The organism is Pseudocitrobacter cyperus (assembly GCF_039889165.1).
In the GTDB taxonomy this organism is placed as follows: Bacteria; Pseudomonadota; Gammaproteobacteria; order Enterobacterales; family Enterobacteriaceae; genus Pseudocitrobacter; species Pseudocitrobacter cyperus.
In genome coordinates, this window is record NZ_JAYMYY010000001.1 from 1719186 (window position 1) to 1776856 (window position 57671).

42 protein-coding genes (2 of these 42 cut by a window edge) are annotated in these 57671 nt (G+C 55.4%); 14 read left to right on the plus strand and 28 right to left on the minus strand.

Features of this window, described 5'->3' with window-relative positions:
- The 3 genes from VSR74_RS08300 to VSR74_RS08310 all read right to left on the minus strand — a co-directional run.
- On the minus strand, nucleotides 1-18334 hold the 5' portion of the coding sequence (locus VSR74_RS08300; RefSeq protein WP_347794222.1) for an Ig-like domain-containing protein. Its footprint begins 6956 nt before the window's first position; only the first 18334 of its 25290 coding nucleotides appear in the window; its start codon is at nucleotides 18332-18334; its stop codon lies off the left edge, out of view.
- A gap of 118 nt (nucleotides 18335-18452) precedes the next feature.
- Nucleotides 18453-19799, minus strand: coding sequence for a TolC family outer membrane protein (locus VSR74_RS08305; RefSeq protein WP_347794223.1), 1347 nt, complete (start codon nucleotides 19797-19799; stop codon nucleotides 18453-18455).
- Nucleotides 19800-20567: 768 nt separating this feature from the next.
- Nucleotides 20568-21260: a flagellar brake protein gene (locus VSR74_RS08310; protein WP_347794224.1), complete on the minus strand. Its 693-nt coding sequence runs from the start codon at nucleotides 21258-21260 to the stop codon at nucleotides 20568-20570.
- A gap of 653 nt (nucleotides 21261-21913) precedes the next feature.
- Between VSR74_RS08310 and VSR74_RS08315 the strand changes: the two genes are divergently transcribed.
- The 7 genes from VSR74_RS08315 to pqqU all read left to right on the plus strand — a co-directional run bounded on the left by VSR74_RS08315 (nucleotide 21914) and on the right by pqqU (nucleotide 31710).
- Entirely contained in the window at nucleotides 21914-22441 is a 528-nt protein-coding gene (locus tag VSR74_RS08315; RefSeq protein WP_347794225.1) for a fimbrial protein, read from the plus strand.
- A gap of 57 nt (nucleotides 22442-22498) precedes the next feature.
- Entirely contained in the window at nucleotides 22499-23185 is a 687-nt protein-coding gene (locus tag VSR74_RS08320; RefSeq protein ID WP_347794226.1) for a fimbrial biogenesis chaperone, read from the plus strand.
- A gap of 12 nt (nucleotides 23186-23197) precedes the next feature.
- Entirely contained in the window at nucleotides 23198-25804 is a 2607-nt protein-coding gene (locus tag VSR74_RS08325; RefSeq protein WP_347794227.1) for a fimbria/pilus outer membrane usher protein, read from the plus strand.
- Nucleotides 25805-25815: 11 nt separating this feature from the next.
- A complete protein-coding gene (locus VSR74_RS08330; protein WP_347794228.1) occupies nucleotides 25816-26856 on the plus strand; it encodes a fimbrial protein in 1041 nt (346 codons plus the stop codon).
- A 19-nt stretch (nucleotides 26857-26875) separates the two neighbouring features.
- Nucleotides 26876-27613, plus strand: a complete 738-nt coding sequence (locus tag VSR74_RS08335) for an EAL domain-containing protein (protein WP_347794229.1) — start codon at nucleotides 26876-26878, stop codon at nucleotides 27611-27613.
- 478 nt (nucleotides 27614-28091) lie between these two features.
- Nucleotides 28092-29513, plus strand: a complete 1422-nt coding sequence (locus tag VSR74_RS08340) for a glucose/sorbosone family PQQ-dependent dehydrogenase (RefSeq protein WP_347794230.1) — start codon at nucleotides 28092-28094, stop codon at nucleotides 29511-29513.
- Between the two features lie 61 nt (nucleotides 29514-29574).
- Nucleotides 29575-31710 carry a TonB-dependent receptor PqqU gene (gene pqqU, locus VSR74_RS08345; RefSeq protein WP_411914230.1) on the plus strand — a complete coding sequence of 712 codons (2136 nt, stop codon included), beginning with the start codon at nucleotides 29575-29577 and terminating at the stop codon, nucleotides 31708-31710.
- A 666-nt stretch (nucleotides 31711-32376) separates the two neighbouring features.
- Here the strand turns inward: pqqU and VSR74_RS08350 are convergent.
- The 13 genes from VSR74_RS08350 to VSR74_RS08410 form a co-directional block, all read right to left on the minus strand.
- Entirely contained in the window at nucleotides 32377-32991 is a 615-nt protein-coding gene (locus tag VSR74_RS08350; RefSeq protein WP_347794231.1) for a hypothetical protein, read from the minus strand.
- Nucleotides 32984-34033, minus strand: a complete 1050-nt coding sequence (gene parM, locus VSR74_RS08355; protein ID WP_347794232.1) for a plasmid segregation protein ParM domain-containing protein — start codon at nucleotides 34031-34033, stop codon at nucleotides 32984-32986. Before parM ends, VSR74_RS08350 begins: the two co-directional genes overlap by 8 nt.
- Before the next feature lie 29 nt (nucleotides 34034-34062).
- On the minus strand, nucleotides 34063-34821 hold the full coding sequence (locus tag VSR74_RS08360; protein ID WP_347794233.1) for a C40 family peptidase: 759 nt from the start codon (nucleotides 34819-34821) through the stop codon (nucleotides 34063-34065).
- 16 nt (nucleotides 34822-34837) lie between these two features.
- Entirely contained in the window at nucleotides 34838-35755 is a 918-nt protein-coding gene (gene lafU / locus VSR74_RS08365; RefSeq protein WP_347794234.1) for a putative lateral flagellar export/assembly protein LafU, read from the minus strand.
- Nucleotides 35748-36617 (minus strand): flagellar motor stator protein MotA, encoded by an 870-nt coding sequence (motA, locus tag VSR74_RS08370; RefSeq protein ID WP_347794235.1) that lies wholly within the window; start codon nucleotides 36615-36617, stop codon nucleotides 35748-35750. Before motA ends, lafU begins: the two co-directional genes overlap by 8 nt.
- Before the next feature lie 13 nt (nucleotides 36618-36630).
- The gene (locus VSR74_RS08375; RefSeq protein ID WP_347794236.1) at nucleotides 36631-37332 is read right to left on the minus strand and encodes a FliA/WhiG family RNA polymerase sigma factor; all 702 of its coding nucleotides are present in this window, start codon (nucleotides 37330-37332) and stop codon (nucleotides 36631-36633) included.
- Between the two features lie 13 nt (nucleotides 37333-37345).
- On the minus strand, nucleotides 37346-37810 hold the full coding sequence (locus tag VSR74_RS08380) for a flagellar basal body-associated FliL family protein (protein ID WP_347794237.1): 465 nt from the start codon (nucleotides 37808-37810) through the stop codon (nucleotides 37346-37348).
- A gap of 13 nt (nucleotides 37811-37823) precedes the next feature.
- Nucleotides 37824-38888 (minus strand): flagellar hook-length control protein FliK, encoded by a 1065-nt coding sequence (locus VSR74_RS08385; protein ID WP_347794238.1) that lies wholly within the window; start codon nucleotides 38886-38888, stop codon nucleotides 37824-37826.
- Nucleotides 38885-39190 (minus strand): hypothetical protein, encoded by a 306-nt coding sequence (locus tag VSR74_RS08390; RefSeq protein ID WP_347794239.1) that lies wholly within the window; start codon nucleotides 39188-39190, stop codon nucleotides 38885-38887. The genes VSR74_RS08385 and VSR74_RS08390 overlap by 4 nt, the downstream gene beginning before the upstream one ends.
- Nucleotides 39187-39579, minus strand: a complete 393-nt coding sequence (gene fliS / locus VSR74_RS08395) for a flagellar export chaperone FliS (RefSeq protein ID WP_347794240.1) — start codon at nucleotides 39577-39579, stop codon at nucleotides 39187-39189. Before fliS ends, VSR74_RS08390 begins: the two co-directional genes overlap by 4 nt.
- Nucleotides 39580-39600: 21 nt before the next feature.
- Entirely contained in the window at nucleotides 39601-40929 is a 1329-nt protein-coding gene (gene fliD / locus VSR74_RS08400; RefSeq protein ID WP_347794241.1) for a flagellar filament capping protein FliD, read from the minus strand.
- Nucleotides 40930-41133: 204 nt separating this feature from the next.
- Nucleotides 41134-42006, minus strand: a complete 873-nt coding sequence (locus VSR74_RS08405; protein ID WP_347794242.1) for a flagellin N-terminal helical domain-containing protein — start codon at nucleotides 42004-42006, stop codon at nucleotides 41134-41136.
- A gap of 174 nt (nucleotides 42007-42180) precedes the next feature.
- Entirely contained in the window at nucleotides 42181-43053 is an 873-nt protein-coding gene (locus VSR74_RS08410; protein ID WP_347794243.1) for a flagellin N-terminal helical domain-containing protein, read from the minus strand.
- 702 nt (nucleotides 43054-43755) lie between these two features.
- On the opposite strand from VSR74_RS08410, the gene VSR74_RS08415 reads away from it, so the two are divergent.
- Together VSR74_RS08415 and VSR74_RS08420 are read left to right on the plus strand one after the other, a co-directional pair.
- Entirely contained in the window at nucleotides 43756-44682 is a 927-nt protein-coding gene (locus VSR74_RS08415) for a winged helix-turn-helix domain-containing protein (RefSeq protein WP_347794244.1), read from the plus strand.
- The gene (locus VSR74_RS08420) at nucleotides 44654-45124 is read left to right on the plus strand and encodes a hypothetical protein (RefSeq protein ID WP_347794245.1); all 471 of its coding nucleotides are present in this window, start codon (nucleotides 44654-44656) and stop codon (nucleotides 45122-45124) included. The genes VSR74_RS08415 and VSR74_RS08420 overlap by 29 nt, the downstream gene beginning before the upstream one ends.
- Before the next feature lie 27 nt (nucleotides 45125-45151).
- Here VSR74_RS08420 and VSR74_RS08425 read toward each other — a convergent pair whose 3' ends face one another.
- The 12 genes from VSR74_RS08425 to flgB are packed head-to-tail and all read right to left on the minus strand — an operon-like array spanning nucleotide 45152 to nucleotide 54888.
- A complete protein-coding gene (locus VSR74_RS08425; RefSeq protein WP_347794246.1) occupies nucleotides 45152-46147 on the minus strand; it encodes a hypothetical protein in 996 nt (331 codons plus the stop codon).
- A 5-nt stretch (nucleotides 46148-46152) separates the two neighbouring features.
- A complete protein-coding gene (gene flgL, locus VSR74_RS08430) occupies nucleotides 46153-47067 on the minus strand; it encodes a flagellar hook-associated protein FlgL (protein ID WP_347794247.1) in 915 nt (304 codons plus the stop codon).
- Nucleotides 47068-47088: 21 nt separating this feature from the next.
- Entirely contained in the window at nucleotides 47089-48459 is a 1371-nt protein-coding gene (gene flgK, locus VSR74_RS08435; RefSeq protein ID WP_347794248.1) for a flagellar hook-associated protein FlgK, read from the minus strand.
- A 3-nt stretch (nucleotides 48460-48462) separates the two neighbouring features.
- A complete protein-coding gene (locus VSR74_RS08440) occupies nucleotides 48463-48852 on the minus strand; it encodes a rod-binding protein (RefSeq protein ID WP_347794249.1) in 390 nt (129 codons plus the stop codon).
- Complete coding sequence (locus VSR74_RS08445) at nucleotides 48852-49943, minus strand: flagellar basal body P-ring protein FlgI (protein WP_347794250.1); 1092 nt, start codon at nucleotides 49941-49943, stop codon at nucleotides 48852-48854. Before VSR74_RS08445 ends, VSR74_RS08440 begins: the two co-directional genes overlap by 1 nt.
- A gap of 11 nt (nucleotides 49944-49954) precedes the next feature.
- Nucleotides 49955-50620, minus strand: a complete 666-nt coding sequence (gene flgH / locus VSR74_RS08450; RefSeq protein ID WP_347794251.1) for a flagellar basal body L-ring protein FlgH — start codon at nucleotides 50618-50620, stop codon at nucleotides 49955-49957.
- A gap of 26 nt (nucleotides 50621-50646) precedes the next feature.
- The gene (flgG, locus tag VSR74_RS08455) at nucleotides 50647-51432 is read right to left on the minus strand and encodes a flagellar basal-body rod protein FlgG (RefSeq protein ID WP_231825207.1); all 786 of its coding nucleotides are present in this window, start codon (nucleotides 51430-51432) and stop codon (nucleotides 50647-50649) included.
- 20 nt (nucleotides 51433-51452) lie between these two features.
- On the minus strand, nucleotides 51453-52184 hold the full coding sequence (locus tag VSR74_RS08460) for a flagellar basal body rod protein FlgF (protein WP_347794252.1): 732 nt from the start codon (nucleotides 52182-52184) through the stop codon (nucleotides 51453-51455).
- On the minus strand, nucleotides 52184-53374 hold the full coding sequence (gene flgE, locus VSR74_RS08465) for a flagellar hook protein FlgE (RefSeq protein ID WP_347794253.1): 1191 nt from the start codon (nucleotides 53372-53374) through the stop codon (nucleotides 52184-52186). Before flgE ends, VSR74_RS08460 begins: the two co-directional genes overlap by 1 nt.
- 34 nt (nucleotides 53375-53408) lie before the next feature.
- Nucleotides 53409-54086: a flagellar hook assembly protein FlgD gene (flgD, locus tag VSR74_RS08470; RefSeq protein WP_347794254.1), complete on the minus strand. Its 678-nt coding sequence runs from the start codon at nucleotides 54084-54086 to the stop codon at nucleotides 53409-53411.
- A 2-nt stretch (nucleotides 54087-54088) separates the two neighbouring features.
- Nucleotides 54089-54514, minus strand: coding sequence for a flagellar basal body rod protein FlgC (gene flgC, locus VSR74_RS08475; RefSeq protein WP_347794255.1), 426 nt, complete (start codon nucleotides 54512-54514; stop codon nucleotides 54089-54091).
- 23 nt (nucleotides 54515-54537) lie between these two features.
- Nucleotides 54538-54888, minus strand: coding sequence for a flagellar basal body rod protein FlgB (gene flgB / locus VSR74_RS08480; RefSeq protein ID WP_347794256.1), 351 nt, complete (start codon nucleotides 54886-54888; stop codon nucleotides 54538-54540).
- A 78-nt stretch (nucleotides 54889-54966) separates the two neighbouring features.
- On the opposite strand from flgB, the gene flgA reads away from it, so the two are divergent.
- From flgA to VSR74_RS08505, 5 genes are all read left to right on the plus strand, one after another.
- Nucleotides 54967-55749 carry a flagellar basal body P-ring formation chaperone FlgA gene (flgA, locus tag VSR74_RS08485; RefSeq protein ID WP_347794257.1) on the plus strand — a complete coding sequence of 261 codons (783 nt, stop codon included), beginning with the start codon at nucleotides 54967-54969 and terminating at the stop codon, nucleotides 55747-55749.
- A 132-nt stretch (nucleotides 55750-55881) separates the two neighbouring features.
- The gene (flgM, locus tag VSR74_RS08490) at nucleotides 55882-56154 is read left to right on the plus strand and encodes a flagellar biosynthesis anti-sigma factor FlgM (RefSeq protein WP_347794258.1); all 273 of its coding nucleotides are present in this window, start codon (nucleotides 55882-55884) and stop codon (nucleotides 56152-56154) included.
- A 2-nt stretch (nucleotides 56155-56156) separates the two neighbouring features.
- A complete protein-coding gene (locus tag VSR74_RS08495) occupies nucleotides 56157-56594 on the plus strand; it encodes a flagella synthesis protein FlgN (protein ID WP_347794259.1) in 438 nt (145 codons plus the stop codon).
- Nucleotides 56591-57412 (plus strand): hypothetical protein, encoded by an 822-nt coding sequence (locus tag VSR74_RS08500; protein WP_347794260.1) that lies wholly within the window; start codon nucleotides 56591-56593, stop codon nucleotides 57410-57412. Before VSR74_RS08495 ends, VSR74_RS08500 begins: the two co-directional genes overlap by 4 nt.
- Nucleotides 57413-57415: 3 nt before the next feature.
- Nucleotides 57416-57671 carry the 5' end (the start) of a CDP-glycerol glycerophosphotransferase family protein gene (locus VSR74_RS08505; protein ID WP_347794261.1) on the plus strand. Its footprint extends 803 nt past the window's final position, so the window shows 256 of its 1059 coding nt (coding positions 1-256); the start codon lies at nucleotides 57416-57418; its stop codon lies beyond the right edge, outside the window.

Sequence of the window (57671 nt, forward strand, 5' to 3'; positions counted from 1 at the left end):
CACCTGCGGCTTCAACCTTGTTGAGAATGTCGTCATCGGTAATGGTGTTAATGGTCAGCGTCGGCGCGCGGGTATCGACCGTCAGCGCGGTCGAGCCCGTTGCCGGGTTGTTCGCATCGCTGCTGGCGCTGGCGGTAACGGTATACTGACCGTCGCCAATCAACGCCAGATCCGCAGGCGTAACCTCCAGAGACCAGCGCCCTTCGCCGTTAAGCTGAGTGGTGTAGTTTTTGCCGTTCAGCGTCACCGTAACCAGCGCGCCCGCCGTCAGACCGTCGCTGCCGCCGCTGATGGTCAGGGTCGTCCCCTGCTCAACCGCGTTCAGTACGTTATCATCAGCGATGTCATCAAAACTCAACCACGGCTCGCCATTATCGACCGTCACCGGGTGCGTTTCGGTTCCGACGTTGCCCGCTTTATCGGTTATCTGCGCCGTAATGGTCTGTGGGCCTGCATCCAGCGCCTGCATCGCGTCAGCCGGTACGCCGACGCTCCAGCGTCCCTGCGCATCCAGTTGCGTGGTGTAAGAGCCAGTGCCCACCGTCACAACCACGGTGTCGCCAGCGGTGCCGCCCGTACTGCCGCCGGTGATGACCAGCGCCTGCTGCTGCTCCGCCGTGTTGATGATGTTATCGCCGGAGACCGTATCGATGGAGACCGTCGGCGCGAGGGTATCCACGGTCAGTTGATGGGTAGCGGTGGTACTGTTGCCTGCTTTATCAGTTACGCTGACCGTCACGGTCGCGCTGCCCTGTTGCAGTGTCGCCAGCTCCCCTTCGGCAAGCGTCAGGCTCCAGCTACCGTCCGCATTGACGCTAACCGGGTCGCCATAGGCCTGGCCGTTAATCATCACGCTCACACTCTGCCCCGGTTCAGCGCTGGTGGTGCCGCTCAGGGTGACTGCGCCGTCTGCCTCCACTTTATTCAGCACGTTATCGGCCGTGACCGGCGCGATGCTTATCGTCGGTGCGGTGGCATCCACGCTGAATGCCCACTCCGCGCTGGCGCTATTGCCGTGCTTGTTGGTGACGCTTGCGCTGGCGGTCGCAGAACCATCACGCAGGCTATTGAGCGACCCGGCCGGGACGCTGAATGACCAGGAGCCGTCACTCTTCACGTCAGCCGTCCAGGCTTTTCCTGCCAGCATCACCGTTACGGTCTGACCCGCGTCAACACCGGTTGTTGCGCCGCTGACGGTCAGCGCTTCTCCGCGCTCAATCGCGTTGAGAACGTTATCAGCGGTAAAGGCATTAATAGAGATGGCGACAACCGCATCATCTACCGTCACCTGGTGATGCATTGAGGTTGTGGTGCCAGCTTCATTTTGCGCGCTGGCGCTAAGCTGAATAGTGCCTGCCGCCCAGCCTGTCAGGATATTCTGAGGAATCGGAACAGCCCAGCTTCCGTCGGCGTTAACGTTACCCGTCCAGCTTCCCCCCAGACCATCGGTCAGGGTCAGAGTGGTATCGGCAGCCAGCCCACTACTGGTGCCCGTGACCACCAGCGCCTGGCCCAGTTCGATGCTGTTCAGCACATCATCACCGGCCACCGTATCAAAGCGGATCCCCGGAATATCGGTGTTCACCGCAATATCGCGGCTATCCGAACCACGATTACCGTGGCTATTTTCCACGCTGGCGACAATCGTCAGCGGGCCGTCGCCAAAGCCTTCGACATCGGCTTGTGGCACGGTTACTGACCACACGCCGCCCGCACCCACCTGCGTCGTATAGGTATTGCCGCCTACGATAACCTGAACGGAATTGTCCACATCAGCGCCGCTAACGGTGCCCGAAATCGTGACATTGCTGGTCGCTTCTGCGTCGTTAATGACATCATCGCCCGCGACCGTATTGATATGCACTACCGGTAAACGCGTGTCGACCAGCAACTGCGCGCTGCCGGAGACCGGGTTGCCGTTAACGCTGCTGGCGCTGGCGGTGAGGGTGTAACCCGCATCGCCCAGCAGGGCCAGATCGGCAGGCGCGACGGACAGCGACCAATCGCCGTCGGTGTTAGTCTGCGCCGTATACTGCCGCCCGCCCAACGTGATCGTTACCGTGGTATCAGGTTCCAGTCCGCTGCTCTGACCGCTGATGACCAGATCCGCGCCGCGCTCCAGCGCGTTCAGCACGTTATCACCGGCAATATCGTCAAAGGTCAGCGTCGGCACGCCAAGATCGACCTGATACGTTTTATCGCTGGTAAAGCTGTTGCCCGCGCTGTCGGTAATGGTCGCCGTCAGGGTCTTACTACCGCCTGCCAGGTCACTCATATCTTCCGCTTTCACACCGACGCGCCACTCGCCGTTGGCGTCCACCACGGTAGTGTACTGGTGGCCGTTAAATTCGACCAGCACCTCGTCACCCGCCGTTGCGCCTACGGATGTGCCGCTGATCACCAGCGCCTGGCCTTTTTCTGCCGCGTTGATAATGTTATCGGCGGTAAGGTCATTGACCTCTACTGTCGGTGCCTCGGTATCCACCAGGAAGGTATGGCTGCCGGAGCCTGGGTTGCCTGCCTTGTCGCTGACGCTGACGTTCACACTTGCCAGCCCCTGCTCAAGGTTATTCAACAATCCGGCGTCAAAGTCCACGCTCCACAAGCCGCCAGCCGTCACCAGCGCGTCTCTTTCGACGCCGCCAATATTTACCGTCACGGTCTGACCCACTTCTGCGGTCGTGGAGCCCGAAACGGTGACGATCGCCCCGGCTTCCGTACCGTTCAGCACGTTGTCATCGGTGATGGAATCAATCACTACCGTCGGCGCGGTGGTATCAATCACGAAACCAAGGATGTTGCTGGCGCTGTTGCCGCTGGCATTGGAAACGCTCACCTGCACCACGGCATCGCCGTCACGCAACCCGTTCAGCGCGCCCGCATCCAGCGTCACGCTCCAGGCGTTATCCTGCACCGTACCGGTAAACTGTTTGCCGTTGACAGTCACGGTGACGGTGCGCCCGTTATCGATATTGGTCGTCTCGCCCGTCAGGACGATCGCCCCCGCTTTCTCCACGGCGTTGACCACGTTATCACCGGTAATCGGGTGAACGGCGATAGAGGTTGCACGCGAATCCAGCGCCACCTGTTCGTTAATTTCGGCGTCGTTACCGCTGATATTATCGACCTGAGCGGTAACGGTAATGGAGTCTCCGCTCCACGCCTTCATCTGTGCCGGAGTGAGTTTCAGCAACCATGACCCATCAGCCAGGGTCGCGGCTGTGCCAACCTCATCGCCATTGACCCGCACCGTGACGATACTGCCCGTGGCAACATCGGTGGTGGTGCCGCTTATCAGCAGTTCGCTTTCCCGCTCTGCAAGGTTCAGGGTGTTATCCGCCGTGACGCTGTCGATGCGAATGCCCGGTTTGGTACTGTCGAGGGTAATACCATGCTGGCCCGTACCGACGTTCTCATGCCCGTTGGTCACGCTTGCCACAATGGTCAGCGGCCCGCTGCCAAGCCCCGCCAGTTCACCCTGCGGGAGATCCAGCGTCCAGCTTCCGTCACTCTTCACCTGGGTGGTATATGTTTGCCCGGCGATAACCACCGTCACGTCATCATCTACTACTGCACCGCTAACGGTACCGTTCAGGGTGACGATGCCGTCCATTTCAGCCATGCCGATAATGTCATCATCGGAAACCGGGAGAATGGTAATGGTCGGCGCACGGGTATCCACCAGCAGTGAGGTGGTGTCCGTTACGCTGTTCCCGGTGCTGCCCGTGGCGCTGGCCGTCAGCGTGTAGTCGGCTTCCCCCAGTTTCGCCAGCGCATCAGCAGAAATCGATACAGACCATACTCCGCCATCGCCCACGGTGGTCAGGTAGTTCACGCCGTTGAGCGTTACCGTCACCACCGTATCCTTCGCCAGCGTACTGGTGCCGGAGACCTCCAGCGGCTGCATCTGCTCAAGGGCATTCAGCACGCCGTCCCCTGCCAGCAGGTTAAAGCTCAGATCCGGAATGCCGGTATCGAGAGTAATCGTCTGCGAAGTGCTATTGCTGTTGCCGACGCTATCAGCGATTGTCACGCTGACCTCGTAGCTCGACTGCGTCAGCGCCGCCACATCCGCCACCGGAACGCCAACGGCCCACTCGCCGTTACTGTCCAGTTGCGTGGTGTAGACAACACCGTTGAGCATCACGCTCACCGTATCGCCAATGCTGCCGCCGGTCGACCCGCCGCTTATCACCAGCGCCTGGCCCAGTTCCGTCACGTTGAGGATGTTATCTCCTGCAATCGTGTTCAGGGTCGGTTCTGGCGCCAGCGTATCGACCAGCACCGAGTGGCTACTCTGCGTGCTGTTGCCCGCGGCATCCGCAATGGCAAGGGTGATAGTGTTAAGCCCTTCGCCAATATTGGTCAGAATGCCCGCGTTGACCGGCAGCGACCAGCGACCATCCGCATTCACCGTCGTGGTAAGCGGTTGACCATTTACCGTCACCGTCAGTTGCTGGCCGATAGCATCGCTGGTGCCGGTCAGGGTGATGCCCTGAGCAATTTCCGCACCGCTCAGAATGTTGTCTGCCGTCACCGGATCAATCGCCAGTACCGGCGCGCGCGTATCCACTTCAAAAATATGCGCGTTGGATGCACTGTTACCGCTGGCGTTGCTGACGTTCGCCTGCACTGTCACATCGCCATCGCGCAGCCCCGTGAGGCTTCCTGCCGCAAGCGTGGTGCTCCATTTGTCGTCAAACACCTGGGCGGTGTACTGCTTATTGCCCAGGATCAGGGTAACGGTACGTCCATTCTCAATCCCTGTCGTGGTGCCGCTCAGCACGACCTCTCCCGCTTTTTCAGCGGCGTTGAGCACGTTGTCAGCGGTGATCGCATCGATTGCGACAGAGACAGGAGCATCATCAATCTGCACATCCTGGGCAATCGTCGCCTGATTCCCTGCATTATCGGTAACGGATGCCGAAACGGTCAGAGAGTCAGCCCACCCGGCAACCTCGCTTTGCGGCACGCTAAGCGCCCAGCTACCGTCCGGGTTCACAGAGGCGCTATGCTTCTCACCGTTAATGTCGACCATCACCGTTGCGCCCGGTTCGATGCCGTAGGTCATCCCTGTCACCCACACATCCAGCGCCATTTCCGCGCTGTTCAGTACGTTATCGCCGCTGATAGCATCAATACGAATACCCGGCACGCCCGTGTCGAGGGTAAAATCACGGCTCGCAGTACCGACGTTACCGTGGTCGTTGGTCACAGCAATCGTGGCCGTCAATGGCCCATCGCCCAGCGCGGCCAGCTCTGTTGGCGTCAAAGAAACGCTCCAGTTGCCGCCCGCATCGACGATAGTCGTTTTCGCCGCCAGGCCGCCCAACGTGACCACCACGCTGTTATTTGCGCTGGCGCCGGTCACGCTGCCGCTGATTTGCACCATGCCCTGCGATTCCGCCAGGCTTACGATATCGTCCCCGGCAATCACCGCGACGGTGACATCCGGCGCTTTGGTATCAACCAGCATCTCTTTCGTGGTCGTGACGGTATTGCCATCGCTGGCGACCGCACTGGCGGTGACGATATATTTCGCTTCGCCAAGCGTCGCCAGATCCGTCGCACTCACGTCCACCTTCCAGCTACCGCTGCTGTCGGTTTTAACCGTGTAGCTCAGCCCGGCAAGCGTCACCAGCACGTCGCTGTTCTCCGGCAGGTTGCTGCTCCCGGTAAGCGTCAGCCCTTCGCCTTTTTCGCTGGCGTTCAGGACATCATCGCCAGCAATGGTGTTGATGGTCAGTACCGGCTTCCCGGTATTGACGCTAAATTCCGGCGTCAGGATCTGTTGGTTGCCAGCGCGGTCAGCTATAACCACCTCGAAACTGTTTTTCCCTTCCGGCAGTTTAGCCATTTCAGTGGCCGGGATACCGACGCTCCACGCGCCGTTCGCGTCAACCACCGTCTGATAGGTAACATTGTTCAATGTCACCGTCACCGCATCGCCCGGCGAGCTATTGGTACTGGTGCCGCTGATCACCTGCGCCTGGCCTTTTTCGCTGGCGTTGATGATGTTGTCATCGGTCAGCGCATGGACGCTAACCTGCGGAATAACCGCATCCACCTCTACCTCGCGCGTCTGCGTCACGTTGTTTCCGGCCACATCATTCACGCTGGCCGTAAACGTCACGCTGCCGCTAAGAATACCGTCAAAGACGCTGGCCGGGACGTCCACCTGCCAGCGACCATCAGCCTCGATAAGCGCCGTCAGCGATTCACCGTTTACCGTTACGGTAACGGTCTGCCCTTCGCCTGCGTTGCTGTAACCGCTCAGGATCTGCGTTGCCTGCGCTTCGCTGGCGTTAACGATGTTATCCGCCGTTAACGGAACAAGGGTGAGCACAGGCGGCAGGGTGTCGAGAATAAAGCTGCCGCTGGCGCTGCCAATGTTGCCGTTGCCCGCCGTGACGCTGGCTTCCACCGTCACGCTGCCGTCTTTAATCGCGGCAAATACCGCGTCGCTGACGGTAACAGCCCAGCTTCCGTCTGACTGAATGGTGGTCTCCAGGCGCTGGCCTGCCACATACACCACAACCACGTTAGTTTCAGTTGCCCCGAAGCTGCTACCGGTGAGTTGAACGCCATCGCTCGCTTCGCGGGCGTTGACGATATTGTCATCGGTCAGCGCGTCAATCGAGATAGCCGGCCCTGCCGTCACCACGTCAACCGTGTGGCTAACGGAAACGGCATTGCCCGAAAGGTTTGCCCCGCTGGCGGTCAGGGTTGCGCTACCGTTTTCCAGTGCCCCGACAAATGCCTGTGGGATCTCGACAATCCAGCGCCCGTCGTTGCCAATCAGCACGTTCTCGGACGTGAAAATCACACCGCTGGAATCTGTCAATGTCAGCGTGAACGGCGTTCCCTTAGCGATATGCTCGCTGGTACCACTCACCCACAGAGACTGCCCCATCTCGGCGGCGTTGATAATGTCATCGCCCGCCACCGTGTCGAAACGGATCCCCGGCAGGCTGGCGTCGATGGTCATTTCACGTCCGGCGCTACCCTGGTTGTTATTGCTGTCCGTTGCCGTCACGCTGACCTCCAGCGTGCCGTCACCCAGCCCTTTGAGGGTTTCGTTATCCAGATTCAGCGACCAGCTCTTGTTATCCGCGCCCAGCACCGCCGTGTAGTTTTTCCCGCCAATGCTGACGGTGACGTCGGTCACGGCCACATCCGTAGAGCCCGTAATGGTGATGCCGTTGGCAGCCTCCACATTGTTCACCACGTCATCACCGGCAATGGTATCAATGGTGATGCGCGGCAGGCTGACCTGAATATCCAGCGGGCGGCTGCTGTGGCCGATATTGCCCGCGGCATCGCTGGCGCTGACGCTCACTTCATACTGCTGAGCATCAAGAAGCGCCGGAAGATCGGCCTGCGGTACCACCGCCGACCAGGTGCCATCCGCACTGGTGGTGCCAGTGTAGGTTTTGCCATTCAGGCGCACCGTCACCGGAACACCGGCCTGCAGGATGTCTGACGTACCTGTAATGACGAGATCCTGCAAACGTTCTTCACTGCTCAGAATATCGTCGCCAGCAATGCTGTTGATGGTCAGCACCGGTAACGCGGTATCAAGCGCAATCGGGAAGTTCTGCGTGCCGGTGTTGCCCGCCGCATCGGTAATGGCAACGGTGATGTTATGGCTACCATCCTGCAACGCTGCCAGATCGCTGGCTTTCACCCCCACGCTCCAGTGCCCGCTGGCATCGACAATCGTCGAGTAGGTTTGCGTGCCGAGCATGACGAGCACTTTGTCACCCGCCACGGTACCTGTACTGCTACCACTGATAACCTGCGCCTGTCCTGCTTCGCTGGCGTTCAGTACGTTGTCCGCTGTGAGGTCGTCCATCGTGACGCCAGGCGCTACGGTGTCGACCAGTACGCCATGCGTCACCGTCGTGCTGTTTCCGGCTTTGTCCGTTACCGTCACCTGAAGATCGTTCTGATCCTGCGCCAGCGCGCCGAGTTTGCCTGGATCGAGCACCAGGCTCCAGCTTCCGCCCGCGACAACCTGCGCCTCACCCAGCAGCGTTCCGCCCACGGAGACGCTCACCGTCTGGCCGACTTCCGCATTAGTCGCGCCGCTTATCGTTACGCCCGCGGTCGCTTCCGCAAGGTTGATAACGTTGTCACCCGCCACGGTGTTCACCGTCACCATCGGGGCTTCACTATCAACGATGAACTGCCGCCCGGCGCTGGCCACGTTGCCGTGCAAATTCGAGACAGTCACCTCGGCCGTCGTCAGGCCGTCGCGCAGCGCATTCAGGTCATCGGCGCTCACCTTCAGCGACCACGCGCCGTTGGTCACGGTGGTGATGTGCTGTTTTCCGTTGAGCGTGACCACCACTTCACGACCGTTTTCCACTCCGAGCGTTGTGCCGCTCAGGGTCTGTTCCACACCCTGCTCCGCCGCGTTCAGGCGATCGTCGCCAAACAGCGTATCGATGGAGACCGCCACGGCCTGCGTATCCACAATGACCGTGTGCGTAATATTCTGCACATTGCCCGCCGCGTTGGTGCCCGTTACCGTGATAACCAGATCGCCCTCCAGCCAGTCCGCCATGGTGGCGGCGGAGAACGACACGCTCCAGTCGCCGTTCGCTTCCAGCGCCGCGACGTAAGGTTTACCGTTGATGATGACAGAGAGCCCCTTGCTGATATCCAGCCCCGTGGAGCTGCCGGAAATCACCAGGTTATTGCTCAGTTCAATGGCGTTGATCACGTCATCGCCCGCCACGGTATCAACGCGAATCGACGGATAGGAGACATCCAGCAGGATTTCGCGGCTCGCCTCGCCGCGGTTGCCGTGCTGGTTTTCCACCCAGGCTTTCACCGTCAGCTCGCCATAGCCGATGCTCTGCCAGGTGGCGGCGTCCACGCCAACCTGCCATGTACCGTCAGGCTGAACCACCGCTTCCAGCGGCTGGTCTGAACCGATATCGATGTAGACCTTTTGCCCCGCCTGCGCGTTAATCACCTGGCCGCTAATCACCTGTTCGGTTTTGATTTCATCGTCGTTAATGATGTTATCGCCCGCGATGCTGTTGATGCTCAACTGCGGCAGCGTGGTATCCACCTGTACGTTATGGGTGTCGGTTTTGTGGTTGCCAATGGCATCGGTTACGCTTGCGCTAATGGTGTAATTGGCTTCGCCAAGAGACGCGAGCGCCGAAGGCGGTACGCTGACAGACCAGTCGCCCGCCGCATTCGCCGTGGTGGTGTAAAGTAAGCCGTTCAGGGTAACGGTGATGGTTTGATTCGGCTGGTTGCTGGTGCCGGTAATCGCCAGATCCTGGCCCTTTTCCGTTTGGTTGATGACGTCGTCATCCGTCACTTTGTTGATGACAATCTCCGGCAACGTGGTGTTGACGGTTAATACGCCTTCTTTACTCCCGACGTTGCCCGCGCTATCGGCAACCGTCACCATCAGCGTGTTTTGCCCTTCGTTCAACCCGGACACGGCGGAAGCCGGTAAACCAATGCTCCATTTCCCCTGGTCATCGAGCGCCGTGGTGTAGGTTTCGCCGCCCAGTTCAACCGTGACGATAGCGCCCGGTTCCGCGTCCGTGCAGGTGCCGCTGATAATTTGCGCCTGAGCGTATTCGCTGACGTTGAGAATATTGTCATCTGCGATGGTCGCAATTTCGATAACCGGCGCGCGCGTGTCTACCGTCACGTTGCAGGTCAGGGTGGTTTCATTACCCGCCAGATCGCTTACACGCAGTTCCAGCGGGAAATCCCCCTGTTCTAACGCACTCTGCGCCGGAGGCAGTTCAATGCTCCACGCGCCTTTGCTGTCCACGACCCCACCGATCCACTCGCCGTTCCACTCTACTTCAACGCGTTGCCCCTGTTCAGCGCTGCTAAAGCCGCTGATCACAAAGCCGTTCTCGGTTTCCGCCAGGTTGATGACGTTATCTTCGGCAACGCTTTCGAGACTCAGCGCCGGTGCGCTAACGTCCACTTCGTACTGGCGTGCCGCTTGCGCCTGATTGCCATTCACACTGCTGACGCTCACCTGCACGCTGGCAGAACCGTCGCGCAGCCCCGCCAGGTCGGTTGACCCCACCTCCAGCGCCCAGCTCCCATCCTCCTCGACCCGCGCCTGATACTGATGCCCGGCAAACGTAATCGAGACCATTTGGCCCGCTTCCACGCCGGAGGTACTGCCCGTCAGAGTGATACCGTCACCCCGTTCAACGGCATTGATAACGTTATCGGTAGTGACAGGATCAACGCTCACGGCAATAACATTCAGATCAACCTGCGCCAGATGGCCAATGCTGCTGCCTGCGTTGCCCGCCACGTTCTCCGCGCTGGCAACGATAGTCAGTTCGCCGTTTTGCCACGCGCTGACATCCGATTCAGGCACAATCACCGACCAGCGACCGTCGCCATTCACCTGAGTGGTATAGGTGGTGGTTTCCTCTACCCCATTGCGCAAACCGGTGATCGTCACCGTAATATCGTGACCTTTCACGACGTTGGTACTGGTACCGCTGATTGTCACCTCAGATCGGGCTTCAAGGATGTTAATCACATCATCACCGGCCACCGTATCAATACGCAGCCCCGGCACGCCGGTATTTACACTCAGCGCATAGTCGGTGCTGCCGCTGTTACCGTGGGCGTTAGTGACCGTCGCCGTCGCCGTCAGCGCGCCATCGCCAAAGGCGCTGAACGTATCCTCCGGGATAGCCACTTTCCAGGTGCCGTTTTCGTCAACCGTGGTGTTATAGGTTTGGCCGCCAATCGTGACCACCACCGGGCTGTCCTTCTCTGCGTTTTTCACGGTGCCGCTGAGATACTGCACCTGCTTGCTCTCTTCCAGGTTAATCACGTCATCGCCCGCCAGCGGTGTGATGGTGATTTGTGGCGCGGCGGTATCGACCGTCACCTGGTGAGTGGTGCTTTTATGGTTGCCCGCCTCGTCGGTGACGCTGGCGGAAATAACATAGCTGGCTTCACCCAGCGCGGCTAAATCGGCCGGGGAGACGTTCACCTGCCAGTTGCCGTCGCCATCCGCCAGTGCGGTATAGTCGCGGCCATTCAGGGTGATGAGGATCTCGCGCCCTGGCTGATCGCTGGTACCGCTAAGGGTAATGCCCGCGGCTTTCTCAATCGCGTTTATGACATCGTCCGTGGCGACCGGGTTGATGTTAATGTCCGGCAGACTCAGCACCACCTGCACATTGCTGATCAGCTTATCGCTGTTGCCCGCACTGTCGGTGACAGTGACCTCCAGCGGGTAATCGCCCGCATCCAGCGCACCAGGGGCAGGAATGCCAAGCTGCCAGTTGCCGTCGCTATCGAGCACAGTGGTATAGGTTTTACTATTGAAGGTGACAGTCACGACGGCGCCCGGTTCTGCATTCAGGCAGGTGCCGGAGATAATCTGCGCCTGAGTTAATTCCGTGGCGTTCAGTTTGTTATCGCCAGTGACGAGGTTCAGAGTGAGTTCCGGAACCAGGGTGTCGACATTAACGCTGTGCGTCTGGCTGGCGCTGTTGCCTGCTTTATCGCTCACCGAAACCACTACCGTTTGCAGCCCCTGATCAAGCGTTGCGGCATCAGGCACGGCTTGAACCGAAATGCTCCAGGTGCCAGATGGCGTGACTTTGGTGGTGTAAGTATTACCGAGCCAGATAATCGTCACATCTTGTTCCGCTTCTGCGCTGGTGGTTCCGCTTATCGTGTAGCCTGCGCGCGCTTCGGCATCGTTAACCTGGTTATCCAGCGCTAACGTATCAATGCTGATTGTCGGTGCCGTCAGGTCAACCAGCAACTGGCGTTCTGCGGATGCGGTGTTGCCGTTAATGTTGCTGACACTGACGCTGACGCTGGCTACGCCATCTTTCAGGTTGCCCATGTCCGTGGCGGCAACATCGAGCGCCCAGCGCCCACCACTCACTTCCACTTCATAACGATGCCCGGCAAAGGTAACGGTGACGAACTGCCCGTCTTCAATGCCAGCCACCGCGCCGCCCAGAGAGAGCGTCGCGCTATGCTCGGCCTTATTCAGCACATCATTTTCAGCGAGGGGATCAATAGTTACCGCCACCGCGCTGAGATCCAGCGCCACCTTGTGGTCAATGGTGCTCTGGTTGCCGTTGACGTTATCCACGCTCGCGCTAATCGCCACCTCGCTACCGCTCCAGCCTGCCACTTCATCCGCATCTACCGTCAGCGACCAGCTTCCGTCCCCATGCAGCGTGGTAGTGTGCATCACGCCGTTGACCGTGACCTGAACCTGAGCGCCGGCAATCGCGCCCTCTACGCTACCGCTGATCAGCAGATCCTGCTGATGCTCGATGATGTTGATAACATCATCGCCCGATACGGTGTCGATGCGGATGCCAGGCTTATCAATATCAATAGTGAACTGATATTGATTCTGCGAGCTATTCCCGTGCACGTTGGTGACGGCGGCCGTTGCAGTCAGGCGTCCGTCGCCCAGCGCTTCCAGCAGGTCTGTCGGCAGTTCCAGCGACCAGTCGCCACTCTCAGCCACCGCAGCTTCGTACTCTTTCCCGCCGAGAGTGATGATGACTTTTTGTCCGGCCTCGACGTTCTGCGTGGTGCCGGTGAGTACCTGCGTAGTCGTGAGTTCATCGAGATTAATCACATTGTCGTTATGTTGCAGCCCGGCTATCACAATCACCGGAGAGGCGGTATCCACCAGCACCGACTGGCTGGCGCTGGCGGTATTACCCGCGGCATCGGTCACGCTGGCTACCAGTGTGTAGCCCGCCTCGCCCAGCAGCGCCAGATCCGCAGGTGAGAGATCAACCCGCCACGTCCCGTTCGCCGCGTCTGTGGTCGCGGTATAATTTTTGCCGTTCAGCGTCAGCGTAATTTCGACGCCGTACTGGTTGCTGGTGCCGGTGAGGGTGATGCCATCACCGCGCATCTGGGCATTGATGACGCCCGCGTTGTCCAGCGCATCAATGGCGATTTCCGGTGCGGTCAGCGCGACGTTAAAATCATGCGGCGTAGTGGTCTGGTTCCCGGCGCTATCCGTCACCTGTACGCTAACCGTTTGTTTTCCTTCGCCCAGTTTGCTTACCGCATCCGCAGGCATCCCTACGCTCCAGCGTCCGGCGGCGTCAAGCACGGTGGTGAGAGTCCAGGCATCGCTGCCGCTACCGACCGTGACGGTGACTTTATCGCCCGCCGATGCGCCCTCGACGCTGCCGCTAATGATTTGCGACTGGCGATGTTCGCTGCTGTTGAGAATGTTATCGCTGCCGCCCACCTTATCGATGGTGACAATCGGCGCACGGGTATCCACCAGCAGCGTTTGGCTGGTGCTGGTGCTGTTTTCGGCTTTATCGGTCAGGGTGACAACAACCTGCTGCGCCCCCTGTGGCATCTCCGCCGCCGTTGCGGCATCCACCGTGGCCGACCAGCGACCGTCTGCATCGACGGTTATCGGGTAAGCCTTGCCATTCCAGGTCACATGACCGCTCTGTCCCGGCTCGGCGTTGGTCTGTCCGGAGATAACAAAACCGGCCTCCGCTTCAGCGGCGTTAATCACGTTATCACCGGTAACGGCATCGATAATCAGCGTCGGGGGGCTGAGATCGACGGAATAGCCCTGTGCGCTCTGCGCCTGGTTGCCATTCTGGTTGCTGACGCTCACCTGGACTGTGGCATCACCTTCACGTAGGGTGCTCAGATCGGCAGGCGATACGCTGTAGCGCCAGTCGCCATGTTCATCCACCGTCGTGGTGTACTGATGTCCGCCAAACAGAATAGTGACCGTTTGACCCGCCTCGACGCCTTCGGTGCTGCCCTGAAGCAGCAGTGGCTGCTTCTGCTCAACCGCGTTAACTACGTTATCGCTGGTGACGCTCTCAATTGAAATCGCTACCGCGTCCAGATCCACATCAATGGTGTGTTCCCAGCCTCCGCTGTTGCCGGCCTGGTCTGCGACGCTGGCTTCAATTTTCAGTTCTTCGTTCCGCCAGCGCGCGACATCCTCCTGCGGAACGATCACTGACCAGCTTCCATCCGTATGCAGCGTGTCGGTGTAGGTTTGCCCGTTGACGATGACAACTACCTGCGCCCCGGCATCCACGCCGCTTGTCGAGCCGCTGATAACAACCGCCGCGCCGTGTTCAATCAGGTTAACCACATCGTCGCCTGCGACGGTATCGATACGGATCCCCGGAATATCGGCGTCAATTTCCGCCTGATATTCACCGACGCCGCGGTTGCCGTGGGCATTGGTGACTTCCGCGGTGAAATTCAGCACGCCGTCGCCCAGCCCGGTAAGCTCCCCTTCGGTTAATTCAATCGACCATTCACCGTTACTGTCGACTTCCGCGGACTTCGTCACGCCGCCCACGATTACCGTTACGATGCTCATGGGTTCCGCATTGACCACATAGCCTTTCAGCACCTGGCCATTGCTTAATTCCTCGGCGTTGATCACACCGTCGGCATTACCCTCAAGCCCGCGAATGATCACCTGTGGCGCAGCGGTATCGACCAGCACGTTATGGCTGTCCGAACTGCTGTTGCCTGCGCTGTCCGTTACGCTTGCGCTGATGGTGTATTGCGCTTCGCCAAGCGACGCGAGATCTGCAGGTGAAACCGTCACCGACCATTCGCCATCGGTATTCGCGGTGGCCTGATATTCACGCCCGTTCAGGGTCACAATAATCTGTCGCCCAGGCTGATTGCTGGTGCCGCCGATAGTCAGGCTCTCGCCTTTTTCGATGGCGTTAATCACGTCATCCTGAGCAATACCGCTGTGAATACTCACTTCCGGCGGCGCCAGGCTTACGGTAAAGATATTTTCGTCCCCACCTGTATTGCCCGCTTTGTCGGTGATACTGGCCGTGATTTTCGCCTCCCCGGCAGAAAGCGCGGCGATTTTGTCGGCAGGGATGCCGATACTCCAGCGTCCTGCGGCATCAAGGATGGTGGTAAACGTCTCGCTCGGTGCATCCGCTTCGATGCCGTACCACAGGGTCACGATCACGCTGTCGCCCGCCACACCACCGACGCTTGCGCCGGAGATAACCTGCGCCAGGCCATGCTCGCTCTGGTTGATGACGTTATCAGCGGTAAAGGATTCAATACTCACCGTTGGCGCCAGAGTATCGACGAGGATCACCTGAGAGGAGCTACTGCTGTTGCCTGCGCGATCTTCCACCGTCACGGTCGCGCTTTGCGGGCCCTGCTCCAGAGCCGCCAGATCCGCCGTTGGGATCTTCACGCTCCAGGTGCCATCCGCCGCAACCTGGGCGGAATAGGGCTTGCCGTTCAGCATCACCTTCACCGTTTGCCCCGGCTCTGCCGAGGTTACGCCGCTGAGGATTTGCCCGTCCGGATCGCTGGCTTCCGCCGCATTAAGAATATTGTCGTCGGTAAGAGAATCGATACTCACCGACGGCGGCTGTGTATCCACGGTAATCTGGCGGCCGCTGCTGGCAGTGTTGCCGCTGGTATTGGTGACGCTGACCTGAATATCCGCCGCGCCATCTGCCAGATTCGACAGGACGCTTGCTGGTACTTCGCGCTGCCAGTGACCGTCTTCCCCGACGGTGGCGGTCAGCGTCGAGCCGCCAATACGGATGACAACGGTCTGACCCGCTTCTACATTCTGCGTCATGCCGCTGAGGGTGATCCCCGCCCCTTTTTCCGCGGCGTTGAGCATGTCATCGCCCGTCGCCGGGTCGATGGAAACGGCGACCGGATTAAGGTCAACGGTGACACCGTGGCTACCCGTTACCACATTGAATTTATCATCTGCCGACACGTTGATGGTCAGACTGGTTTGATCCTGTACCAGCGCTTTCAACTGCTCGCTACTGATGCCCGTCTGCCAGCGACCACCGGGGCCAATCTGCGCGGTAAATGCGTGGCCGTTAATATCAAGTTCTACCGTTGTGCCTTCCTGAATGTGGCTGCTGGTACCGCTAATGGTCAGAGACTGATTGAGTTCAATGGCGTTAATGATGTCATCGCCTGAGACAATATCGACCCCGATACCAGGCAGGCCAGCGCTGATGAAAAACGCGCCATGGGTACTGGCGCTGTTGCCGCTGAAGTTGGTCACCGTGGCGGTGATATTGACCTGCGTGTCGCCCAGCGCTTCAAGCTGCTGAGCTGAGACATCCAGTGCCCAGCTCAGATCGCTTTGCACCGTCGTTGTGTCCAGCAGGATCCCGTTCAGGTAGACCGCAACCTTGTCGCCCGCCTTCGCATAGTTGACCGAACCGCTGATGGTTTGCGCCTGCGCGACGTCATCGACGCCCAGCAAGTTGTCGCCCGCCACCGTGTTCAGCGTGACCGTTGGCGACAGGGTATCCACCACCAGCTTGCCGCTGTTTTCCACCGCATTGCCGATAGCATTTTCACCGGTAACTGTCACCGCATAAGTGGTGTTATCCAGCGATACAAGGTCTTCTACCGGAACCGTGACCGACCAGCAATTGCCGCCGCTCGCCGCGCTTTCGACGGTTGATTGATAGGTCTGGCCGTTCAGGCTAACGGTTAACGCCGTGCCCACATCCAGGTTGGTGGTGCCGGAAATGGTCAACGGCTGGCTGACGCTATCCGCGTTCAGGGTCTGTGCGCCGTTGATCTCATCAATTTCAATGATCGGCGTTTCAGCCGCCAGGGTGAAAGTGTGGCTACCGCTGCTGACGTTGCCCGCAGCGTCGGTGATGGTGATGTGCGCAGTATGTTCGCCCTGCTGAAGTTGACTAATCAACGCAGGCGTCAGGGGCGCGCTCCACTTACCGTCGCTGGAGATAGCGCCGATAATCGTGGTGCCGTTAATTGTGACTTCGACCTTGCTGCCAGGCGCGGCATCGGTGGTACCGCTCAGGATCTGTACTTCCGATTGTTCCTGCGCATTCAGTACGTTATCGTCGGTCAGACTCTCGACCGTTAGCGCAGGGCCTACGCTGCTAATCGTCACGCTGCCGGTAGTGGTGGTTTCGTTACCCGCTTTATCACTTACCGTGACGCTAATCGCGTTCGCTCCCTGCGGCAGTGAAGAGAGCGCATCCGCATCGATGGAGATCTGCCATTTGCCGCCCTCCTGCACCGTGGTCGTCCAGCTCTTATCGCCGATTTTCACCACCACCTTCTGCCCCACTTCCGCATCGGTGGTGCCACTCAGGCTCTGTGCTGTCGCCAGTTCACCGCCGTTGAGGATATTGTCGTCGGTGAGTTTATTGATCGTTGCATTCGGCGCCTGGGTATCTACCGTCAGGGTTTGCTCGCCGGTAATGGTGTTACCGGTGCTGTCAGTGCCCGTCACTTTCACCTGGTGCGTACCCTGCGCCAGCTTGCCAATATCAGCAGAAGGCACCGAAACCTGCCAGCTACCGTTAGCGCCGACTTCGGTGGTGTAGGTTTTACCATTCAGGGTAACGGTCAACTTCGTGCCCGCCGCCAGCTCTTTCGACTGACCACTCATCACCACCGCGCTTGCCGCCTCGCTGGCGTTAATCACGTTGTCGCCGCTAACGGTGTCCGCTGTAATACTGGCCTTCGCCGTGACCACCTCAAGAGTAATTTTGCCCCCGTCAGTGGTTTTGCTGCCGTCAATCTGCACGACGCTCCAGGTATGCTTGCCCGCGTCCTGGGCTGGTAAGGTGACTTTCCAGGTTCCATCACTGCCCACCATCGCGCTGGCAATGGTATTGCCGCTGCTGTCTTTAATCTGGATGGTGCTGCCCGGCTGCCCGGTACCGGAGAAGGTCGGCGTGGTATCGTCAGTCAGCGCATTGCTGCTCAATACACCCTGCTTATCGCCCTGATCGTCAGAGACGACAAAAGACGGTTTCGCCGTCTCAACCGGTTTGGTGTTATCAATCACCGTGGTGTGATTGCTTCCACCGCTGTCGTTCGCCAGCAACGCGCCGATACCGCCGCCCAGCAGCACGCCGCCCGCAATCCAGCCCCACGGCATGTTATCCAGCGCACTCTGTTCAATAAACGGTTCAATGCTGGCAATTGGCGTCGCCTGCGGCGTCAGCGCCACCTGTCCCATTCCCAGGCTTTCACCCGTTTCAGCAAACGTAATATGGGTTAACTGCTGGTTATCATCCATAAATACCAGCTCAGACTGTTTTCCATCCTCTTCGCCGAAAGCGTCAAAATAGTTACTGCAGCGGATAACCGAGCCATCTTTCATGTAGATGAGCAGGTCTTTCCCCTGGCGTACATAGCGTTCTACATCGGCCGGAGCCCCGTGGATCTGCACTACGCTCGGTTCGGTCAGTAAGACAGACAGGTTTCCCTGGCTGTTGAGGACGGTTTTACTGGCGGTCTGACGAGCAATAATATCGATGGTTTTAGACACAGGAGACTCCTTGTAATTAATCAGTTGAACTGAACTTTTCCTGAAATTACGAATAGAGAAACACCTGAGAAATCAATCCCATTATTCGCAATCTGGCGCACACTTATTTTTTTGAGTGCTATTTCAGTTCAGGTAGTGTCGAGGTAATGTTTTTTTGAATGCCTACTAACGGTAATAAATTGTCGGTCGCAGCGGCGTAAGTCACCGCCGCACTCCAGCCATCAAAATCGGCAAGCGTTTGTGAATAAGCGGCCTGGTAAACATCCTGTTCAACGCTAAGCAGATCGTTCAGGCTGCGTTTACCCAGCTTGTACTCATCTTTGTAAACCTCACGCGTGCGAATCGCATTGCGATGCTGTAATGCGCCTGCGGCTTCACGCCCCTGTGCCCCACGCCAGTCGGCGGCGGCAACGGAAGCTTTTTGCAGGACATCGAATTTGGCTTGTTCAACCCGCGATGCCGCCATCTTGCGCGCTTCCTGCGCCTGAGCGATACGCGCGGAAACCGCGCCGCCCTGATAGATTGGCGCATCAACCACCACCTGGATTTGGTCATCCCAGTAGTTGCGGTTGCTGGATTCATAACGTGTACGACCGCCGCGAACGCTGACAGACGGCCAGTGTTCGGATTTTGCGCCCTCAACGTTATGACGCGAAGCCTGTTCGCTGGCTTCCGCGGCCATCACGGACGGAATGTAAGAGTATTCAATTTCGGAGATAGGCTTCTGCTCAAGCGCGAGCGACTCAGGCAGAGGACGATAGGTTTTGGCGGTGATCCCGGTCAGGACACCGAAGCGCGCCGTGGCGCTTTCCAGCGCCGCGCGGTACTGCTCGAGCGTCGACTGCATCCCGGCCATGCGGGTTTCGGTTTGCAGCACTTCAGAGCGGGAGTTTAGCCCGGCATTGGCGCGAAACTCAGAGAGCTGACGCACGTTATCGAGCGCTTTCCATCCCTCTTCCGAGACGCGAATCAATGCCTGATAACGCAGGATATCGATATAGGAGAGCGCGGTCTCTTCCGCCACGCTTGTAAAGGTGCTCATTAGCTGGAAACGGTAGCTATCCCGTTGTTTTGATTGCTTATCAATCGAGCTATTGGTACGGCCGAAATCATACACCAGTTGGGTGATGCTCATTCCCCACTGGGCGGAGTTGTTCATGGAGCCGCTGGAATCCGTGGTTCGGCTGTGGCCCGTGCTGCCGGACAGCGCCACCTGAGGAAACCATGCGCTACGCGCTTCATCAACCATTCCCTCTCCTATACCAAGCTGAGCGGCCTGCTCATTGACAGAGGGATCGCGATTCAGTGCAAACAACACACTCTCTTTTAAATCCACCACTGCCGCCTGAGCAATATCTGGCCGATTAGCCCAGGCCGGAGCCGGGGCGGAAATAGCCTGGGAGACTGTTGTCACTAACGTCGCCAGAATAATCAGCGGTAATACAGACCTGTTCAGCCGTGTCATCCTTTTCACCCGTATTGCAATCCTGCGTCATGATCAGATCAACCCAAATAAGTACGATTAACTGGTCATACAAACGCATCACTCAAAAATAGTTATCAAAATTTATGGTTACGCTTTCGTATTATTTTCGTAGAAACAATTCTGGCGTCTTTGTTTCGGCTAATGCAGAAATCTTGCGTGTAATAATTTTCCTAATTTCTATTAAGAAAAATCTAACACAACATTTTCTTGATAGCCACACTAATCATGTAAGAATTATGTTAACGGCATCGCACAATGGGAATAACTGAAATCAGAGAAGGTGAAAAAGTGAAAATAGAAAAATAAATCTATAAATTTCAATTAATTACAATGGTGCGATATCATCTAAAACCAACAAAAAAACATTAAAGATATGCAAACATTATTAAACATAATTAAACAAAGCGACGATTTTAATCATCAAGAAAAATTAATCAATTACGCTTACTGATAATATAAATGAAGGAGTAAAACTGGAAAGCCATGGTTATTTAAGAGGGGGATTCTGTCAGCTAGCGTAATGCTGCGTAAGGAAAATGGCAAGACAACAAAAGGAGTCAGTGGCGGATATAACGACTCGCGATGGCTGATGATTCATCAGTCAGATTTATCTTCGCGCCTTCCGGCTGCAATTTTAAGATAATCGTTTGATTAGCATTACTGCGACAGGGGTCTTTATGGGAAGGGGTCATCTGGCCGGGTCAGCATCTGCGCCACCCGGCAAGAAAGAGAGATCAGGAAAAGGGATTACATCCGATGCAGTCGCTTCTCTTCCAGCAGCAGTTTGATGACAATGCTTTCCAGATTGCGTCGCATCGGGTCGCTGATCCGTTTGAACTGGCAGGAGAGATGCCAGGTCGGCGCATCCCCTTCGCCGGAGGTGGCAATTTTTTCACTGCTCAGTACAAAGAGATCGGCAACAATCGTACCGTGACTACCAAAATCCAGTTCAATATTACGCAACGTCGTGCGGGCAAGCGTTAGCGCACGCTCACCATCTTCCACCAGCAGCGCACATCCCCCCGGTGAGAGATCTTTAATCCGAAACTGATAGTGGAGACCGTCGTTAAACTTTCCCTGGGCAAAAAAACAGCGGCGTTCACGGAACAGTAACCGCGGATGTTTACGTCGCTGGGTCACGTTAATGACTTCGGGATAGTGAATATAGAGCCAGCGAATCCCGTCACAGGAGATGAGTTCGGGGGTGGCGACATGAAACTCGAATTTTCCACTATCGGCAAAGATCTCAACCTCGAGTTCGTCTTGCTCGGGGGGGAGCCCTTCCCAGGGAACATAGAAGCCAGCGGCATCCAGCTTTTGGATTTTACAAAAGACGTCGGACTTTTTGGTATGTATATCAACCAGACATCCTTTTTTGAGCGCTTCGCGAATAATCGCGACACTCTCAAATAAACCCTGTCTAACGTATGATTCTTCCATATTTTTATTGACCAGAGGAAACCACGCTCAACCGTACAAACAGGGTTAAACGAGTATGCCTTTAAGCTATTGCTAAGTGAAAAAATACGCCTCATCCCCATAGCGGTTGCGTGCCATAAATAGGTTGAGTCGTTGCAATTGTGTCGGGCAATATCGGAACATATCCAGGCAACTGTATTGAATATGTGAAATATCTGTTAAGGCGTAAAATTATTGTTTAAAAACGCAGAGGCCTGAGCATGCGTGATTTGACTCTTTTTGTTAAAAAAGGATTTTTTTGCTTTTCATTTATATGGCGGCTGATTTTATCAGAATAGCTAATCTATTCTTATTGCTTTTATCTATCAATTCATTCGATTTAATTGATTGATACAGTATCGCTATTCATTCTCATTTAAGGGATATCTTACCCTAACTTACGAATATTCCAGGTTTTTTCTGATAACCCATAAATAACAGCTTCAATCAACTGTTTCTACCTATCAATTCCAACCCATTAAATTATTAAAACAATACTTGTAACTAAAGTGTTGCTGTAAATTCCTTTGCACTCAACCTCGCCAGCACTGGCTGGTTGCGCGCCTGAACGCACTGCATTCACTTCAGTGCCAAACAACTTATGTCGTTTTTCAAGAAATATACATGGAGTTAAAATGAATAAGAAACTGCTGCCTGTCGCGGCACTCATTATTTCCGCATCTGCAATGAATGCTTATGCAGTCAATGGCACCGTCAAATTTACCGGCGAAATTATTGAATCCACCTGTACTGTGACCTCTGGCGACCAGAATAAAGATGTTTTCATCGGTAAATACCCAACCAGCGCTTTCACCACCACCGGTGATGTGACCGCATCAAAATCCTTCACTATCAACCTGGAAAAATGTGAAGCGGGTGACTACTCCCTGCGCTTCGATGCTCCAACCGTTGCTGGCAACCCGAACCTGCTCGCTGTTGATAGCGCAGGCGGCGTAGGTATCGAAATCCTGACTAACGACGAAAAAATTATCCCGATTAACCAGGATTCCGACAGCAACTCCCCATGGGTTAACGTTGCAACCAGCGGCGACGCTACCGGCACCGCCACTTTTAACCTGAAAGCACGTTACAAATCATTTATGGACAAAGTGACCGCTGGTACCGCAAACGCCAACGCCACCTTCACCATCGAATACAAATAATTACGGATAACGAATGTTAGCCACGGATGGCTAATTAATTTTAACTGGGTTGGGTAAATGAAAAAAATAGTCGCCGCCTTATTACTGCTGGCATCCTTAGATGCATTTGCGGGTATCCAGGTTGATCAAACGCGCGTGATTTATAACGGCAATGAAAAATCTGCCGCACTGTCCATTCATAACGATACGGATGAAACATGGATGGTACAAACCTGGCTGGATACCGGAGATTCATCAGCAACGCCAACGAATTTACCGATGCAGGCTATCCCCCCCATTTTAAAACTGGCGGGTAATAAAGACGCTATTTTGCGGTTTGTTTACTCCGGTACGGGGCTCCCCACCGATCGTGAAACCGTGTACTGGGTCAACGTTCAGGAAATTCCCCCCGCATCAAAACAGGAGAACGTGCTGCAAATTGCTATTCGCACTCGCGTGAAACTGTTTTATCGCCCGACAGCATTGAAAACCACGCTGCAAAAAGAGGTAGAAGCGCTGAGCTGGCAAAAACAGGGTAATCAACTGGTGGTCACGAATAAAGGCCCGCTGCATATCACCTTTGGCACGCTGACCCTGAAAAGCGGCACCAGCAAAACCTGGAAAGTGAATGCCGACATGGTTAAGCCAATGGACTCCTTACGGATCAACTTACCGGCGGGTGCCTCCATCGCCGATCAGCTCTCTTTCACCTTTATTAATGATTTTGGCGGACACACGGAAATTAAAGACATCCGCCTGCAATAAGGGAACAGCACAATGGCCAGTCATAAGATAAGGACAACGCCTGCACGTCTGGCGCAACGGATTCGTTGCGCCGTCTACGTATCATCGATGCCATTGTTGGCGACGCCGTTTGTTAATGCGGAAGAACAGTTCAACACTTCGTTTATTCACGGGGCAGGTAATGCCTCGCTTGTGCAAAGCTTATCCAGCAGCGATGACATCCTGCCGGGTCACTATCCCTTTGATATTTATCTGAATAAAGTTCGCGTTGATCACCGTGACGTTGAATTTAAAAAAGATGGCCCGAATACTCCCGGCTATTTTTGTTTAGATGCAGATAGCTTCCGTCAATATGGCGTTATGGTGCCAGACACGGCGGGCAGCAGCGCGTGTTACGATCTGGTCAAAGGGATCCCCGGCAGCAGCGTGAGCTGGAATGCGGCACTCCAGGAACTGGATATTTCCATTCCGCAGACACAACTGGAACCCCGCCCGCAGGGTGCCATCTCACCGCTCGTTTATGACGATGGCATCAATGCCGCGTTCACCAACTATGCCTACAGCGGCAGCCATTCTCGCTACAGCAGCAACGGTTCGAAACGCGATAACGATTACTCCTTCCTGACGCTGAATAACGGTATTAACCTTGGCGCGTGGCGTTTTCGCAATAACTCGACCGTCTCGAAAGAGAGCGGGCAAAATGCGAAGTGGAGCCCGGTGTCCAGTTGGGCAGAAACGGATATTATTCCCTGGCGCAGCCGCGTGCTGATTGGCCAGAGCAACACCAACAATAACGTCTTTGATAGCTTCCAGTTCCGCGGTATGCAGCTCTCCAGCGTGCCGGAAATGCTGCCGGAAAGTCGTCGCGGCTATGCGCCGGTGGTGCGTGGCGTCGCCAATAGCAACGCCCGCGTTGAAGTGCGCCAGAACGGATATACCGTCTACAGCACCGTGGTGCCGCCGGGGCCCTTTGCCCTGAGCGATATTCACCCCAGCACGCTGAGCGGCGACCTTGACGTCACGGTCATTGAGGCCGATGGCTCGCGCCATCACTTCACGCTCCCCTACTCCTCCGTGCCGAATATGCTGCGCGAAGGCATTTGGGAGTATCAGGTTACCGCCGGGAAATATCACGACGGCACCACCGATTACACACCGAACTTTATTCAGGGCACCATTTCGCACGGCGCAGGCTGGGATTTAACCCCTTATGGCGGGATGATTGTGGCCGAACACTACCGCTCCGGGGTGCTTGGCATCGGTAAAAATATGGGCGAGTACGGCGCAGCATCCGTTGATGCCGCGTGGTCTGACACCGATCTCGCCTCCGGTGACAGCAAACGCGGCGCCAGCGTCCGTTTCCTGTACTCAAAATCTCTGAATACCCTCGGCACGGAGTTACAAATCGCGGGCTACCGTTACTCCACTTCAGGCTTCTATGATTTCTCCGACGCAGTCACTGAACGTTCTAACTGGAAAAACGGCTTCTATCAGAACGAGTATTACGATCAGGAAGGCGATAACAGCGGCGCACCGTCGTGGGCTACGCAGAATCAGCGTCGCCGTTATTACGAATCCATGCGCTACAACAACAAACGTCAGCGCGTTGAATTGACCGTCAACCAGCACGTTGCAGGCGCATCGTTATACGCCACCTTCAACCGCCAGAACTACTGGAACACGTCGTCCTACGACCGCACGATCCAGACCGGGATCAACACCAACTGGAAATCGGTCAACTACAGCCTGTTCTATCAAAGCAGCCGCAGTAACTATGGCTACAGCGATAACAGCGTCAACCTTAGCGTTTCGATTCCGTTCAACATCTTTGACCACGATCATCAGACAGTGGCGACCTTTAACGCCTCGCACAGCAAACAGAGCGGCAGCGGCTACACCGCCGGCCTCAGCGGTTCGCTGCTTGATGACAATCGCATGAATTACTTTGTACAGAGTGGCCACTCGCAATACGGCGGCGATACCAGCGTCGCGAACCTCGGCTATATGGGCAGCATGGGTAACGTGGCGCTGGGCTACAACTACAACAACAACTATCAGCAGACGTCCCTCAACGTTTCTGGTGGCGTAGTGGCGCATTCCGGAGGCGTAACGCTTTCGCAGCCGCTACAAAACACCTTTGTTCTGGTCAAAGCGCCGGGCGCACAAGGCGTGCGTCTGGAAAACCAGCCAGGGGTGGCAATTGACCGGTTTGGCTATGCGGTGTTGACCTCTGCAATGCCGTATCGCCACAACCGCGTCGCATTGCGCACGTCAGATATTGGCAACGGGGTGGAGATCCCGCTGGCGGCTAAAGATATTGTGCCAACCCAGCGCGCCATTGGCCGTATCGAATTTGAAACCCATCTCGGCCACAGCCTGCTTCTGCACCTCAAACTGGCGGACGGCTCCACGCCGATGATTAGCGCCAATATCTTCAATCAGCAGGGCAGCAATGTCGGTGTCGTCGGCACGCGCGGCGAAGCCTATGTCACCGGTATCGAGAGCGGCGAACGCCTGCGGGTGAAATGGGGAGACGATGACAGCGCTTCCTGCCTCATCGCGATACCGGAACTGCCGCCTGTCGATCCCGCTCAACCCGGTGGTTACCAGGTTGTCTCTCTTACCTGTAACCGGAACTAAGGAATTTAACCATGTGGATTGTTAACCCACCGCCGCGTATCGGGCTGCTTTTACTGCTTTTGTCCGCAGCACTATTCTCCACCAGCAGCTATGCGCTGACCTGCAAACGCGCCAATGACGGCAGCGTTGAGCAGCTTATAACCCTGGATCATCAAATCAATGTTTCCACGGCGAATCTGGCGCCGAACACGGTGCTTTGGCGCTCGCAGACGTTTACTTCCACGTTCAAATGCACCGATACCAATAACCACCCGAAGGGCGAAGATGCCTACCTGTGGTGGGATCCCGATCGTCAGATGTCTGCAATCCACAACTCGCTGGAAGTGGGCGTGACTTTCCTCGGCAGTGATATCAACCCCACGAAAATTAAAAGCACCGACATCGGCCCCGGCACGGTATGTGATCCGGCGTTTAATGGACGGTGCAGGCCGCCGGCGCTTCCCCAGACAATCACCGCCACCTATGCCATCTATATCAAGGCGACGGGCAATCCCCCGCCGTCCACCGGCACTATCACCGATCAAAGTAAATATGCGGTCTTTCAGGTCGATGGCGAAGGCGGCTTAAACAACCAGCCTAACAGCAACTTCCGCGTCTATGTCTCCGGCCTCGGGAATATCAAATTTATCTCCTGTAGCCCAAAAATTACCGTCTCCGCCAACAACGGTGAAACGGTCAATTTCGGTGCCATTCCGGCGCGTAATGCGGCGGTTGGCAAGATTGAAAAGCAGGTGCCTTTTAGCATTCGCGCCGATCTCACCGGCCAGGGCCAGGATTGTGAAAAGCAGACGCTGATGGCTAGCTTCAGCACCACTTACCCCACTCAGGACAATCAGTTGATCCTGCCGGAATCAACCAGCGGCTTCGGGATTTTACTCTCCCGCGCCGATTCACCGAGCACCTGGATTAGCATGAACACGCCAACGGAACTGGGTTACGTCAACGGCAGCATCGTAGAAAGTAATTTTCTCGCCAGCCTGAAATGGCTGAGTGCAACGCCGAAAGTGGGCAAATTCAACGCGTCAGCAAATATTGACGTCACCTTTAAATAAACCAGAGAACGACCACGCAATGCTACAGACCACCGCTGAACCCACCGGGTTGCGCTATGTTTTTCAGCCGATGTTTGACCGTAATGGCAAGATGATTGCCGCTGAGTGTCTGACCCGGTTTGCGCAGGGCTCCCCGGAGATGCCCCTCTCCGTGGAGCAGTTCTTTAGCGAAGCGCCCGCCGAACTGCGCGCCCGTATTTTGCAGGAGCAAATTGAACTGGTGAAACGCTACCAGGAGTGGTTTCAGCAAAATAACGTGATGGTCACGCTCAATGTGGATGAGTCCACTCTGCATATGCTGAACGATGATTTTATTATCGATTGCGTTAAAACCATCGGCTGCCTCCATTTCGAGGTCAGCGAATTTTCCAGCACCCTGGTGAAACGCTCGCCCGCCATCGATGCGCTGGCCGATAAATACTCATTCTGGCTGGATGATTTTGGCGCGGGCTACGCCGGGTTTGGCGCACTGGCGATGCAGTCATTCCGCTTTATTAAGATGGATAAAAATCTGTTGTGGGATTTACGCGAAAAGAAAAACGGTCAGCAGTTGATGGCATCGCTGCTGCACTTTTTTAGCGCCAACCACTATCAGGTCATTGTCGAAGGCATTGAAACACCGGAGCATGTGCACTGGCTTAATGATATGCCGTGGTTCGCTTTGCAGGGGCTACTGTGGCAAGAGCAGAGCATTGAAGCGCTGATCGCCTCTTACCCCTCTCCCGTCGCACTCAATAACCTCGCCACCCAGCATTAACGCCCCCGGTTGTATTCATAACAAACGCAATGCCGACCATGGTCGCATTGCGTTTTTACATTAATTCAATTTATTATTAACACAACATTAAGAAACAAACTATTATAGTTAATACCTCTGCGGCACTATTATTCAGATATTTCCCTCTTCACCCGCCGTAAATACCAATAAAAAAATGAGACAACTCATTCAAAAAATTTAAATAGAAAAATATTAAAAACATATGATCATTCATTATGATAGCTATCTTCAATCAATAGCATTCAATCGTGAGAATATTAAGCATTGACAACACGCAGCGCTACGATGAATTAATGAATTTACTAAGCTTTATTCTTTTTCGCTATTAACAGCAGTGGAAAGATAACTCTCCACACAACTTGTCACAATTTGACAAACTGTTACCCACAGATAATATTTATTCCATCCCGATAGCCTCAGATAAATCTGACGCTATATCTATGGTATGGAGCAAGCAATGTTAAATAATAAGACCAAACGAATCAGCCAGGCTGTGGCGTTATCCCTCGCCCTGTGTGGTGTCAGCTATGCAGCAAGCCACGCGTCATCGGCAAAACACCCGGAAGTGCAGGCCAATGAGCCGTTTTCAGCCCATGTGCTGATCAGCGGACTGGATGCGCCGTGGGATATGGTGTGGGGGCCGGATGGTTATTTGTGGGTGACTGAGCGTAAAGCCGCGTCTATCGATCGTATCGACCCGAAAACCGGCGAGAAAAAAGTCGCCATTACCCTGAGCGGTGTTCATGTTGGGCCTCAGCATGAAGGCGTTCTCGGCCTGGCATTATCGCCGAAATTTATGCAAGCGGGTGGTGATAATTATGTTTACACCGCTTACACCTATATGAACGGTAATGAAGAACACGCCAAAATCGTTCGTCTGGAATATGATGAAAAAACCCAAAAACTGGGTAACGAAAAAGAGATCCTGGCCGGTTTCCCGGCGGGGAATGACCACAATGGTGGGCGTCTGCGCTTTGGGCCGGATGGTAAACTCTATTACACCATTGGCGAACAAGGGCATAACCAGGGCGCGAATTTCTGCAAACCGATCGATGCACAGCGTATTCCAACTGAGGAAGAGCTGAAAAATAAAAACTACGCCGCTTATGCCGGTAAAGTTCTGCGTCTGAATATTGACGGGACGATCCCGGAAGATAACCCGGTTATTCATGGTATTAAGAGCCACCTGTTTACCTACGGTCATCGTAACCCGCAAGGGCTGGTATTCGTCGGTAATACCCTTTACGCCTCCGAACAGGGGCCGTCATCTGACGATGAGCTGAACATTCTTGAAGCGGGCGGTAACTACGGCTGGCCGCACGTTGCTGGTTTCCAGGACGATCAGGCTTATGTCTATGCCAACTACTCGAAGGCCGAGAACTGCCCGTCTCTGACCTGGGATCCGAACCATATTCCGGCAGGGGTACCGGTGCAGAAAGAGAGCGAGTGGAAAGCCGCCGACTTTAAAGCGCCAGTCAAAACCTTCTTCACCGTCAAAGGGGGCTACACCTATAACGATGCCAGTTGCAGCGCGGATTCTGCGTACATTTGTTGGCCGACTATTTCACCGTCAAGCGTAACGTACTACCCGGCGGATGGTGTCATCAAAAGCTGGCGCAACTCCATCATCGTAAGCTCGATGAAAAACGGCGCACTTTATCGCGTACCGTTGAATGCGGATAAGAAAGACGTACAGGGTGATGTGGCGAAATACTTCCACACCGCAAACCGCTACCGTATGGCGGTGGTCAGCCCGGATACCCGCAAAATCTTCGTGGCGACCGATAACTTCGGTAACGTGATGGATGAGTCCAATCATCCGACCCACAATCTGAGCAATCCGGGTTCGATTATCGTCTTCGAATATACCGGTAAGTAATGCGCCTCCAGGCGGGCACACTGGCCCGCCTGTTTTTTCTTCTCTGATAGAAATTTGCCTCATGAAATTAACTCTGCCCCTCTCCGGGCTGGCGGCCTCTTTTGCGCTGGCTCCGGTTTCATGCGTTTATGCGCAGGATGCCACCTCCGACGCCATGGCGGCTGACGGAGAACAAACCATGATTGTGAGCGCGGCGGCCAGCTCCGGGCTCTCGGCACTCGAGACACCCGCTGCCGTCTCTGTGGATTACGGCGATGACATCCGTCATGCCGCCCCACGAATTAATCTCTCTGAAGGTCTGGCCGACGTACCGGGCCTGCAAATTCAAAACAGACAAAATTTCGCCCAGGACTTACAGATGTCGATTCGCGGCTTTGGCGCGCGTTCGACCTTCGGCATTCGCGGTTTGCGTCTGTATGTCGACGGCATTCCGGCGACCATGCCGGACGGCCAGGGACAGTTATCCAGTATCGATATTGGTTCAATTGACCATGTCGAGGTGCTGCGTGGCCCCTTCTCCGCCCTTTACGGCAACGCATCCGGCGGCGTGGTCAATGTCGAAACCGAAACCGGCCGTCAGCCCGCCACCATTGAAAGCAGTAACTATTACGGCAGCTTCGGCACCTGGCGCACCGGGTTAAAAGCCACCGGCGCGCCAGGCGATGGCACGCAGGTCGGCGATGTGAATTACACCGTCTCCAGCAGCCGCTTCTCAACGCACGGTTTTCGCGATAACAGCGCGGCGCATAAAAACCTGCTCAACGCCAAACTGGGCGTGAAGGTCAATGACACGGGCAGCCTGACGCTGCAACTCAACAGCGTGGACATCACCGCGGACGACCCCGGCGGCTTAACCCACGAGGAGTGGAAATCGAACCCGGCGCAGGCGCCTCGCGGCGAGCAGTACCGCACGCGTAAAACCGTCAAGCAGACCCAGGCCGGGCTGCGTTATCAGCAGGGATTAAGCGATCATGATGACCTGAGCATTATGACCTGGGCCGGGATCAGGGAAACCGTGCAATACCAGTCCATTCCCTACTTTGTCCAGCAGCGCAGCGAAACCCATCCGGGCGGCGTGATCGATTTAACCCGCCGCTATCAGGGCATTGATACGCGCTGGACGCACCACGAAGCGCGTTACGCCATCACTACCGGTCTCGACTATGAGACGATGACCGAGCAGCGTAAAGGCTATGAAAACTTCGTCTATCAGAACGGTCATTACGATCTGGGCACGAAGGGCGACATGCGCCGCAACGAACGCAACCTGATGTGGAACCTCGACCCCTATATTCAGACCAACTGGCAGCTTACGTCAGCCCTGAGTCTGGATGCCGGGGTGCGCTACAGTTCGGTGTGGTTCGACTCCAACGACCATTACATTGTCGGTAAAAACGGGAACGACAGCGGCGAAGCGAGCTATCACAAATGGCTTCCGGCAGCGGCGCTGAAATATGCCATCATGCCGACGTGGAACGTCTATCTCTCCGCCGGGCGCGGCTTCGAAACGCCGACCATTAACGAACTCTCATATCGGCCGGACGGACAGTCGGGGCTTAACTTTGGCTTGCAGCCCGCCACCAACACCACGGTGGAAGTAGGCAGTAAATGGCAGGTCGGCACCGGGCTTGCCAGCCTGGCGCTGTTTAATACGGATACCAAAGACGAAATCGTTGTGGCGTCGAGCGACAATGGGCGTACCTCTTACCAGAACGCCGGCAAAACGCGCCGCCGCGGCGTAGAACTGGCCTGGGATCAGCAGTTTGCCACCGCCTGGCGCGCGAAACTCGCCTGGACATGGCTTGACGCGACCTACCGTGAAGACGCCAGCAGCACCATTCAGAGCGGCAACCGCATTCCGGGAATTGCCCGTAACAGCGTCTTCGCCTCCCTGGGCTGGGTGCCGGATGAGGGGTGGTACGCAGGCGCGGAAATGCGTTACATGAGCGACATTCAGGCCAATGATGCCAACACGGCGCAGGCTCCGGCCTACACCGTGACCGCACTGAACAGCGGCTACAAGTTTGTCGCGGATAACTGGGTGGTGGATGTTTATACCCGCGTCGATAACCTGTTTGATAAGGATTATGTAGGGTCTGTGATTGTTAACGAAAGCAATGGTCGTTATTACGAACCGGCGCCGGGTCGCAATTACGGGGTGGGATTATCGGTGAGTTATTTGTTTGATGCGATGTAAGCGGGTGGGGGTGTTTTCCCCTCACCCTAACCCTCTCCCCAAAGGGGCGAGGGGACGGATTGTGCACAGTTGCTAAGTTCTGCGCCGGTTTTCTCCCTCACCCTAACCCTCTCCCCAAAGGGGAGAGGGGACGGATTGTGCACAGTTGTTAAGTTCTGCGCCGGTTTTCCCCCTCTCCCTGTGGGAGAGGGCCGGGGTGAGGGCATCAGCGCGCACATTTCCCCCTCACCCTAACCCTCTCCCCAAAGGGGCGAGGGGACGGATTGTGCACAGTTGTTAAGTTCCGCGCTGGTTTTCTCCCTCTCCCTGTGGGAGAGGGCCGGGGTGAGGGTATCGGTGCACACAGTTCCCCCTCACCCTAACCCTCTCCCCAAAGGGGCGAGGGGACGGATTGTGCACAGTTGCTAAGTTCCGCACTGGTTTTCTCCCTCTCCCTGTGGGAGAGGGGACGGATTGTGCACAGTTGTCAAGTTCCGCGCTGGTTTTCTCCCTCTCCCTGTGGGAGAGGGCCGGGGTGAGGGCATCAGCGCGCACATTTCCCCCTCATCCTAACCCTCTCCCTCAAGGGAGAGGGGACGGATTGTGCACAGTTGTTAAGTTCTGCGCCGGTTTTCCCCCTCTCCCCTTTGGGGAGAGGGCCGGGGTGAGGGGACTGATCGACGTGGCCTAAAATATCCCTTTCTGCTTAATCTGCTTCATCTTCTGTGACTGATTCTCAAGGGTGCGCAAATCCACCTCTTCCGCCCCGCTCGCTTTTACGCTTGCGGGTGCTGCGCGTCCGGATATCCGCAACTGTTGCAGCAACAGATTTTGTTGCTCCAGCAAGCCCTTAAGCTGGGCGATTTCGCTGCGCATTGCGGAGAGTTCCTCCTCGCCTTTGGGCTGTCGCTGTGCCGCATCAGACATCAACGCGCGCATCTGGCGAAGCTGCTGCTTGCTGAACTCCGGGTTGTACTCCTGCGGTTCTGGCGGTGCGACAGGCAGTAGCTGCCCTGCGCTCAGTTCCGCACATAGCTCGTCCAGCGTCAGCGCTTCCCGGCCTATCGACTCGGCTATATGGCTGCAAAGCTGCGGATTCAGCATCTGCAACTGCAGCCCGGCCAGATAGACATTGCGGTGAAAACGACGGATTTCCATGCTGGTATCGCTGCTGTTTCCCCCGGCGTTATTGGTTTCTTCATGCCACTTTTTCAGGTGCAGCATCGCGCGCAGATCCGCGCGCGAATGTTCCGGCGACAAATGCAGGGAGAGATTAACCCGGCGAATTTGCCTGTTACTCATCGTCACCCACCTCAACCATCTGCGGCGCGGCTACCTGCTCAACGCCGCTTTCCGCATGATAGAGGCAAATTTCACGCGACAGCGCGCTTTGCGGGTTTTCAATCGTCACCACGCGTTCGCCAAGGGTCGCATAGGTCTGGCGCACGGCGGATTCAATCAGATGCGCCCCGCCGCCTACCAGATAAACCCGGTTCGGGTTTTTGGCGAACTTCTTCGCTTCATACGCCACCTGGTCGCCCAGTTCCTGAATTTTAATCGCCACTCGCTCCAGAATATCGTCAATGCGCGACTCATCGTTGATCACGCTTTTGACAAATGCCATGTCATGACGGCGCTTAATCAGTTCGTTCGCCACCAGATAGCTGGAGTCGCTGTCGGCCGCCGCCAGCAATTTACGCGTCGCGTCCGTGACCATCGCCACGCCGATTTCGTTATTACCGTAAATTGCGGACACATCATCAAATTCACCGACGATCACCCCCATATCCAGCGTGGTGCCGCCGCAGTCGATCACCAGTGATTTGGTAAACTCATTAACGTTCGAGTTCAGCAGATGCGACAGCGCCGCAGGCAGGCTCTCCGGCATCACCTGGACATCCACAATGCGGAACAGCTCGCCTTTGTTGAGTGAAATCTCACGCATCAGGTTACGGCGCTTTGCTTCGATACGACTTTCATTACGCTGGCAGTCGTCCGGGTTGTAGAACTGGGTAATCGGCAGCGTCACCACAATCTCCACATCACACGGCGCCATACCGGTTTGCAGCAGCGCGTGATGCACCGCCAGCAGGTTCAGATCGTCATACTGGTAGTCGATGTGCGTGGTGGAGAGTGCTTTATCGGAGGTGGCGTCGTAGGTGTATTTGGTGGTGCCGATGGTGTAGTTGTACACCGACTGGCCGCGCAGCAGCGCCGCACTCTTCCAGTCTTTGCGAAACGAGTTCGGCGAAACGACGGTTTTCAGCGTGCCATTGTCAATCCAGCTAATTTTGACGTTAGTGGAGCCATCATCAATGGCAAATTTCATACGCGTTGCGGTCATGGGTTATATCTCAATCTAAAGGGTATGCTTTACAGCGCCGCGTCATCGCTAAGGATACGGCGCGCGCCAAGGTAGTGTGATTGCCAGAAATTGTCGGAAAGCTGGCTAATCCGGATCTTCAGCCCGGTGCGCGGGGCTTCAATAAATTTGTCATCGCCAAGGTAGACGCCAACGTGGTCGGCACCGGGGCGCTGGTTAATGTTGAAAAACACCAGGTCGCCGTTGCGCAGTTTGTCTTTACGAACCGCCTTCAGGTGATTGGCCTGATACATTTCATTCGCCGTGCGCGGCAGTTTGCGCTCCAGCACCGCGTTATAGGCATAGAACACCAGCCCGCTACAATCGAAGCCTTCGACGGGCGTTTTGCCGCCCCAGACATAGGGCTTACCAAGCTGGTTTTGCAGGCGCTGCAACACCGTGCGCAACTTGGCCGCGCGCTGCAAGGCTTCACGGGTGACAGGTGCATCTTCATCCAGCGTGCGTTCCCACAGCGCGTCAACGTGCCCGGGCCGCCAGCGCGGGTGCATCGCCAGCATTTCGCGGTTTTGCAGGCGTATCGCCCGTTTTTGCTCCGCTTCCCGACGCTTTTGCTCAGGCGTTAAGGGCACGGTGACGGCACGCTTTTTAGCGCTGGCCTTCAGCCGCAGTCGCGCCTGTTTACGTGCCAGTTCAGCACGTTCGGATGACGGCTGCGGCCTGGCGTCACTGCAACCCGGATACATCAGCATCAACAAAAAGAGTGCCGGGAGGAGAGGCACAAACTGGAAAGAAGAGTAAAAACGTTTCACCGCGATAACTGTTTAATTATGGATTTTTTGAAATTTTCTCGGTCAGCGGCTTGATGATTTTTTCACCGTGCTGGCCAAAAAACTGATACAGCGATTCGCTGGCGGAGTGCGTTAACACCATGATTTCAATACGACGGTTGGCAGAGCTCAGCGGCTGTTTCGGATCCAGCAGCATTTGATCGGCCATGCCGCTGACCTGTAGCACCTTATTCGGGTCAAGCCCGTTGCGGGTCAGCACCGTGCGTGCCTGCATCGCACGTTCGCCGGAAAGATTCCAGTTGTTGTAGAGCACCTGATCGCGAAAACGCGTGGCATCCGTGTGGCCGGTGATGATGATTTTGTTATCAATTTTATTCAGTTCCGGCGCGAATTTGGTCAGCAGGCGATTGAAGAACGGTGTCAGGATCGCGCTGCTGCGCTGGAACATCTCGCGCTTCTGATCGTCAGAAACCAGAATGCGCAGCCCCTGCGGTACAATCTCCATCTTCAGGTTAGCCTGCGCGTCGTAGGCAGAGGTGATCTGCATAATGATGCGCGCCAGATCCTCAATCTCGCTGTTGGATCGCGCGTTAACGGAGTCCAGGCTTTCTCCCTGCTTAACCTGTTCCGCCAGCGCTTTTTCATTTTCCGTATCCATTTTCTTCGGGTCGCGCTTGCCAACAATCGCCAGTTCGCCGCCCGCATCTTTCTGGGTAATCGGCGTGAGTGAGTGACCTTCAAAGATGGTTTCACCCCCATTCAGCAGCGAGACAATCTCTTTACGCTCCTCCTCCGTCACCGCGCCCATGATCCACAGCACCATAAACAGCGCCATCATCGCCAGCGTGAAGTCGGCAAACGCCACCTTCCACGCCCCGCCATGAAACCCTTCATGACCCTTACGTGATGAACGTTTAATGATAGTGGTATGTTGCTCTTTACCCCGACTACGCATCCGCCATTCCTGTCATCTGGTTGACCCAACCATCCAGCGTGGCAAACGTCGGTTTGGAATCCATTGGCAGCATTTTGCGCCCGGCGTCCACCGCCAGCAGCGTCGGTTTACCCGCAACGTGGTTAACCAGCACAGTACGCACGCACTCCAGCACGGAGATCTGCTTTTTGGTGCGCTGCTCCATGGCGTTCGCCACCGGATCCATCAGACAGTAACAGAAGAATACGCCAAGGAAGGTGCCCACCAGCGCGGCGGCAACCTTCACACCGATCACGGCGATCGAGCCATCAATGGATTGCATCGTAATGATAATGCCCAGTACCGCGGCGCAGATACCAAAGCCCGGCATCGCTTCTGCGGTACGCTGCAGCGAGCGCGACGGCTGAAGCAGGTTCTCTTCCATTGCGCCGAGTTCCTGCTCCAGGATCCCTTCCAGTTCATGCTCGTTAATCTTGCCCATCGCCATCAGACGGAAGTTATCGGAGATAAACGTCACCAGCGCTTTATCGCGCAGCATCGACGGATACTTCTGGAACAGCGGGCTGTTGGCAGGTGATTCAATATGTTCGTCCAGCACCTTCAGGCCGCCGTCCTGAACCAGTTCCAGCAGTTCATACAGCAGCATCAACAGTTCGCGCTGATACTCGCGGGTGTATTCGTTTTTGCGCATGATGCCGCGGAACTGACGATACATCTCCGCCAGCACCGCTTTCGGGTTCGCCAGTACCATCGCGCCCATGCCTGCGCCAAGAATGATGATAATTTCGCCCGGCTGCCAGAACGAGGCTAAATGCCCGCCAGACATGATAAAACCGCCGACGACACAACCCATGATGATGAGAATACCTAAGAATTTCTGCATAAACCTTTCACTTTCACTTCTGGAAAAAAGACTGAATTTTCTGCGCGATTTTTTTATTGAGCTGACAGACTCTGGCCTCGGTCAAATCGAGAACCAGAGCTATCTCTTTCAGGCTCATTTCGTGCTGGTAATAGAGGGTCAGGATCAGTTGTTCACGCTCATCAAGCGTTGCCAGCGCGCTGCGAAGCGTTCGGCTAATCATGACCTCTTCCTCTAGCGGACGACTGTCCAGCGCCGCCGAATGCCCGTCATTACTCAGGAGCTCGTCCAGACTCTCCAGCGCTTTGGCGCAATCCAGCAGCAGATACTCCTGATACTCTTCAGCCGTAATAGATAGATGGCGATTGAGATCCTCAAACGTCGGCGCACGCCCCAACTGACGCGCGACTTCGCGGATCGCATCATTGATTTTGTGCGTTTTCTGGCGCAAACGACGCGGACGCCAGTCAAGCTGGCGCAACTCATCGAGTACCGCGCCGCGAATACGCGGCGCGGCATAGGCGATGAACTGTTCATCCGGATGACCGTAGCGGCGCAGTGAGCTAAGTAGCCCCATCAGCGCGCTCTGCTCCATATCTTCGCGGTCGATAACGCTACTGGTCTGGTATGCCAGTTGCTTCACTATTTTGTTGACCAGCGGGAGATACTGGCTGACATAGCGCGCCTCATCGGCAACCGTCAGCGTTTCACTGGCAATAAAATCCATCATTTCCATTACGGCTTATTCATCACTGGAAAACCATTTTGCTGATGATCACGTCATCAAACGGTACATTCATATTCAGGCTGCTGAAGCGCGCGTCATAGGCCGCCTTCAGCTTGTTATGCAACTCGTTTACGCTGAGCGCGCGCACCGCGCTGTAGTTCATGTCCGAGAGCAGGCTGACGGTTGCGCCGCGAATAGCCGGGATCATCTCTTCGGATTTACGGGTATTTTCCGGGCTGCTGGTGGTCAGATTCAGCTCCAGCAGCAGATAACGCTCCGCACTGCTGCTCCCTTTCAGGGTGATCACCAGGTTCTTCACCTCGACAAACTCCACCGATTGCGGCTCAGAGGAACTAAACCACTGGGTAAGTACGCCTGCGCCCTCATCAGAACGCAGCAGATGGGTGCCAACGACGGTTAAACCCGCCGCCATCACCGCAGTCACCAGGGCGATAATCACGCCAAATAAAAGTGTTTTCGTATTCATAAGTTTCTTTGTGTTAAACGGTCAGTAATACCGAGTCATCTTCACGACGCGAGTTATCCGGCACGGTTGCGGCTGCGGCAATCTCCGCTGCCGACTGAATCACCGCCTGCTGTTCGGCAAAAGGCGAGCCCTGATGGTGTTGTTGACCGCCGGATTGCGAGGAGACCTGAACGTTAACCTGAACGAAGTTTTGCTCGGTCAGGCTCTGACGCAGATCGTTGCTTGTCTGCTGTAAAGCGCGGTAAACCTCTGCATGGCTGGCGTTAATTTGCACCTGCATCCGGCCATTATCGATTTGCAGCGAGATATCAATTTTGCCCATATCGGGTGGATCAAGACGGATGGTGGCGTGCTGGATTTGGTTTTTAACCTGCACCTGTAAGCGCTCACCCAGTACGCGCTGAAGCTGCTGAGACCAGCGGGGATCTTCCGTATCAAGCTGCAAGGTGCTGGTCTGTGTCGGGCGAACGTCCGGGCTTACGGCGCTACTCGCCGTTACCGGCTGCGCCGCGACCTCAGGCGTCACCGCCGTCATCAGGGTCATCAGTTGTGGCGCAAGCTGCTGCCCTGCCGGGAGCGGCGCGGGCGGCACATCCGTTTTATTCAGCAAAGTGCTGTCGGCGTTGACGACAGGTTGCTGCTGGAGCATCCCTTTCACCATCGGCGCCTGAGCCGCCACTGCGGTCGGGAGCGACGAAATCAGGGTGGCCGCCGTCGGGAGATCGCCCGAGCTCGCGGTTTCAAGATTGAGCGGCTGCGGGCGCGGCATCAGCAGCGCATCGAGAAGCTGCTGCTGCGCATCTGCCCGCAACAGCGAGGAGTCCGCCGCCGTCAGATCATCGTCGCTTTCGTCCGCTTTCTGGCGCAAAGCCTGCGCGCTGACGCTCATGCCTGGGGCGCTTTTCCCCTGCCCGACCATCAGCGTATTCACGACATTTAACAACGCCTCGCTGAAGGCCATCGGCGTTGATGCAGTGGTCGCCTCCGCCACCACGCTTTGCCCGCCAATAAGCTCGGCCTGTGCGGGTACGCCTGCGGTGTTACCCGCGCCCAGGGCAAGATTGAGGAGATCCGTCACCGCAAATCCTCCGTATCCATAAATGCCGCGTAGGCCGTCGCCCCTTCGCGATTGCGTACCGAGCGCGCCATTTTGGCTTCGATAATCTCAAGCTGCCCCATGCAATACTCTCGCGCCTGGCGATGAATGCGTTGCAGGTGCTCCAGCGCCTGTTGTTCCGCGGTGTTCAGCGCCTTGCCCTGAATCTCGCCGAGCAGTTGCGCGATATCACCGTCAATGCGCTGTACCATAGGCCAGTGGTGGTCGGCAGTCGCCTGGCGCAGCGTCTGCGCCAGGGTTTGCAGGGATAACAGGTAACTCATGCGGTTTGACCCATTTTTTCCCAACCTTCCTGAATGTTGCCGAGGATCTTTTCGACCTCCTCAAGGATCTCAATAGAGAGTTTATGGCTGGCGTCATACAGGCGATAAACGCAGTAGTCATAAAGATTGGCAAGGCTTAACGCCAGTTCGCCGCCCTTGTCAAAGTCGAGAGCGCTGGTCAGCGCATTGAGAATATCGATGCATTTATTGATGCTCTGCGCTTTGCGCTCGTAGCGACGCGCCGCGATATGACTTTTCGCGCGAACCAGTTCATCCATCAGGCCATTGAACAGGATCAGCACCAACTGGTGCGGATTTGCTGCCGCCGACTGAATCGCCAGATCTTCCTGGTGGTAAAGGCCGTAGCCTTCCCTTTCGTTACCGTACATTACGCTCGGGTTCCCTTAGAGTTAGCTAAACATGCTCATGGTGTTGTTCATTTGCGTCATGATCTTCTGTAACTGCGTGAACTGCTTGAGATAGCGGTTATAGGAACTCTCATAACGGGTGTTCATTTTTTCGGTTTTGGTATCAATATCGCGCTGCTGGCGATCGAGGGTTTCCTGACGCCCTTTCAACAGACCGGTGCTGGTGTTGAGGTACTTATCCAGCGATTTATCCATCGCCTTGATAAGCCCATCGTTACCGTTGAAGAAGTTGTTGACCGATTGCGGGTCTGCCTTCAGTTGCTCTTCCAGCTTGTCGGCGTCCAGAGTCAGCTTGCCGTCTTTGTCAGAAGTGATGCCGAATTTGGTCATGTTTTCATCACCAAAGGTCTGACGCAGGATGTTGCTCAATTCGTTAGAGAGCGACGAGATGCTGGCATCCCCGGCGAAGGCGCCGCGGTCGTCGGTGCCGCTTCCGGTGGCGGTGAGTCCGGAAATAGTGGTTTTAATGGTGTTATAGGCATCGATAAACGCCTGGATCTGCTCCTGGGTTCCGGTGGTATCGGTATCGACCGTGATCACCAGCGGCTTATCCGCTTCCGTTGTGCCGGTCAGCTTGATAGAGACGCCGTCCACCAGGTTGTCCAGGGTGTTAGAGCTACTGGTGTATTCGTCAGGGGAATCACCCAGTGTGAATCTCGCGTCTTTACCCTTAGTGATAATGCTTTCTTTGGCGAAATTTTCTGAAACGTTGGTCATTCCACTGGTGTCGATAGCAATGTCATATTTCTCACCGCTCTGATCGCTGCTCAGCATCAGTTGCACCTTGCCATCCACCCGCATCAGCGAGGCGGTGACGCCGTTCTGCGCGCTGCTGCTGGTTAACGGATCATCGGCGCTCGGGAAATCCGCTTTATTCACCGCACTGGCGAAATCGGACAGGCTGTTCAGGCCATCCATTTCAATGTCGAGGCTTTCACCGTTCAGGGTGATGGTCATCGTCCCGCTGGCGTTTTTAATGTCCTCGTCCGTCAGGTCGCTGAAGCCCTTTTGCTGCGCGGACGCCAGTTGCGTCACATTCAGGCTATAGGTGCCCTTTCGCGCCGAGGCGCTGGCGGAGATGGTCGCGATCCCCTCCTGGTTCATGGTGACGGCATTTTTCAGCACATTGCTGGAGGTGGAGTTCAGCCCCTTGATCGCCGTGCGGAAATCAGTCAGCGCGGTACGCAACGCGGTCAGCGCCTTTTTCTGCGCCGACAGCGTGGAGGTTTGCGACTGGATAGAGGTCTGTAAAGCAAGAATGTCATAGCCCGCCAACTGTGTGGCAAGCGTAGTCGGGTCAAAATCAGACATTGTAAAATTCTCCAGGCACGAGCGCCGCTCTCAACATGACATTGATGTAGCAACTAACGTGCCAACTTTTTAATTGAACAGAATCAGATAGTTACAAAGAGGGAGGAACCTCTCTTTCCGCCATTTCCGGCAGGGGAAAGGCGTTGCCGGATACAAAAACACCGCCATACAGCGGTGTTTTGACTTAAATAAGATGGCGAGAAATTAGCCCAGCAGCGACATCACCATGCTGGACATGCTGTTGGACTGCTTCAGCATTGACATGCTGGTTTGCGCCAGCATTTGGTTACGGGTCATGGAAGAGGCTTCGCTGGCGAAGTCCGCATCCTGAATGTTGCTCAGCGCCAGTTCGGTGTTGTCTTTCATGTTCGCCAGGTTGGACGCGGTGTGGCCCAGACGGTTGATGCTGGCACCCATTTTGGAACGCACGGAGCCGACGTCATTCAGCGCGGTTTCCAGTTGGCCCATCAGCGCTTTTGCATCAGAAGCATTGGTAATGCTGATGCCGGAAGCAGAGCCCCAGTCGCCAAAACCGAAGCCAGAACCGGTGAACAGGCCGCTTGCGCCAGCGCCCAGCTCTGCCCCAAGGTCAACTTCCATGGTTTCGCCGGAGGAGGAACCAATCTGGAAGTTCAACGCGCTGGCAAACTTACCGGACGCGCCGAACAGCTTCTCACCTGCGTAAGAGGTGTTGTCCATGATGTTTTTCAGTTCAGCGTTCAGGTCATTCATTTCCGCATTGATCGCATCACGGTCATCGGTGGTGTTGGTGTCGTTCGCCGCCTGGGTTGCCAGGTCTTTCATGCGGTACATGATGTTGCTCACTTCATCAAACGCACCTTCAGAGGTCTGCAGCAGTGCAGTGGCGTCAGCGATGTTGCGCTGTGCAACGGCCATGCCGTTGCTCTGGCCCTGCAGACGGGTAGCAATCTGCAAACCTGCCGCATCATCTGCCGCAGAGTTAATACGTTTACCGGTGCCCAGGCGTTCCATCGCGGTAGACAACATGCTGTTAGATTTATTCAGCGCATTGGTGGACGCCATAGAAGAAGCGCTGGTGAAAATTGACAGTGACATTGTGTATTCCTTTTATAAATCGGTTTTCAGTGGCTCTGATTAATAAGAACGACACAGTGATTGTGAAAATTAAATCCGAGGGCCAATGAATAACGATTTTTTTTGTCAGAGGGCATACAGAAACGAAAAAGCCGCCCCGGAAAAGCGGGCGGCTTCGTTAACAAGGTGCAGAAATTAACCCAGCAGCGACATCACCATGCTGGACATGCTGTTGGACTGCTTCAGCATTGACATGCTGGTTTGCGCCAGCATCTGGTTACGGGTCATGGAAGAGGCTTCGCTGGCGAAGTCCGCATCCTGAATGTTGCTCAGCGCCAGTTCGGTGTTGTCTTTCATGTTCGCCAGGTTGGACGCGGTGTGGCCCAGACGGTTGATGCTGGCACCCATTTTAGAACGCACGGAGCCGACGTCATTCAGCGCGGTTTCCAGTTGGCCCATCAGCGCTTTTGCATCAGAAGCATTGGTAATGCTGATGCCGGAAGCAGAGTTCCAGTCGCCAAAACCGAAGCCAGAACCGGTGAACAGGCCGCTTGCGCCAGCGCCCAGCTCGGAACCCAGGTTGATTTCCATGGTTTCGCCGGAAGAGGAACCGATCTGGAAGTTCAGGGTGTTGGCAAACTTACCGGACGCGCCGAACAGCTTCTCACCAGCGTAAGAGGTGTTGTCCATGATGTTTTTCAGTTCAGCGTTCAGGTCGTTCATTTCCGCATTGATCGCATCGCGGTCATCGGTGGTGTTGGTGTCGTTCGCCGCCTGGGTTGCCAGGTCTTTCATGCGGTACATGATGTTGCTCACTTCATCAAACGCGCCTTCAGAGGTCTGCAGCAGTGCAGTGGCGTCAGAGATGTTGCGCTGCGCAACGGCCATGCCGTTGGTCTGCCCCTGCAGACGGGTAGCAATCTGCAAACCTGCCGCATCATCTGCCGCAGAGTTAATACGTTTACCGGTGCCCAGACGCTCCATAGCAGTAGAGAGCATGCTGTTGGATTTATTCAGCGCGTTGGTAGACGCCATAGAGGAAGCACTGGTGAAAATGGAAAGGGACATTGTTTTTCTCCTGGATAACCTGTCTGTCAGGTATTTATGTTGATACTGATGAAGTAAAACGACCCCTGACGTCAGAAATTAAATTTTATTTTCAGCCTTTCACAACCCGTAAAAATAAAAACAGAGGAACCATCCGATAAGCCGTACTAATAATAAAAATACTATATCTCAGCGTTTTTTGTTAAAAACAGCGAAAAAAGCATAATTAAAATAAAAAGCGACCACTTCACCAATAGACTTAACTATTATTTTTATTTTTTTCTGTCTGAGCCTGAAAACCCTACAATCACGACTGGTAACCATTTATTATAAAAACAATTATGTCACATAATCACCATTCCAGATAACATCAGGAACATTTAACTATTGAGATTAACTTTTACTCAAATCCATTAATCACACACGAGATTTTTTACTATTTGAGGTGTTGCACGTCACACTTTTATCGCGTAAAAAGAGCCCCAGGAAACGATTGTTCCTGTAGCAGACATCGGAAGGAAGAGGCCAGACCTTCCACATTTGATCAATGTTTGTCCGCTTTTGTTTATGAGGTAAGGTTTATCTCTGCTCTGTTTTCTATAATAAGAAACCGCTCATTATAACTCTCACATTTTATTAACAGCAAAACAACACTACATCCAGCCCTAAATTATGACACTACATTTTTATTAAATGGGAATGGTTACCGCCATCGATTAACTGATGAATAAACGCTACTGCTCTGTCAATAACTGGTTGATTGACCTTCCTTCAGGATCAATCCTCCATTTAGCTACCGGAGAAAGGAAGCGCCTTGGAGAATATCAGCTTAAGCTGCTGGATATTCTCATGCAGGATGCAGGAAGAATTTTTACTCGCGAAGAGTTAACGAACCTGGTTTGGGAACGACGCGTTATTGGTAATAACAGTCTCCCAAACGCGATTCATGCACTACGTACCGCCCTGGAAGATGATGGCAAACAGCAAAAAATCATCAAAACGATCCCCAAAAAGGGGTACTTGCTGGAACCGGAATATTGTCGCGTTATAGAAAAGGAAGAAAGCGAGGTGGATGTACCTCCGGAGGCGCTGCCGCTGCCAGAGGTTGAACCAGACACGCCTGAAGAAACTGTGGCTGAAGCCTCGCCTGTGGTCATGGATGAGGAAGTGCAAAGTGCGGTCAAGGAATCTGCCCCGCCAGTGCTGGCTAACCGCACCACTTTTGTGCTTATCGTGGTACTGGCGGTAGTCTGTAGCGCCCTGCTGACCTGGTGGCTGGTAAAGCGAAATGACGGCGACCATTTAACCGCGAAAGAGGTGCAGCCCAACGTTTACAGCAATATCCGTTTGTATGCGATCGAACCGTCGGGGGAGCTCTCTTACAGCGCTGATAATCTCTACAGCAAACTGAAAGACTCGCTGTACACACTGAATCAGCAGGTTAAGACGCAATCCGTGACAATGACGGTTTACTTCAGCAACAAGAATTTTGTGTTGAACTATACCTTCGCCCTGACCAGCCCTTGCGATAAGCGGCAACTGGTGATGGCGATTTACCACTGGCGACTGGATTCAAACCAACTGAACAATTTAATCCTGCGTGAAACCCGGAGAAAGCTCAATGAAATGGCTACCTGTACAGAGAGTTAATCTGCTGCTGAGCATCGCCATTCTGCTGCTGATAGCCGCGCCTTTCGCCTGGCAAGCGCTGAACTCACCGTCGATGGTGCGCGGCCCAGACGTGGAAGGCACGTTTCAGATGGGGTTTTACGACCTGAAGTCGCAGAGCAAAGAGATTTACGACTCGCGCCTGAAAACCACGCGCGGCACGATTCTGGCGACGATTATCAGCCCAAACGACAGCCGCTTCGTACTGAAAGGCACCTTTACACCGGCCAGCAAACGCAACAACAAGCTCTATTTCTACCTGACGCCGGTTTACTACAGTAAGGCACAGCAATCATTAATGATCGACAGTCTGGTCGATCAGCTAATGCATACCACATTCTGGATGGAGCCGCTGTCGCTGGGTACGCAGCCGTTAGTGGTGGGAGAGAGCGGAGCTATCTTTTTGTATCCGCTGAAAAAGTGATAACGCAGGGGGCTCGCCCCCTGCCCCTCACCCCAGCAAATTCTTCACCGTCGCCAGACGCACGTTAGCCTGAGCGCCCAGCGCCTGCGACAGTTTTGCGAAATTCTTCGCACTGTTCGCCAGCGCATCGCCCAGCCCTTTCGCCGTTTCCAGCGCCTGTTTTGGCGTATACACCGTCGCCATATCATCAATGCGCGATGCCACACGATCCTGCTGCTGACGCAGGCGGCTGCGCTGACGGGTAATGTGCTCTAAAGTATTTTGCAGTTTGACTTCCCTGCCAGAACTCAGCGTCAGCATCTCATCGCTGCTCGCGCTCTCCGCCTGCGGCGTCAACAGGGTGAACGAATCCGCAGGGAAACGTTCGCCTTCGCCGCGCACGGTAAGCTGCTGGCTCACGCGTTCCCAGCGGCTTTCATCGACACTAAACAGCAATTGACCGTTCCCGCTCTGGCGGGCATGAATACCCAATCTTCCGAGACCGACATTCAGTTGGGTGAGCGTTTGTCGCGGTGATGCTTCCGCTGGCAGCGCAACTGCGCTCATCTCCCGCTGGCGGCCGCCGAGCGAGAACACCAGCGTCTCGCCTTCCAGACTGCTTAACAGCTTTTCGCTTTCCGGCAAGGTAAAGTTCACCGTGCTTTTCTGCTCCAGCGACGCAGTAAGATGGCGATCAATCGTGCCGCCGGAAAGCTGGGTACGCCGGGTAAGATGCTTCTGCAGCGCGCTGGTCTGCGCCGCCGCATCGCCGCGCATTGAGGATTGCCGCAACTGTAAAAGCTGTGTTTCCGTCTGCGCCAGATAGCTATCCGCCTGCTGAACCGCGGTCAACTGCTGGTTGAGCTGAACGTTGTAGCGCATCGGGCGGCGCGAGAGTAGCGCCGACTCCGGGAAAGCGCTGCGCGGCGTGACGGCGTCCGGGGTACGAACGCGGGTAACGCTTTGCGGCGCATCAATAGTTCCGCGCCCGGTAGTCGGGGACGCGGAGGTGGTCAGGGATGATGTTTTTAAACCAACTTGCATAGGGATTACAACATACTGAACAGGTTAAGCTGGCTGACCATACTGTAAGCCTTATTGGTTATCTGAACTGACTGCAAATACAACTGCAGGTTAACAGAGGTGGTGACCTGATCCGTATCCGCCAGGTCACTGACGAGCTGCTGATTCGCCATGCTGACATCCGTGTGCGCATCGCCCAGCAACGTCAGGCGATTCTGCCGACCGCCAAGGTCGGTAAACAGGCTCGCAATATTATCCTGTGAGTTCTTCACCGAGCCCAGCATCGCATCGATATCATCTTTGTAATCGGCAAAATTCGCGTTGGGATCCTGCATTTTATCGCTCAGTTCCTTCAGCTTATTCAGCATCTCCAGATCGTTGCCCGACTCAGAGAACGCCTGGGCAATATTGGTATTTTCCGTGATGGTCACACCGTTGGCGACAATGGTTTCACGGGTGCTGTCGTTACCGCCATAAACATACTGACCGTTCTCATCCAGCGACACGGTTTTACTGTCGGTTTTGGTGCCGGAAAACAGATAACTGCCGTTCTCGCTTTTCGCGTTCATCGTCGCCACCAGCGAGTCGAGCATGGAGGCGATTTCCGCGCCGTAGCCCGCCATATCCTTCTGGCTATGAGTGCTGTTGTTCGCCGACAGCAGCTTATCGTTCAAAGAGAGTAATTGCTTACTCAGCGCATCCACGTTCGACTCCTGAATGGCCAGCGCGCCGCTCAGGCTGGTGATATTGCTCTGATACTGAGTAATCGCCGACTGTTCGCGGTTAAGCTGCACCAGACGGCTGGCCGCGACCGGGTCGTCAGATGGCACATTGATGCGCTTGAGCGTCGACATCTGTTCCATCAGCTTACTGAGACGGGTGCTGTTGGTGCCCATCTGCGACAGCATGGCATTTGAATTGTAGAGACTACTGATACGCATAATCTATTTTTCCTCTGGCGCTTAGAACAAGTTCATCAGGTCGGTGAAAATCTGATTACCGGTGGAGATAACCTTCATGTTGGCCTGGTAAGACTGCATGTAGATTTGCAGGTTAATCGCCTCTTCATCCTGATTTACCGCGCTCAGGTTATCGCGCTGGGTCTGCGCCTGTTCACTGACCGCCACTGCCGCTTCCATTTCCGTGGTGCTCTGTCTGCTGGCGATGCCGATAGTCGAGATAATGGCCGCCGCCCCTTCGTTCAGGCTCATATTGCCTAAACCAGGAATATCGGTTTTCTGGTTTTTCAGTTCAATCAGCGCCGTCAGGTTGTCGCTGTTGCCGGGCTCATCTTTCGCCCCTGAAAGCGCCAGTTCTTCAGGCGTGAGGTCATTCACCTGCAACATACCGGCCGGGTTACTCGGGTCGAAGGTAAAGAGTTCCTTACCCGGATTGCCGTTGAGGTCATAGCCTTTTTTCAGTTGCTCATTGAAGAGAGAGGCCACGGCTTCCGCCATCCCCTGCACCGACTCTTTCATCTGCTGGAGGGTGCCGGTTTCATAGTCGTAGAGCGCGCCCAACTGGCCGCCGGTGGACGGGTTCAGCGAAAATTCACTGGTGGAGAATTTCAGCGTCAAGGTGGAGTTGCCGTTTGCATCCTGGCCCACGCTCAGTTGCCCGGCGGTTTTACCGCTGACCAACGGCTGACCGTTAGTTAATGAAACGGTGAAGCTGCCGGATTTGTCCTCGCTGACTTTCACATCCGCCATTGAACTGAGCGTTTTCACCAGTTCGTCACGCTGATCGCGCAGGACGCTGGCGTTACCGCCGGTCGACTCCATATCGGCGATCTTCTTGTTATAGTCGGCAATGTTGCCGCTCAGGGTGTTAATCTGATCGACCATCGCACTACGCTGGGTATTGATGGACTCTTTCTGGCTGGTGATGAAGTTATTCATGCTGTTAAAGCGCGTTGCCAGCGAGCCCGCCTGATTGAGCAACTGCTGACGCAGCGCCGGGGACTCCGGCGTCTGGGTCAGTTCGCTCAGGGCATTGATAAACTCATCCAGGCCATTGCCGAGGCTTGTGGTATCCGTACCAATCACCTTCTCAAGCGAAGTAATGTACTGATTGCCCGTCGAGAAATAGTTCGCTTTGGTGTTGGTCTGCCAGACCTGATTAACCAGATACTGGCTGGAGATGCGGCGAATACTATCCACCTGTACGCCGCTGCCCGGCGTTAACCCGGCTTCGCCCATTGGCCCGATAGCGCTCTGGACTACCCCCTGACGGCTGTAGCCGCTCACCAGCATATTGGCGATGTTCATCGACGTTACGTTCATGCCTACCTGCGCGGCCTGAATACCGCTGTAAGCAATGTTAATCATACTCATGGGTTACTCCTGTTCGCGCATCACCGGGACGACGGGCGTTTTCAATTCATTGGGCTGCTCTTTTAAAGCGACCAAAGCGCCCGCATCCTTAAGCGGCGTATTTCCCTGCGGCGAAAGCTGGTTGATTATCATCTGCGCGATGCCGGTACTGCGCTGCGAAGCCAGCTCTGAAGCGAGTTTGTCATCGTAAAAATCGCGCATCATGCGCTGCTGTTTGCTGTTGAACGGGTTATCTTCCCCCAGCACATCAGCGGCTTTACGCATCTGCGACAGCATCGAGCGCAGCATCAGCGCTTCAAACTGCTCTGCCGCCTGTTCCAGATTTTGCGCCTTCACCTGCCCGGTAATATCCCCGGGCAGAATTGACGTTTGACGATTAATCGCATTGACCATTAGATAACCACCAGTTCAGCATCCAGCGCGCCCGCTTCATGCAGCGCCTGTAGAATGGCCATGGTGTCGTCCGGCGCCGCGCCAAGGCTGTTAATGGTATTGACGATGCTGCGCAGACTGGTGCCCGCGGCAATCATCACCATCTGACCGTTCCCGCGATTGACGTTAACATCGCTCTCCGGCGTCACTACCGTCTGCCCCTGGCTGAACGCGCCAGGCTGGCTGACGTTTGAGGATTCACGGATGGTCACGGTCAGGTTGCCGTGAGAGACCGCTGCAGCGCGAACCACCACCCCGTCGCCAATCACTACCGTGCCGGTGCGCGCATTGAACACCACTCGCGGCGGCTGTTTACCGGCGTTGATCTGCACATCTTCCAGCGTCGACATAAACGCCACGCGCTCACCCGCGCTCATCGGCGCACGTACCGCCACGTTGGTGGCGCTCTGGGCGGTGGCAGTGCCTGAGCCAAAGGCGTTATTAAGCGCCACCGCCACGCTATTGGCGGTTTTAAAACTCGGGCGCTTCAGGTTCAGCATCACCATCGGTTCCTGCTGGAAATCGCTTGGCACTTCACGTTCGACGGAGCCGCCATTCGGCACGCGCCCTACGGTTGGCGTATTAATGGTGACGCTGGAGCCACTATTGCCCTCCGCCTTTACGCCGCCGACAACCACATTACCCTGCGCCAGCGCATAAACTTCGCCATCGGCACCGCGCAGTTGCGTCAGCAGCAGCGTACCGCCGCGCAGGCTTTTAGCGTCGCCAATGGAGGAAACGGTCACGTCAATACTCTGCCCGCGCGCGTAGCCCGGCGGCAGCGTGGCGCTGATTGCCACCGCCGCCACGTTCTTCACCTTCGGGTCGATTTTGGTCGGTAGCTGTACGCCAAACTGACGCAGCATATTCGTCACCGACTGACTGGTGAATTTGACCTGGTTTTTATCGCCGGTTCCGTCAAGGCCAACCACCAGGCTGTACCCCACCAGTTGGTTGCCGCGCACGCCCTGAATATCCACGACATCGCCAAGACGTTGCGCCAGCGCATTCACGCTCCACAGCAGCAGGGCAAAAAGTGCCACTTTACGCATCACAGCCTCCATTAAATCGGGAACAGCGGGTGGTTGAAGAAGCGCGTCAGCCAGCCTGCAGAGTTAGCGTCGCTCAGCGCGCCGCGTCCGGCATAGGAGATACGCGCATTCGCAATACGCTGGGACGAGACGGAGTTGTCACGCTCGACGTCATCGGCACGCACCAGCCCGGTGACGCGCATATATTCATCGCCCTGGTTGAGGGTCAGCCACTTCTCGCCGCGGATCGCCAGCACGCCATTGGGCAGCACTTTGTAGACCGCCACGGTGATCGCCCCGCGCAGGCTGTTTTGCTGCTGCGAGGTGGCATTGCCATTAAAGTTACGATTGCCGTCGATAGAGGCGGAAAGCTTATCAACCGAATGACCAAACGCTTCCGGAATGCCCAGCGAGACATCGTTCTTTTTGCCGAAATTGGTCTTCGCCTGTTTACTGGCCTGGGTGGACTCATCCAGTTTGACGGTCAAAATATCGCCCACGCGATAGGCGCGGCGATCCTGAATCAGCGACCAGTTATAGCCGCTGTTATATAACCCGCCGCCGCGCACCTGCGCGTCCGGCATCACAATATCTTCCGGCGGCGCGAAGGCCGCATCGTCTTTTTTTACCAGCAACGCCGGGCTTTCACAGCCCGACAAAAAGAGTGCCAGCAAAACCATTACCCACTGCTTTTTCATAACGCTTTCACTTTACGGCCCGGTCGTTACATCGACTGGGTGACAAACTTCAGCATGTCGTCGGCGGCTGAGACCATTTTGGCGTTCATCTCATATGCGCGCTGAACGGTGATCATATCCACCATCTCCTCGACGACCTGCACGTTAGAGCCTTCCAGCGACCCCTGTTCCAGTTGGCCGAATGCCTCTTCACCCGGAACGCCTTCCACCGCTTCACCGCTGGCGGCGGTTTCGCGATAGAGGTTGCCGCCAATCGCTTCCAGCCCGGCCGGATTGACGAAGTTCACCAGCGTCAACTGCCCCAGTTCGACCGGGTCGGTCTCCCCCGCCACGGTGGCGGTGATGGTGCCGTCTTTGCCGATTTGCAAATCTTTCACGTTCTCCGGCAACTCAATTTGCGGCACCAGCGGCAGGCCTGCAGCATTGGTTAGCACACCGTCCGGCGTTTTCTGGAAGTTACCGGCGCGTGTATAGCCGATATCGCCGTTCGGCATCTCCACCTGGAAGAAGCCCTGCCCGGTGATCGCCACATCCAGCGCCTGTTCGGTGTTCTGAATGCTGCCGACGGTAAACTCTTTTTGCGTACCGACAATCTTCACCCCGGTACCGTACTGAATCCCGGTCGGGGCGACGTTGTTCTGATCCAGTTGGCCGCCCGGCGTGCGCTGATTCTGATAAAACAGATCGGCGAACATGGCGCGGTCACGCTTAAACCCGGTGGTATTGACGTTCGCCAGGTTGTTGGAAATGGCGGTCATTTTGGCGTCCTGCGCCGCCAGACCGGTTTTACTGATCCACAATGCGGGATTCATCTCTCTACCTTCTCTTATTATCAGGAGCCACGGATCAGACGGTTGCCCGCCGTCGCGAGGTCTTCTGCGGCTTTCATCATTTTGATCTGCGCTTCGAACTGGCGGTTGAGCGCAATGCTCGACACCATTTCGTCAATCGCCGAGACGTTGGCGCTCTCCAGATGTCCGGCGGCGATCATCACGTCCTCATCGCGCGGGTTGACCGCCGCGTTAGTCACCAGAAAACCGTCAGCGTTTTTACTCAGTTCACCGGTGGGCACATTGACCAGCTTGATACGGTCAATATCCACCGGCGCGGCGATATCGCCATCGTCAGGCACAATGGTTATCACCCCATCATCACCGATGCTCACGGAGGAGAACGGCGGCAGGACAATCGGCCCGTTGTCCCCTTCCACCGGCAGACCGTTAATCGACAGTTCACCATCAGCATTAACATCAATCTGCCCGTTGCGGGTATACACCTCACGGTTGCCCTGGCTCAGGGCGATCAACCCCTCGCCCTTAATCGCCACGTCGAGATCGCGCCCGGTATCACGCACCGCGCCGGGCGTCATATCCACGCCGCCCTGCATCGGCTGCGTCATGTAACGCGAGGCGTAGCCTTCGCCGTTCACCTGTTGGGTCATCGCCCTGTCAAGATCGCCGCGAAATCCCTGGGTGTTAACGTTCGCCAGGTTGTTGGCGTGGATCTCCTGCTGCGACAGCGTGCGTGATGCGCCGCTCACGGCGGTAAAAATCAAACGATCCATTACACCGCCTGGAAGAGTGCGTTCATCATGCTGTCATTGGTGCTGATCACTTTGGTGTTAGCCTGATAGTTACGCTGCGCGGTCATCAGCCCCACCAGTTCAGAGGTCAGGTCGACGTTAGACTGCTCCAGCGCACCGGCGGTGATCGAACCCAGCAGTCCTGTACCCGGAGCACCGGTCAGCGGCGCGCCGGAGCTGGCGGTTTGCGTCCAGGTGGTGCCATCCTGCGACTGAAGGCCGTTGGCGTTAGCGAAGTCCGCCAGTACCAGTTGCCCCTGCAACATGCGCTCGCCGTTAGAGAAGGTGGCGTAAACGCTGCCGTCGGCGTCAATCGCCTGCCCGGTACGTTCACCGGAGGCATAGCCGCTGCCCTGGTTTTTGCTGACCGAGAAGTCAGAACCGTACTGGGTGGTGCCGTTATAGCTCAGGTCGATAGCCAGCCCAGCCGCGCCCGGAACATCGATATTCAGGGTGGTCAGGTTGGTCGGTTTGGTCAGTACGCCCTGATCGGAGAAGGTCATCTCCTGGGTGCTGTTCGGGATTTCCGCGTCATCCATGTAGTAGTGCACTTCCCAGGTGTTATCGTCCGTTTTCACGAAATACTGGTTCAGCGTATGTTCACGCCCCAGTGAGTCATAGACCTGAGTGGTATAGCTGTTGTTGTAGGAGGTGTTGTCTTTGGGGTCGAATGTCCCGTTGACCGGCACTTCCGCGTTGGCATCAAGGTTGGCGGTGAAGTCGAGACTGTCGGTCGCTTTCGCCGGAATGGAACCGCTGCTGATGGTCAGGTTGCCGACAGTACCCACCTGAAGCTGGCCGTTTGCATCTACCGGATACCCCTGTAAGTACATACCCAGGTTGTTGATCAGGTTGCCGCTGCTGTCGGTACCGAAATAGCCCGCACGGCTGTAGGCGGTCGTCCCCGCGCTATCGCGTACCACAAAGAAGCCATTGCCGTTGATCGCCAGATCGAGGGCGTTGCCGGTGGAAGCGATGCTTCCGCCTTTGGTGATGCTCTGCGTCACGCCGGAAACGCCGACACCCAGCGGCTGGCTTTCGGCATACAGCGAAGAAAACTCAGCGCGGCCAGATTTGAAACCCACGGTGCCGGAGTTAGCGATGTTGTTGGAGATCGCGTTAAGCTGTTCTGTTACGGCGTTCAGGCCGGTGGTGGCAATATTAAAGCTCATAAAAGTTCCTGTTTCATCATCTCGTCAGCGCGCATCAGGCGCTGTTTTTCGAGGTTGTTCCAAACTGCGTAATGTTGTTGTAAGCAATGTCGCCAATGCCATTGATGTTCAGCACCGTCGAGCTACCGTCGAGCGGAATGCGCACGTTAGTGACCGTGCCGCCCACTTCAATCGGCACCGCTTCTTCACCGGTATCCGTCACCACGCTCAGGGTATATTTGCCTTCGCTCAGGCCCATTTCCGCCGGGTCGATGGTGAAATCCACCTGCCCCGCTTCCTGTTTGCCCAACTCAATTTTGTGCTCGACGCCAGCGGAGTCCTTCACAATCACCGTCACCACGCCTGCGGCATGTTCCAGCGTCAGACGCCCGTCAATCGCCGTTTCTCCGTCGCTGTTGATGCTGTCGCTCTGCACCATCACATGCTGGCCGACCAGATTGCCGGTGGTGAGGGTTTGCAGGTTGTCCATCAGCACCGAACTGTTGGCCATAAGCTGCGACATGGTCTCCATTGATTGCACCTGAGTAAGCTGCGCCAGTTGGCTGACGTATTCGGTGCCATCGGTCGGGTTGAGCGGATCCTGGTTCTGGATCTGCGCCACCAGCAACTGCATAAACAGGGTATTCATGCCCGATGCGGTGCTGCTGTTGCTGGCGATGCTGCTGTCGTAAGAGGTCGCCTGGGCGTTACTGGTCGTGTTGTCGACATTCATACTTACGCTTCTCCGAGTCGCAGCAGGCTTTGCTGCATGCTTTTCACACTGTTGAGCACTTCGACGTTGGTTTCGAAGCTGCGCGATGCCGACATCATGTCCGCCATCTCTTCCACCACGTTGACGCCCGGGTAGTAGACGTAGCCGTTGTCATTCGCCAGCGGGTTATGGGGTTCGTAGCGTTCAACGGCGTCGCCGCTCTCCACCACATCCATCACCTGTACGCGTGCGCCGGTCAGGGCGCGGCTGTTCATCAGTTCGTCGTTGTTGTAAATCGCGGCAAACACCGGGCGGCGGGCTTTATAAACCCCCTCTTCGGTCGCAGCCGCAGTTTCTGCGTTCGCAAGGTTACTGGCGATGGTGTTCAGTCGAACGGTTTGCGCCGTCATCGCCGACCCCGAGACGCGATAAATATCGGTAAAAGCCATATTCCGTGATTACCTGCGTAGGGTTACTTACCTTCAATAGCCTGCTTCAGGCCGGTGAATTTCATGTTTAAAAATGCCAGGCTCATCTGGTAGTCCTGCGCGTTTTTGGCGAACTCTGCCTGCTCCACATTTAGCGAAACCGTGTTGCCGTCAGACGCGGGCTGATAGGGCACGCGATACATCGCCTGCGGCGTCGCTGATTGTGAAAAACTGCGCGATGAACGTTGCATCTCAGCGGCAAAATCAATATCTTTAGCCTGAAAGTTGGGGGTATCGACATTGGCCAGGTTGGCTGAAAGCAACTCTGCTCGGGAAAGTCGAAGTGCTACAGCCTGTGGATGTACGCCCAATGCTTTGTCAAAAGTAATACTCACAATTCACGCCCTCGTGATGCTAAACCTGCAATGATCTGCTCACCCTAATAGCAAAATCCATGCCAAGGTTTTAACGTCATGATTTATAATGATTTAAACTGTTTTACCGCCGCCAGCATGAAGCGTTACTTCCGCTTCGGCGTACTCTCTTTCCTCCTTGTGCTGACGGCGAGCGCCGCGGCCAGCGGAAAAACCCCGAATGCCCGCAAGCAGATCCAGGTCGCCGTTCAACTCAACGCCGCTGAAGTTATCTATCAGGAAGCCAGGCGCCGTCAGTGGCCGAATTACCAGGCAGATCTGAACCTGTTTATTCCTTCAGAGGTGTCGCGCTTCGCCACCTGCGCCAAAGAACCCACCGTTTCCTTCCCCGATGGCGAGCGCATCGACCTCATCCGTCTGCGCGTTGACGTGCGTTGTGAAAGCCCGCAGCGCTGGGATGTGGCGGTGACGGTGAAACCGGATATCTACCTTCCGGTGGTCGTGGCGCAAAACACGCTGGAGCGCGGACACCTGCTCTCTCCTTCTGATGTCGCCATTAAGAAGCTCAATATCAGCAGCCTGCGCGGTAACTATCTGACCAACCCCGACGAAGTGATGGGGCTGACGGTAAAGCGCCGCGTGCGTGAACGCCAGGCGATTGCCCTCACCCAACTGGAATCCCCGGTGCTGGTCGAGCGCGGTCAACGTGTGCTGATGATTGCCGAACAGGGCGGTGTGGAAGCCCGCACCATGGGCGAGGCGATGAAAAAGGGGCGTAAAGGCGAGATGATTAAAGTGAAAAATGAGAGTAGCGAACGCGTGGTGAGCGCCATTGTCGCCGAAAGCGGCGTGGTGAAAATGGTCTACGCCAGCGGGCGCTAAAAAAGTGAGGATGAGGTTTAAGTTTGTCGACACTCTGGCCGCTCTTATTCAATACAGGGCATCGGAAGCCCCACTTCCGCCAGGCAGGATTCGTCAGCACCCATACCAAAAAATGAAAAAGAGAGCGTAGCGATGAAAGTAGAAGCAACCCAATACAATCTGGCCAGCGCCATCAACAAAGCCAGCGCCGCCGAGCAGACCCGCACCGTCGCGCAGGAAGGCAGCAAAATAGAACGCAGCGCCGCGATTGACCCGGTACTGGGCGATGCGCAATCACAACTGGCCGCGCTGCCGGAAGTGGATATGGCCCGAGTCGCCGAGATGAAAGACGCCATCAGCAGCGGCAAAATTGCCATTAATCTCGACTCCCTGACGGAGTCGATGCAGAAATACTTCCAGAGGTAAATATGACTAACGCTGCCCATAGCGTTAAAAGCCTGATACAGGGTATGGTCTGCGATCGCCAGCACTACCAGGCCCTGATCCAACTTCTTGAAGCGCAGCGCGAGCACATCATTGCCCGCCGCGCAAGCGAACTCGATGCCCTGAATACTCAGGTGATGGAGCGCTACCAGCAGCTTTCCGCGAACAGCCAGCAGCGCTATCGCCTGCTCAATCAGCTAGGTATTCCGGCGACGGCCGAAGGAATGCTGTCGCTGATTTCCCGCCTTCCCGCCTCTCATCGCACATCGGTTGCCGCACTGTGGCAGGCGCTGCAACAGCAGGCAAACCAGTGCTTTGCCGCCAATGAATACAATGGTTCTCTGATGAACATGCAACAGGAGATCCTGGTGAATGTGTTGAACGCCAGCGAGCCGGAAAACTGGTTATATCAGCAGGGGTGATCCCAACCCGCTTCATCTCCCTTAGAGGTCTGTTTTCAGTGGAAGACAATATTTTCAAATTCCGCCGCGATATTAATATTCATTATCGCATCAGTCAGCCTAAATACGATTGCCAGCACCTGCTGATTGTTATGTCAGGGTTTAATATTCCTGACCCCACTATTTATGATTTTGATATGCTGGCGCATTGCCGCTCCACTATTTTGTGGATTAAAGATGATTTTAATGGTTTACCCGCTTATTACCTATGCCACCAAATGAAATTCGACATTGAGAACGGGGTCAGTACGCTTATCAATGCGGTGATTGAGTACGTGAAGCCCAAAAATATCTCCATACTGGGCGCATCGAAAGGTGGCAGCGCGGCGCTGTACTACGGTATTAAGCACAAAATCAAAAATATCATTACCTGTGTGCCGCAGTTCAACATAGGTAGCTATGTCGCAAGCGGATACTGGGAAGCGGTTGGCCGAAGTATGATGGGTGAGGTGTCGGCGGAAAAAATCGTCATTCTCGACCGTTATCTGTCAGGGATCATTAAGTACGATAAGCTTCTGCAACGGAATATTTACCTGTTTACCTCCCGCCAGGATAAACAGTATCAGACAGAGATCGCCCCTCACCTCTCACTTTTTGATAAATACACGTCCTTCAATCTGATTGAGACTGCTTCAAGCCTGGTTACTGAGCATACTGCGGTGACGCCTTATAATTTAAATCTTATTTTGGCGCTGATTTATCAGTTTGAATCAGGGGTATCTCCTGCCTGGGGTCACATCCGCAACGGCGACCAGAGCCACTTCATTCACAAGGAATAAATTATGCGTGCGCAGACCGATTGCGTTGCCTTTTTTATGGAAACCTCTTTCCATTACCAGGTTTATCGCAACATCATTAGCCACCTGATTAGCCACAACGTTGCCTGCGAACTGGTGGTTAATGACCTGATTGAACCAGCATTCGTTAATGAGATGATTTCCGGGCTGAGAAAAATCAGCATGCCGGGGCTGGCTTGTGTTTCATTATCGTCGGTGATTAAGTCAGGAAAAAAATATCGCTGTATGATCAGCCCCTATT

What these genes read in the sequence shown, in the direction of transcription:
- VSR74_RS08305 (WP_347794223.1), bottom strand. Translation starts at nt 19,799, where the DNA reads ATGACACGGCTGAACAGGTCTGTATTACCGCTGATTATTCTGGCGACG.
- VSR74_RS08310 (WP_347794224.1), bottom strand. Translation starts at nt 21,260, where the DNA reads ATGGAAGAATCATACGTTAGACAGGGTTTATTTGAGAGTGTCGCGATT.
- VSR74_RS08315 (WP_347794225.1), top strand. Translation starts at nt 21,914, where the DNA reads ATGAATAAGAAACTGCTGCCTGTCGCGGCACTCATTATTTCCGCATCT.
- VSR74_RS08320 (WP_347794226.1), top strand. Translation starts at nt 22,499, where the DNA reads ATGAAAAAAATAGTCGCCGCCTTATTACTGCTGGCATCCTTAGATGCA.
- VSR74_RS08325 (WP_347794227.1), top strand. Translation starts at nt 23,198, where the DNA reads ATGGCCAGTCATAAGATAAGGACAACGCCTGCACGTCTGGCGCAACGG.
- VSR74_RS08330 (WP_347794228.1), top strand. Translation starts at nt 25,816, where the DNA reads ATGTGGATTGTTAACCCACCGCCGCGTATCGGGCTGCTTTTACTGCTT.
- VSR74_RS08335 (WP_347794229.1), top strand. Translation starts at nt 26,876, where the DNA reads ATGCTACAGACCACCGCTGAACCCACCGGGTTGCGCTATGTTTTTCAG.
- VSR74_RS08340 (WP_347794230.1), top strand. Translation starts at nt 28,092, where the DNA reads ATGTTAAATAATAAGACCAAACGAATCAGCCAGGCTGTGGCGTTATCC.
- pqqU (WP_411914230.1), top strand. Translation starts at nt 29,575, where the DNA reads ATGAAATTAACTCTGCCCCTCTCCGGGCTGGCGGCCTCTTTTGCGCTG.
- VSR74_RS08350 (WP_347794231.1), bottom strand. Translation starts at nt 32,991, where the DNA reads ATGAGTAACAGGCAAATTCGCCGGGTTAATCTCTCCCTGCATTTGTCG.
- parM (WP_347794232.1), bottom strand. Translation starts at nt 34,033, where the DNA reads ATGACCGCAACGCGTATGAAATTTGCCATTGATGATGGCTCCACTAAC.
- lafU (WP_347794234.1), bottom strand. Translation starts at nt 35,755, where the DNA reads ATGCGTAGTCGGGGTAAAGAGCAACATACCACTATCATTAAACGTTCA.
- motA (WP_347794235.1), bottom strand. Translation starts at nt 36,617, where the DNA reads ATGCAGAAATTCTTAGGTATTCTCATCATCATGGGTTGTGTCGTCGGC.
- VSR74_RS08375 (WP_347794236.1), bottom strand. Translation starts at nt 37,332, where the DNA reads ATGGAAATGATGGATTTTATTGCCAGTGAAACGCTGACGGTTGCCGAT.
- VSR74_RS08380 (WP_347794237.1), bottom strand. Translation starts at nt 37,810, where the DNA reads ATGAATACGAAAACACTTTTATTTGGCGTGATTATCGCCCTGGTGACT.
- VSR74_RS08390 (WP_347794239.1), bottom strand. Translation starts at nt 39,190, where the DNA reads ATGAGTTACCTGTTATCCCTGCAAACCCTGGCGCAGACGCTGCGCCAG.
- fliS (WP_347794240.1), bottom strand. Translation starts at nt 39,579, where the DNA reads ATGTACGGTAACGAAAGGGAAGGCTACGGCCTTTACCACCAGGAAGAT.
- fliD (WP_347794241.1), bottom strand. Translation starts at nt 40,929, where the DNA reads ATGTCTGATTTTGACCCGACTACGCTTGCCACACAGTTGGCGGGCTAT.
- VSR74_RS08405 (WP_347794242.1), bottom strand. Translation starts at nt 42,006, where the DNA reads ATGTCACTGTCAATTTTCACCAGCGCTTCTTCTATGGCGTCCACCAAT.
- VSR74_RS08410 (WP_347794243.1), bottom strand. Translation starts at nt 43,053, where the DNA reads ATGTCCCTTTCCATTTTCACCAGTGCTTCCTCTATGGCGTCTACCAAC.
- VSR74_RS08415 (WP_347794244.1), top strand. Translation starts at nt 43,756, where the DNA reads ATGAATAAACGCTACTGCTCTGTCAATAACTGGTTGATTGACCTTCCT.
- VSR74_RS08420 (WP_347794245.1), top strand. Translation starts at nt 44,654, where the DNA reads ATGAAATGGCTACCTGTACAGAGAGTTAATCTGCTGCTGAGCATCGCC.
- VSR74_RS08425 (WP_347794246.1), bottom strand. Translation starts at nt 46,147, where the DNA reads ATGCAAGTTGGTTTAAAAACATCATCCCTGACCACCTCCGCGTCCCCG.
- flgL (WP_347794247.1), bottom strand. Translation starts at nt 47,067, where the DNA reads ATGCGTATCAGTAGTCTCTACAATTCAAATGCCATGCTGTCGCAGATG.
- flgK (WP_347794248.1), bottom strand. Translation starts at nt 48,459, where the DNA reads ATGAGTATGATTAACATTGCTTACAGCGGTATTCAGGCCGCGCAGGTA.
- VSR74_RS08440 (WP_347794249.1), bottom strand. Translation starts at nt 48,852, where the DNA reads ATGGTCAATGCGATTAATCGTCAAACGTCAATTCTGCCCGGGGATATT.
- VSR74_RS08445 (WP_347794250.1), bottom strand. Translation starts at nt 49,943, where the DNA reads ATGCGTAAAGTGGCACTTTTTGCCCTGCTGCTGTGGAGCGTGAATGCG.
- flgH (WP_347794251.1), bottom strand. Translation starts at nt 50,620, where the DNA reads ATGAAAAAGCAGTGGGTAATGGTTTTGCTGGCACTCTTTTTGTCGGGC.
- flgG (WP_231825207.1), bottom strand. Translation starts at nt 51,432, where the DNA reads ATGAATCCCGCATTGTGGATCAGTAAAACCGGTCTGGCGGCGCAGGAC.
- VSR74_RS08460 (WP_347794252.1), bottom strand. Translation starts at nt 52,184, where the DNA reads ATGGATCGTTTGATTTTTACCGCCGTGAGCGGCGCATCACGCACGCTG.
- flgE (WP_347794253.1), bottom strand. Translation starts at nt 53,374, where the DNA reads ATGAGCTTTAATATTGCCACCACCGGCCTGAACGCCGTAACAGAACAG.
- flgD (WP_347794254.1), bottom strand. Translation starts at nt 54,086, where the DNA reads ATGAATGTCGACAACACGACCAGTAACGCCCAGGCGACCTCTTACGAC.
- flgC (WP_347794255.1), bottom strand. Translation starts at nt 54,514, where the DNA reads ATGGCTTTTACCGATATTTATCGCGTCTCGGGGTCGGCGATGACGGCG.
- flgA (WP_347794257.1), top strand. Translation starts at nt 54,967, where the DNA reads ATGATTTATAATGATTTAAACTGTTTTACCGCCGCCAGCATGAAGCGT.
- flgM (WP_347794258.1), top strand. Translation starts at nt 55,882, where the DNA reads ATGAAAGTAGAAGCAACCCAATACAATCTGGCCAGCGCCATCAACAAA.
- VSR74_RS08495 (WP_347794259.1), top strand. Translation starts at nt 56,157, where the DNA reads ATGACTAACGCTGCCCATAGCGTTAAAAGCCTGATACAGGGTATGGTC.